53 protein-coding genes (2 of these 53 only partly in view) are annotated in these 56,273 nt (G+C 72.7%); 37 read left to right on the top strand and 16 right to left on the bottom strand.

Going from position 1 to position 56,273, the window contains the following annotated elements:
• The 5 genes from recA to ACQPYX_RS20665 form a co-directional block, all read left to right on the top strand.
• Positions 1-935, top strand: partial view of a recombinase RecA gene (gene recA, locus ACQPYX_RS20685; RefSeq protein ID WP_230756602.1) — the 3' portion only. It extends 112 nt beyond the left edge of the window; 935 of the gene's 1,047 nt are visible here — the last part of the coding sequence; its start codon lies beyond the left edge, outside the window; it ends in the stop codon at positions 933-935.
• A complete protein-coding gene (locus ACQPYX_RS20680; RefSeq protein ID WP_433799162.1) occupies positions 935-1,513 on the top strand; it encodes a regulatory protein RecX in 579 nt (192 codons plus the stop codon). Before recA ends, ACQPYX_RS20680 begins: the two co-directional genes overlap by 1 nt.
• A gap of 199 nt (positions 1,514-1,712) precedes the next feature.
• Positions 1,713-2,549: a hypothetical protein gene (locus ACQPYX_RS20675; protein ID WP_433799161.1), complete on the top strand. Its 837-nt coding sequence runs from the start codon at positions 1,713-1,715 to the stop codon at positions 2,547-2,549.
• Positions 2,549-4,468 (top strand): fumarate reductase/succinate dehydrogenase flavoprotein subunit, encoded by a 1,920-nt coding sequence (locus ACQPYX_RS20670; RefSeq protein ID WP_433799160.1) that lies wholly within the window; start codon positions 2,549-2,551, stop codon positions 4,466-4,468. Before ACQPYX_RS20675 ends, ACQPYX_RS20670 begins: the two co-directional genes overlap by 1 nt.
• A 3-nt stretch (positions 4,469-4,471) precedes the next feature.
• Positions 4,472-5,326 (top strand): succinate dehydrogenase/fumarate reductase iron-sulfur subunit, encoded by an 855-nt coding sequence (locus tag ACQPYX_RS20665; protein ID WP_433799159.1) that lies wholly within the window; start codon positions 4,472-4,474, stop codon positions 5,324-5,326.
• Positions 5,327-5,375: 49 nt separating this feature from the next.
• Here ACQPYX_RS20665 and ACQPYX_RS20660 read toward each other — a convergent pair whose 3' ends face one another.
• The gene (locus ACQPYX_RS20660; RefSeq protein WP_433799158.1) at positions 5,376-5,975 is read right to left on the bottom strand and encodes a dihydrofolate reductase family protein; all 600 of its coding nucleotides are present in this window, start codon (positions 5,973-5,975) and stop codon (positions 5,376-5,378) included.
• 141 nt (positions 5,976-6,116) lie between these two features.
• On the opposite strand from ACQPYX_RS20660, the gene ACQPYX_RS20655 reads away from it, so the two are divergent.
• The gene (locus ACQPYX_RS20655) at positions 6,117-7,538 is read left to right on the top strand and encodes a wax ester/triacylglycerol synthase domain-containing protein (RefSeq protein ID WP_433799157.1); all 1,422 of its coding nucleotides are present in this window, start codon (positions 6,117-6,119) and stop codon (positions 7,536-7,538) included.
• On the opposite strand, the gene ACQPYX_RS20650 is transcribed toward ACQPYX_RS20655, so the two are convergent.
• From ACQPYX_RS20650 to ACQPYX_RS20635, 4 genes are read right to left on the bottom strand one after another with little or no spacing between them, the layout of a single operon-like run.
• Positions 7,539-8,387: an amino acid ABC transporter permease gene (locus ACQPYX_RS20650; RefSeq protein WP_433799156.1), complete on the bottom strand. Its 849-nt coding sequence runs from the start codon at positions 8,385-8,387 to the stop codon at positions 7,539-7,541.
• Positions 8,384-9,058, bottom strand: coding sequence for an amino acid ABC transporter permease (locus ACQPYX_RS20645; RefSeq protein WP_433799155.1), 675 nt, complete (start codon positions 9,056-9,058; stop codon positions 8,384-8,386). Before ACQPYX_RS20645 ends, ACQPYX_RS20650 begins: the two co-directional genes overlap by 4 nt.
• Positions 9,059-9,115: 57 nt before the next feature.
• Positions 9,116-10,003, bottom strand: a complete 888-nt coding sequence (locus ACQPYX_RS20640) for a glutamate ABC transporter substrate-binding protein (protein WP_433799154.1) — start codon at positions 10,001-10,003, stop codon at positions 9,116-9,118.
• Positions 10,004-10,012: 9 nt separating this feature from the next.
• Positions 10,013-10,741 carry an amino acid ABC transporter ATP-binding protein gene (locus tag ACQPYX_RS20635; protein ID WP_433803774.1) on the bottom strand — a complete coding sequence of 243 codons (729 nt, stop codon included), beginning with the start codon at positions 10,739-10,741 and terminating at the stop codon, positions 10,013-10,015.
• A 129-nt stretch (positions 10,742-10,870) separates the two neighbouring features.
• Between ACQPYX_RS20635 and ACQPYX_RS20630 the strand changes: the two genes are divergently transcribed.
• On the top strand, positions 10,871-11,530 hold the full coding sequence (locus ACQPYX_RS20630) for a response regulator transcription factor (protein ID WP_433799153.1): 660 nt from the start codon (positions 10,871-10,873) through the stop codon (positions 11,528-11,530).
• A 3-nt stretch (positions 11,531-11,533) separates the two neighbouring features.
• Positions 11,534-12,952, top strand: coding sequence for a sensor histidine kinase (locus tag ACQPYX_RS20625; RefSeq protein ID WP_433799152.1), 1,419 nt, complete (start codon positions 11,534-11,536; stop codon positions 12,950-12,952).
• Here the strand turns inward: ACQPYX_RS20625 and ACQPYX_RS20620 are convergent.
• Positions 12,939-13,877, bottom strand: a complete 939-nt coding sequence (locus ACQPYX_RS20620; RefSeq protein ID WP_433799151.1) for a TAXI family TRAP transporter solute-binding subunit — start codon at positions 13,875-13,877, stop codon at positions 12,939-12,941. The two genes, ACQPYX_RS20625 and ACQPYX_RS20620, sit on opposite strands and share 14 nt — an antisense overlap.
• Positions 13,878-13,917: 40 nt before the next feature.
• Between ACQPYX_RS20620 and miaB the strand changes: the two genes are divergently transcribed.
• Together miaB and ACQPYX_RS20610 are read left to right on the top strand one after the other, a co-directional pair.
• Positions 13,918-15,486, top strand: coding sequence for a tRNA (N6-isopentenyl adenosine(37)-C2)-methylthiotransferase MiaB (gene miaB / locus ACQPYX_RS20615; protein ID WP_433799150.1), 1,569 nt, complete (start codon positions 13,918-13,920; stop codon positions 15,484-15,486).
• Complete coding sequence (locus ACQPYX_RS20610; protein ID WP_433799149.1) at positions 15,483-15,938, top strand: Rv2732c family membrane protein; 456 nt, start codon at positions 15,483-15,485, stop codon at positions 15,936-15,938. Before miaB ends, ACQPYX_RS20610 begins: the two co-directional genes overlap by 4 nt.
• 7 nt (positions 15,939-15,945) lie before the next feature.
• Here the strand turns inward: ACQPYX_RS20610 and ACQPYX_RS20605 are convergent, their stop codons facing one another.
• The gene (locus ACQPYX_RS20605) at positions 15,946-17,889 is read right to left on the bottom strand and encodes a potassium transporter Kup (protein WP_433799148.1); all 1,944 of its coding nucleotides are present in this window, start codon (positions 17,887-17,889) and stop codon (positions 15,946-15,948) included.
• Positions 17,890-17,981: 92 nt separating this feature from the next.
• On the opposite strand from ACQPYX_RS20605, the gene ACQPYX_RS20600 reads away from it, so the two are divergent.
• From ACQPYX_RS20600 to ACQPYX_RS20555, 10 genes are all read left to right on the top strand, one after another.
• The gene (locus ACQPYX_RS20600; RefSeq protein WP_433799147.1) at positions 17,982-19,199 is read left to right on the top strand and encodes an NRAMP family divalent metal transporter; all 1,218 of its coding nucleotides are present in this window, start codon (positions 17,982-17,984) and stop codon (positions 19,197-19,199) included.
• Positions 19,199-19,804 (top strand): 5-oxoprolinase subunit B family protein, encoded by a 606-nt coding sequence (locus ACQPYX_RS20595; protein ID WP_433799146.1) that lies wholly within the window; start codon positions 19,199-19,201, stop codon positions 19,802-19,804. The genes ACQPYX_RS20600 and ACQPYX_RS20595 overlap by 1 nt, the downstream gene beginning before the upstream one ends.
• On the top strand, positions 19,801-20,691 hold the full coding sequence (locus tag ACQPYX_RS20590; RefSeq protein ID WP_433799145.1) for a biotin-dependent carboxyltransferase family protein: 891 nt from the start codon (positions 19,801-19,803) through the stop codon (positions 20,689-20,691). Before ACQPYX_RS20595 ends, ACQPYX_RS20590 begins: the two co-directional genes overlap by 4 nt.
• Complete coding sequence (locus ACQPYX_RS20585; RefSeq protein WP_433799144.1) at positions 20,688-20,954, top strand: hypothetical protein; 267 nt, start codon at positions 20,688-20,690, stop codon at positions 20,952-20,954. The genes ACQPYX_RS20590 and ACQPYX_RS20585 overlap by 4 nt, the downstream gene beginning before the upstream one ends.
• 128 nt (positions 20,955-21,082) lie before the next feature.
• Positions 21,083-21,745 (top strand): HAD family hydrolase, encoded by a 663-nt coding sequence (locus ACQPYX_RS20580; RefSeq protein WP_433799143.1) that lies wholly within the window; start codon positions 21,083-21,085, stop codon positions 21,743-21,745.
• 77 nt (positions 21,746-21,822) lie between these two features.
• Complete coding sequence (locus ACQPYX_RS20575; RefSeq protein WP_433799142.1) at positions 21,823-23,037, top strand: sedoheptulose 7-phosphate cyclase; 1,215 nt, start codon at positions 21,823-21,825, stop codon at positions 23,035-23,037.
• Positions 23,034-23,816, top strand: a complete 783-nt coding sequence (locus tag ACQPYX_RS20570; protein ID WP_433799141.1) for an O-methyltransferase — start codon at positions 23,034-23,036, stop codon at positions 23,814-23,816. Before ACQPYX_RS20575 ends, ACQPYX_RS20570 begins: the two co-directional genes overlap by 4 nt.
• Positions 23,816-25,126 (top strand): ATP-grasp enzyme, encoded by a 1,311-nt coding sequence (locus ACQPYX_RS20565; protein ID WP_433799140.1) that lies wholly within the window; start codon positions 23,816-23,818, stop codon positions 25,124-25,126. Before ACQPYX_RS20570 ends, ACQPYX_RS20565 begins: the two co-directional genes overlap by 1 nt.
• Entirely contained in the window at positions 25,119-26,129 is a 1,011-nt protein-coding gene (locus ACQPYX_RS20560) for a D-alanine--D-alanine ligase family protein (protein WP_433799139.1), read from the top strand. The genes ACQPYX_RS20565 and ACQPYX_RS20560 overlap by 8 nt, the downstream gene beginning before the upstream one ends.
• An 11-nt stretch (positions 26,130-26,140) precedes the next feature.
• Complete coding sequence (locus ACQPYX_RS20555) at positions 26,141-26,560, top strand: NUDIX hydrolase (protein ID WP_433799138.1); 420 nt, start codon at positions 26,141-26,143, stop codon at positions 26,558-26,560.
• 2,128 nt (positions 26,561-28,688) lie between these two features.
• Here ACQPYX_RS20555 and ACQPYX_RS20550 read toward each other — a convergent pair.
• Positions 28,689-29,426, bottom strand: coding sequence for an SDR family NAD(P)-dependent oxidoreductase (locus ACQPYX_RS20550; protein WP_433799137.1), 738 nt, complete (start codon positions 29,424-29,426; stop codon positions 28,689-28,691).
• Between the two features lie 38 nt (positions 29,427-29,464).
• Here ACQPYX_RS20550 and ACQPYX_RS20545 point away from each other — a divergent pair, with 38 nt between their 5' ends.
• On the top strand, positions 29,465-29,902 hold the full coding sequence (locus tag ACQPYX_RS20545) for a VOC family protein (RefSeq protein WP_433799136.1): 438 nt from the start codon (positions 29,465-29,467) through the stop codon (positions 29,900-29,902).
• Here ACQPYX_RS20545 and ACQPYX_RS20540 read toward each other — a convergent pair.
• A complete protein-coding gene (locus ACQPYX_RS20540; protein WP_433799135.1) occupies positions 29,899-31,671 on the bottom strand; it encodes a DUF349 domain-containing protein in 1,773 nt (590 codons plus the stop codon). The genes ACQPYX_RS20545 and ACQPYX_RS20540 overlap by 4 nt on opposite strands.
• A gap of 142 nt (positions 31,672-31,813) precedes the next feature.
• On the opposite strand from ACQPYX_RS20540, the gene miaA reads away from it, so the two are divergent.
• From miaA to ACQPYX_RS20520, 4 genes are all read left to right on the top strand, one after another.
• On the top strand, positions 31,814-32,728 hold the full coding sequence (gene miaA / locus ACQPYX_RS20535) for a tRNA (adenosine(37)-N6)-dimethylallyltransferase MiaA (protein ID WP_433799134.1): 915 nt from the start codon (positions 31,814-31,816) through the stop codon (positions 32,726-32,728).
• 9 nt (positions 32,729-32,737) lie between these two features.
• Entirely contained in the window at positions 32,738-33,580 is an 843-nt protein-coding gene (gene dapF / locus ACQPYX_RS20530) for a diaminopimelate epimerase (RefSeq protein WP_433799133.1), read from the top strand.
• A 185-nt stretch (positions 33,581-33,765) separates the two neighbouring features.
• Complete coding sequence (hflX, locus tag ACQPYX_RS20525) at positions 33,766-35,196, top strand: GTPase HflX (RefSeq protein ID WP_433803773.1); 1,431 nt, start codon at positions 33,766-33,768, stop codon at positions 35,194-35,196.
• Between the two features lie 11 nt (positions 35,197-35,207).
• Complete coding sequence (locus tag ACQPYX_RS20520) at positions 35,208-36,164, top strand: hypothetical protein (protein ID WP_433799132.1); 957 nt, start codon at positions 35,208-35,210, stop codon at positions 36,162-36,164.
• Here ACQPYX_RS20520 and lexA read toward each other — a convergent pair.
• A complete protein-coding gene (gene lexA / locus ACQPYX_RS20515) occupies positions 36,161-36,943 on the bottom strand; it encodes a transcriptional repressor LexA (protein WP_433799131.1) in 783 nt (260 codons plus the stop codon). The genes ACQPYX_RS20520 and lexA overlap by 4 nt on opposite strands.
• A gap of 222 nt (positions 36,944-37,165) precedes the next feature.
• On the opposite strand from lexA, the gene ACQPYX_RS20510 reads away from it, so the two are divergent.
• The 5 genes from ACQPYX_RS20510 (at position 37,166) to ACQPYX_RS20490 (ending at position 44,383) form a co-directional block, all read left to right on the top strand.
• A complete protein-coding gene (locus ACQPYX_RS20510; RefSeq protein WP_433799130.1) occupies positions 37,166-37,756 on the top strand; it encodes a hypothetical protein in 591 nt (196 codons plus the stop codon).
• A 391-nt stretch (positions 37,757-38,147) separates the two neighbouring features.
• A complete protein-coding gene (nrdR, locus tag ACQPYX_RS20505) occupies positions 38,148-38,666 on the top strand; it encodes a transcriptional regulator NrdR (RefSeq protein WP_433799129.1) in 519 nt (172 codons plus the stop codon).
• Positions 38,667-38,728: 62 nt separating this feature from the next.
• Positions 38,729-41,575, top strand: a complete 2,847-nt coding sequence (locus ACQPYX_RS20500) for a vitamin B12-dependent ribonucleotide reductase (protein ID WP_433799128.1) — start codon at positions 38,729-38,731, stop codon at positions 41,573-41,575.
• Positions 41,576-41,931: 356 nt separating this feature from the next.
• Positions 41,932-42,627, top strand: a complete 696-nt coding sequence (locus ACQPYX_RS20495) for a hypothetical protein (protein ID WP_433799127.1) — start codon at positions 41,932-41,934, stop codon at positions 42,625-42,627.
• A gap of 202 nt (positions 42,628-42,829) precedes the next feature.
• Positions 42,830-44,383, top strand: a complete 1,554-nt coding sequence (locus tag ACQPYX_RS20490) for a hypothetical protein (protein WP_433799126.1) — start codon at positions 42,830-42,832, stop codon at positions 44,381-44,383.
• A gap of 48 nt (positions 44,384-44,431) precedes the next feature.
• Here the strand turns inward: ACQPYX_RS20490 and ACQPYX_RS20485 are convergent, their stop codons facing one another.
• On the bottom strand, positions 44,432-44,650 hold the full coding sequence (locus ACQPYX_RS20485) for a hypothetical protein (RefSeq protein ID WP_433799125.1): 219 nt from the start codon (positions 44,648-44,650) through the stop codon (positions 44,432-44,434).
• Positions 44,651-45,013: 363 nt separating this feature from the next.
• Here ACQPYX_RS20485 and ACQPYX_RS20480 point away from each other — a divergent pair, with 363 nt between their 5' ends.
• The gene (locus ACQPYX_RS20480; RefSeq protein ID WP_433799124.1) at positions 45,014-46,042 is read left to right on the top strand and encodes a tyrosine-type recombinase/integrase; all 1,029 of its coding nucleotides are present in this window, start codon (positions 45,014-45,016) and stop codon (positions 46,040-46,042) included.
• Entirely contained in the window at positions 46,039-46,365 is a 327-nt protein-coding gene (locus tag ACQPYX_RS20475) for a helix-turn-helix domain-containing protein (RefSeq protein ID WP_433799123.1), read from the top strand. Before ACQPYX_RS20480 ends, ACQPYX_RS20475 begins: the two co-directional genes overlap by 4 nt.
• Here the strand turns inward: ACQPYX_RS20475 and ACQPYX_RS20470 are convergent.
• The gene (locus ACQPYX_RS20470) at positions 46,353-46,547 is read right to left on the bottom strand and encodes a hypothetical protein (protein ID WP_433799122.1); all 195 of its coding nucleotides are present in this window, start codon (positions 46,545-46,547) and stop codon (positions 46,353-46,355) included. The two genes, ACQPYX_RS20475 and ACQPYX_RS20470, sit on opposite strands and share 13 nt — an antisense overlap.
• Positions 46,548-46,592: 45 nt before the next feature.
• On the opposite strand from ACQPYX_RS20470, the gene ACQPYX_RS20465 reads away from it, so the two are divergent.
• Positions 46,593-48,215 carry a hypothetical protein gene (locus tag ACQPYX_RS20465; RefSeq protein ID WP_433799121.1) on the top strand — a complete coding sequence of 541 codons (1,623 nt, stop codon included), beginning with the start codon at positions 46,593-46,595 and terminating at the stop codon, positions 48,213-48,215.
• On the top strand, positions 48,125-48,673 hold the full coding sequence (locus ACQPYX_RS20460; protein ID WP_433799120.1) for a hypothetical protein: 549 nt from the start codon (positions 48,125-48,127) through the stop codon (positions 48,671-48,673). The genes ACQPYX_RS20465 and ACQPYX_RS20460 overlap by 91 nt, the downstream gene beginning before the upstream one ends.
• 62 nt (positions 48,674-48,735) lie before the next feature.
• Here the strand turns inward: ACQPYX_RS20460 and ACQPYX_RS20455 are convergent, their stop codons facing one another.
• Positions 48,736-49,140: a VOC family protein gene (locus ACQPYX_RS20455; RefSeq protein WP_433799119.1), complete on the bottom strand. Its 405-nt coding sequence runs from the start codon at positions 49,138-49,140 to the stop codon at positions 48,736-48,738.
• A gap of 82 nt (positions 49,141-49,222) precedes the next feature.
• Between ACQPYX_RS20455 and ACQPYX_RS20450 the strand changes: the two genes are divergently transcribed.
• Together ACQPYX_RS20450 and ACQPYX_RS20445 are read left to right on the top strand one after the other, a co-directional pair.
• Positions 49,223-52,393, top strand: coding sequence for a BTAD domain-containing putative transcriptional regulator (locus tag ACQPYX_RS20450; RefSeq protein WP_433799118.1), 3,171 nt, complete (start codon positions 49,223-49,225; stop codon positions 52,391-52,393).
• 63 nt (positions 52,394-52,456) lie between these two features.
• Positions 52,457-53,125 (top strand): hypothetical protein, encoded by a 669-nt coding sequence (locus ACQPYX_RS20445; RefSeq protein ID WP_433799117.1) that lies wholly within the window; start codon positions 52,457-52,459, stop codon positions 53,123-53,125.
• Positions 53,126-53,177: 52 nt separating this feature from the next.
• Here the strand turns inward: ACQPYX_RS20445 and ACQPYX_RS20440 are convergent, their stop codons facing one another.
• The 3 genes from ACQPYX_RS20440 to ACQPYX_RS20430 are packed head-to-tail and all read right to left on the bottom strand — an operon-like array spanning position 53,178 to position 55,963.
• On the bottom strand, positions 53,178-54,122 hold the full coding sequence (locus ACQPYX_RS20440; RefSeq protein ID WP_433799116.1) for an MBL fold metallo-hydrolase: 945 nt from the start codon (positions 54,120-54,122) through the stop codon (positions 53,178-53,180).
• Positions 54,119-55,036: a fumarylacetoacetate hydrolase family protein gene (locus ACQPYX_RS20435; RefSeq protein ID WP_433799115.1), complete on the bottom strand. Its 918-nt coding sequence runs from the start codon at positions 55,034-55,036 to the stop codon at positions 54,119-54,121. The genes ACQPYX_RS20440 and ACQPYX_RS20435 overlap by 4 nt, the downstream gene beginning before the upstream one ends.
• Positions 55,037-55,084: 48 nt before the next feature.
• Entirely contained in the window at positions 55,085-55,963 is an 879-nt protein-coding gene (locus tag ACQPYX_RS20430) for a LysR family transcriptional regulator (RefSeq protein ID WP_433799114.1), read from the bottom strand.
• Between the two features lie 153 nt (positions 55,964-56,116).
• On the opposite strand from ACQPYX_RS20430, the gene ACQPYX_RS20425 reads away from it, so the two are divergent.
• Positions 56,117-56,273: the start of an amidohydrolase family protein gene (locus ACQPYX_RS20425; protein ID WP_433799113.1), read on the top strand. It continues 1,334 nt past the right edge of the window; only the first 157 of its 1,491 coding nucleotides appear in the window; its start codon is at positions 56,117-56,119; the stop codon falls past the right edge of the window.

The following is a 56,273-nucleotide window of genomic DNA, read 5'->3' as shown; positions in this document are numbered from 1 at the left end:
TCAGCGTCATCCCCACCGGCTCCATCGCCCTGGACGTCGCGCTCGGCGTCGGCGGGCTGCCGCGCGGCCGCGTCGTCGAGATCTACGGCCCGGAGTCGTCCGGGAAGACGACCGTCACGCTGCACGCGGTCGCCCAGGCGCAGGCCCAGGGCGGCGTCGCGGCGTTCATCGACGCCGAGCACGCGCTCGACCCGGAGTACGCCAAGGCGCTCGGCGTCGACACCGACGCCCTCCTGGTCGCGCAGCCGGACACCGGCGAGCAGGCGCTCGAGATCATGGACATGCTGATCCGCTCGAACGCGCTCGACATCATCGTCGTCGACTCCGTCGCCGCGCTCGTGCCCCGTGCCGAGATCGAGGGCGACATGGGCGACAGCCACGTCGGTCTGCAGGCCCGCCTGATGAGCCAGGCGCTGCGCAAGATCACCGGTGCGCTGAACCACTCCGGCACCACGGCGATCTTCATCAACCAGCTGCGCGAGAAGGTCGGCGTCATGTTCGGCTCGCCGGAGACCACCACCGGTGGCCGCGCGCTGAAGTTCTACTCGTCGGTGCGGCTGGACATCCGGCGGATCGAGACGCTCAAGGACGGCACCGACGCGGTCGGCAACCGGACGCGCGTCAAGGTCGTGAAGAACAAGGTCGCCCCGCCGTTCAAGCAGGCCGAGTTCGACATGATCTACGGCCAGGGCATCTCCAAGGAGGGCTCGCTGATCGACGTCGGCGTCGAGCAGGGCTTCGTCCGCAAGTCCGGTGCCTGGTACACCTACGACGGCGACCAGCTCGGCCAGGGCAAGGAGAACGCCCGGAAGTTTCTGCGGGAGAACCCGGACGTCGCGGGCGAGATCGAGAAGCGGATCAAGGAGAAGCTCGGGATCGGGCCGAAGCTCGACGCCGACGAGACCCAGCCGGCGCCGGCCCCGGTCGACTTCTGATGGCCCTCGGGCAGCGGCCGCGGCGCCGCGCCCGGGAGGAACCGGAGCGGGAGGGCCCGCCCGAGCCGCCCGCCGACCCCGAGTCGGTGGCCCGCACGATCTGCCTGAACCTGCTCACCACCCGGGCCCGCACGCGGGCCGAGCTGGCCACCGAGCTGGCCCGGCGGGACGTCGACGACGACGTGGCCGCCGTGGTGCTCGACCGGCTCGAGGAGGTGCGCCTGCTCGACGACACCGCGTTCGCCGAGCAGTGGGTCGACTCCCGGCACCGCCATCGTGGGCTCGGCCGTCGCGCGCTCTCGCAGGAGCTGCGCCGCAAAGGGGTCGACGCGGAGACCACGAGCGCCGCGGTCGCCGAGCTCGACCCGGAGTCGGAGCGGGCCAAGGCCGTCGAGCTCGTCCGCCGCCGACTGCGCTCCCTCGACCGCGTCGAGCCCGAGGCCGCGGCCCGGCGACTGGTCGGCATGCTCGCCCGGAAGGGCTACGGGGCAGGCCTGGCCTACGAGGTGGTCCGCACCGAAATGGCGGGCCGCGGCGCGGAGCTCGACGACACGGTTCCCGACGACGAGGCCCTCTGACGACGGGCGATGACGCTCCGCCACCGACCAGGTGACGGGGATCACGACAACATCACCTGTGACCCGGACGACAGCCGGGAATGCCTCGTCGTAGTGTGCTGCGCACCACATGGCGTGACGCCGTGCCCAGGTGCTCCCCACCGCCACGGGGACGCGGCACCGGTCGTCACCCGAGCCCCGTCGACGAGGACCGGTGCGAGTGACCACCACAGCGCACGACCCCGGAGCGCCATCGGCCGACAACCCCGGCCGCGCGGACATCCGGGCCCGAACCCTCCGCCGCGACCGCTGGTGGCTGGCGCCGCTGGTGAACGCCCTCGGACTGGCCACGTTCGTCGTGTACGCGACGATCCGGTCCTTCTGGGGATCGGCGTACTACGTGCCGGACTACCACTACCTCTCGCCGTTCTACTCGCCCTGCTTCTCGGCGAGCTGCGTGCCGGGGTCGAGCCACTTCGGCACGTTCCTGCCGGAGTTCCCGCCGTGGCTCCCGCTGGCGCTGCTGTCGCTGCCGTTCCTGCTCGGCTTCCGGCTCACCTGCTACTACTACCGGAAGTCGTACTACCGGGCGTTCTGGATGTCGCCGCCGGCCTGCGCGGTCTCCGAGCCGCACGGCAAGTACACCGGTGAGACCCGGTTCCCGCTGATCCTGCAGAACGCGCACCGCTACTTCTTCTACGTCGCGTTCCTGATCTCGTTGATCAACACCTACGACATGGTGGTCGCGTTCCAGAGCGACGCCCCCGACGGCTCGAGCCGGTTCGGGATCGGGCTCGGCAACATCATCCTGCTGGTCAACGTGATCGGGCTGTGGCTCTACACGCTGTCCTGCCACTCCTGCCGACACATCACCGGCGGGCGGCTCAAGCACTTCTCCCGCCACCCGGTGCGCTACCGGATCTGGACCGGGGTCTCGGCGCTGAACACGCGGCACATGCTCTTCGCGTGGATCACGATCGGGACGCTGATCCTCACCGACCTCTACATCATGCTCGTCGCGAGCGGCACCATCTCCGACCTGAGGATCGTGAACTGATGGCCGAGAGCACCACTCCGGACGGCGTCCACCACACCTACGACGTCCTCGTCATCGGCGCCGGCGGCGCGGGTCTGCGCGCGGCGATCGAGGCCCGGATGCGGGGCAAGCGGGTCGCGATCCTGTCGAAGTCGCTGTTCGGCAAGGCGCACACGGTCATGGCCGAGGGCGGCATCGCCGCGTCGATGGGGAACGCGAACCCCCACGACAACTGGGAGGTCCACTACCGGGACACCATGCGCGGCGGGAAGTTCCTCAACAACTGGCGCATGGCCGAACTGCACGCCAAGGAGGCGCCGCAGCGCGTCTGGGAACTCGAGACCTACGGTGCGCTGTTCGACCGCACGCCCGAGGGCAAGATCAGCCAGCGCAACTTCGGCGGGCACCAGTTCCCGCGCCTCGCGCACGTCGGCGACCGCACCGGCCTCGAGCTGATCCGCACCCTGCAGCAGAAGATCGTCTCGCTGCAGCAGGAGGACCACGCCCGCACCGGGGACTACGAGTCCGACCTGAAGGTCTTCCACGAGTTCACCGTCACCGAGCTGTTCAAGGACGGCGACCGCATCGCCGGCGCCTTCGGCTACCGCCGCCCGACGGGGGAGTATCTCTGCTTCCACGCCCCCGCGGTCGTGCTCGCGACCGGCGGGATCGGCAAGTCGTTCAAGGTCACCAGCAACTCCTGGGAGTACACCGGTGACGGCCACGCCCTCGCGCTCCGCGCCGGGGCCCGCCTGATCAACATGGAGTTCGTCCAGTTCCACCCCACGGGGATGGTCTGGCCGCCCAGCGTGAAGGGCATCCTCGTCACCGAGTCCGTCCGCGGCGACGGCGGCGTCCTCAAGAACTCCGAGGGCGAGCGGTTCATGTTCCGCTACATCCCCGACGTGTTCCGCGAGCAGTACGCGACCAGCGAGGACGAGGGTGACCGCTGGTACGAGGACGCGGACAACAACCGCCGTCCGCCGGAACTGCTGCCGCGCGACGAGGTGGCCCGGGCGATCAACAACGAGGTCAAGGAGGGCCGCGGTTCCCCGGCGGGCGGGGTGTACCTCGACATCGCCAGCCGCCGCTCCACCGAGTTCATCCGCAAGCGCCTGCCGTCGATGTACCACCAGTTCAAGGAGCTGGCCGACGTCGACATCACCAGCGAGCCGATGGAGGTCGGCCCGACCTGCCACTACGTGATGGGCGGCGTCGAGGTCGACCCGGACTCGGCGGCCACGGTCGTCCCCGGGCTCTTCGCGGCCGGTGAGGTCGCGGGCGGGATGCACGGGTCCAACCGCCTGGGCGGCAACTCGCTGTCCGACCTGCTCGTCTTCGGCTGCCGTGCCGGGGCGGGGGCCGCCGACTACCTCGACGGCCTGACGGGCACGCCCGCCGTCACCGACGCGGCCGTCGACGCCGCGCTCGCCGAGTCGGAGAAGCCGTTCGCGGTCCGCGGCGAGGAGAACGCCTACACGCTGCACCAGGAGTTGCAGCAGACGATGAACGACCTCGTCGGCATCATCCGGCGGGCCGACGAGATGGAGATGGCGCTCAAGCGGCTCGCCGAGTTGCGCGACCGCATCCCGCGGGTGGGGGTCTCCGGCGGTCGGGCCTACAACCCGGGCTGGCACCTCGCGATGGACCTGCGCAACATGCTCATGGTCAGCCAGTGCATCGCGATGGCGGCCCTGGAGCGGCAGGAGAGCCGCGGCGGCCACACCCGCGACGACTACCCGGCGATGGACGAGAACTGGCGGCGCGAGCTGCTCAACTGCTCGCTCGTCGACGGCCCCGAGGGCCCGCAGGTGGAGCTGAACCACCAGCCCCAGCCGGCGATGCGGTCCGACCTGTTCGACCTCTTCGAGCTCGACGAGCTCAAGAAGTACTACACCGGCGACGAGCTCGGCGGACACCGCGCGGATCGGGGGATGTGAGCCATGGGTTACCGGGCGAAGTTCGAGGTCTGGCGCGGCGACTCCTCCGGCGAGGGGACGCTGCAGCCCTACGAGGTGGACGTCAACGAGGGCGAGGTCGTCCTCGACATCGTGCACCGGCTGCAGGCGACCCAGGCGGGCGACCTGGCGGTGCGCTGGAACTGCAAGGCCGGCAAGTGCGGCAGCTGCTCGGCCGAGATCAACGGCCGCCCGCGGCTGATGTGCATGACCCGGATGTCGACGTTCGACGAGCACGAGACCGTCACGATCACGCCCCTGCGGACGTTCCCGGTGATCCGGGACCTCGTCACCGACGTCGACTTCAACTACGTCAAGGCGCGCGAGATCCCGTCCTTCGCGCCGCCGGAGGACCTGGCGCCGGGCGAGTACCGGATGAGCCAGCTCGACGTGGAGCGGCCGCAGGAGTTCCGCAAGTGCATCGAGTGCTACCTGTGTCAGAACACCTGTCACGCGGTGCGCGACCACGAGGAGAACAAGGAGGAGTTCGCCGGTCCGCGCTACCTGATGCGGGTCTCCGAGCTCGACATGCACCCCCTCGACGTCCGTGACCGCAAGGACGCGGCCCAGGAGGACCACGGCCTCGGCTACTGCAACATCACCAAGTGCTGCACCGAGGTCTGCCCCGAGCACATCAAGATCACCGACAACGCGCTCATCCCGATGAAGGAACGCGTGGTCGACACGAAGTACGACCCGCTGGTCTGGCTCGGCCGGAAGATCTTCAAGCGCGAGGACCTGGAGGCGAAGCACGCCACCGGTCGGCGCTCGCTCGACGACGCCGGCCCGGACAACGGCTCGCCGCTGCCGGCCGACTCGATCGGCCCGGTCGGGCACTGAGCCGGGTTCCCGACGGCGGGGCGCACCGCGCCCGCCGTCGGGCGCGCCGTCACCGCCGGACGGTGTAGTGCAGGTGCAGGACCCGGTCGCCCTGCACGACCCGGTCGGCGTCGCCGAGCAGCACGGTCCCCGTGTGGCTCCCGAAGAAGCGCACGCCCTCCCCGAGGACGACCGGGGCGACGTCCATCGCGACCTCGTCGACGAGCCCTGCCGCGAAGGCCTGGCCGCCCACGTCGCCGGCGGTGACACAGACGAGCCCGTCCTCCCCGGCGAGGTCCTTGGCGTGCGTGATGCCGGCCTCGACGGTGTCCGCGACGTGGAACGGGGCGTCGGGGTGCGCGGCTCGCCACGGGACGGGCAGGGGCCGGTGGGTGACGACGACCAGCTGGTCGCCGGCCGCCGGGCGGCCGTCCCACCCGTTCGTCGTGTCGAACAGGTGGCGCCCGATGACGGTCACGTCGATGGCGTCCCAGAACGGCTGGACGTAGCCGGCCGAGGCCGCCGAGACCGAGAAGCGCCAGTCGCTGGGCCGGGCGACCACCTCCGTGTCGCCGTGGCCGTACCAGTCGAACAGCGGTCCGACCGAGTCGTCCGGCCGGGCGATGAACCCGTCCACCGAGACGACCGCCTGCATCACGACGCGAGCCATCGACGGTCTCCCTCGATCACGGGATCAGTAGTTCGATTTCCGAGATTGACAGTCCTACTACAGGACTGTCGTCCTGTCACCCTCGACGCGCACGCCGTCGTCCTGCGAGGCTGATCGCACCGGTGCCGGAGGGGAGGTCGCGTGGTCGACGATCCCGCGCCGAAGATCGGACCGGACGGCCGCCTGCTGTGGTCCCGCTCGGAGGACCTGACCGGCTTCGAGGCGCTGATGTGGCGCGTCGAGGCCGATCCCCGCATGCGCTCCACAGTGCTCGTCGTGGAGACGCTGGACCGCGACCCCGACTGGCCGCGGATGGTGGCGGCGACCGACTGGGCCTCGCGGGTGGCGCCGCGGCTGCGGGAACGCATCGTCACGCCGTTCCTCGGGGCCGGCACCCCGTACTGGGCGGTCGACCCGTACTTCGACCTGCACTACCACCTGCGGCGGCTCCGGCTGCCCGACGGCGCCGAGACCACGGACCTGCTCGAGCTGGCGGAGCAGATCGCGATGACCCCGCTCGACCCGGCCCGGCCGCTGTGGGAGGCGACCGTGGTCTCCGGGCTGCCCGACGGCGGGGCCGCGCTGCTGTTCAAGCTCAGCCACGTGCTCTCCGACGGGATGGGGCTCACGCAACTCCTGGCCGGGCTGCACTCCCGCACGCGGGAGCCAACGCCGGACAAGCCCCAGCCGCCCGCGCCCGTCCTGGAGCCCGGCGGGCTGGGGCGGGACCTCCTCCGGCAGGTCACCACGGACCTCGCTCTCGCCGGAGGCGCCGTGCGGGGCCTGCTGGGGGCGACGTTCACCCGGCCCGACCGGGCGGTGCGCGACGCGGCGGCGTACGTGGCCTCGGCGGTGCGGGTCCTCTCGCCGCCGCCCGCCCCGCCGCTGCCGGTCCTCGCGGAGCGGAGCCCGTCGTGGCGGTTCCGGACGCTCGATGTGCCCCTCGACCGTCTCCGCGCGGCCGGCCGGGCGGGGGAGGGGTCGGTCAACAGCGCCTTCGTCGCCGCGCTCCTGGGCGCCTTCCGGCGCTACAGCGCCCGGTGCGGTGATCCGCTGCCGGCGGACCGGCTCATGCCCGTGACCATGCCGATCTCGGTCCGCAGCGCGGACGACGAGCCGGGCGGCAACCGGTTCGCGCCCGCCCGGCTGTCGGCGCCGGTGGGCCTGCCGGACCCGGCTGCCCGGATCGCCGACGTGCACCGCCGGGTGCGGGCCGCCCGCGACGAGCCGGCCCTGGACAGCGTCGAGCTGGTCACGCCCGTGCTGGCCCGGGTGCCGGGGGCCCTCGTCACCCGGCTCGGCGGCGCCACCACGGGGGGCAACGACCTGCAGGCGAGCAGCGTCCCCGGGCTGCCGGGCGACTACTTCCTCGCCGGGGCCCGCATCCGCCGCGCGTACCCCTTCGCGCCGCTGCCGGGGTGCGCCGCGATGATCGCGATGCTCACCCACGGCGACGTCTGCTGCGTCGCGGCGAACCTCGACGCGGCGGCGATCACCGACCTCGCGGGCTTCGAGCAGGACCTCGCCGACGGGTTCGACGAGGTCCTGGCCCTGGCCCGGTGATCAGACGGCCCCGTCGGCCACCGCGACGGGCGCCGGGGACGTCCGGCGCGTGCGCCGCTCCAGGTAGTTCGCCAGCAGGGTGAGCAGCAGGCACAGCGTGATGTAGACGATCGCCACCACGATCGCGACCGGCAGCAGCGGTCGGCCGAGCTGCCCGGACGAGCCGAGCACGCGGGCCTGGTAGAGCAGCTCGGGGTAGAGGATGAGGAACCCGAGCGCGGAGTCCTTGAGCAGCACCACGAGCTGGCTCACGATCGTCGGCAGCATCGACCGCACCGCCTGCGGCAGCAGCACGAACCGCATGACGGCGGACTTGCGCATGCCCAGCGCGTACGCCGCCTCCGACTGCCCGCGCGGCACCGCCTGCACCCCGGACCGGAAGATCTCCGCGAGCACCGACCCGTTGTAGAGGGTGAGCGCCACGACCACGGCGGTGAACGTCGAGACGGTGACGCCGACCGAGGGCATGCCGAAGTAGAAGATGAACATGAGCACCACGAGCGGCACGGCCCGGAAGAACTCGACGATCCCGGTGGACACCCCGCGCAGCCAGGCGTGGTCGGAGAGCCGGCCGAGCGCGAAGACCGCGCCGAACACCAGGGCCAGCACCGCACCGGCCGCGAAGGCCCGCAGCGTGTTGACCAGTCCCTCGAGCAGGGCGAGCTGGATGTTCTCGTAGAGGATCCAGTCCCACTTGCTCCCGTCGAACTGGCCGGTGGCGGCCAGCCGGACGATCACGAAGGCGAGCAGCGCGGCGACCACGATCACCGCGACGACGCCGAGCACCCCGTTGCGGGCGCGGGCCTTCGGGCCGGGGACGTCGAACAGGACGGCGGTGGGAGCGCTCATCGGGCACCTGCCTTGACCGCACCGCCCGAGGAGGCCGACCAGCGGCGTTCCAGCGAGCGCTGCAGCAACGTCAGAGGGGTGATCAGGATGACGAAGCCGAGGGCGACCCACAGCAGGCCGATCAGCGTGGAGTAGCCGCGCTCGGAGAGGACCTGGTAGATGCCGCCCGCCTCCACGACCGAGAAGCCGGCGGCCACGGTGGTGTTCTTGAGCAGCGCGATCTGCACGCTCGTCAGCGGTGGCACCACCGCGCGGATCGCCTGCGGGAGGATGATCAGCGTCAGGGACTGGCCGAACCCGAGACCGAGCGCCCGGGCGGCCTCGGCCTGGCCGGGCGGCACCGTCGTGATCCCGGCGCGCACCGTCTCGCACACGAACGCCGCGGTGTAGAGCGACAGCGAGACCACGGCCAGCGTGAAGAAGCTCAGGTCGGCGATCTCGAGCAGCGGGAAGCCGAACGCGAAGAAGAAGAACACCAGCGTCAGCGGCGTGTTCCGCAGCAGGGTCACGTAGGCGGTGCCCGCGGCCCGCATGGCCGGGACGGGGCTCACCCGCATCGCGGCGAGCACCGTGCCGAGGACGAGCGAGGCGATCGCGGACAGGACGAAGAGCTCGACGGTGCCCAGGAACCGGGTGCCGAACTCACCGAGGTTGTCGATCAGGACGTTCATCGAGGTCTCCCCTGGACGCGGCAGGGCCCGGCTCGCACCGGGCCCTGCCGCACGCGATCAGTACCGCTGGATGGCCGGCGGGGTGGCCGGCGTGCCGGACTTGCCGAGGGTGGCGTCGTAGATGCGCTGCCACGTCCCGTCGGTCTCGGCCTGCTGGATCAGGTCGTTCACCTTGTTGCGGAAGGCCACGTCGTCGCGCGGGACGCCGACGCCGTAGGGCTCCTGGGAGAAGACCTGCCCGACGACCTTGAGCTGCTGCGGGTCCTGCGCGGCGAAGCCCTTGAGGATGGCGTCGTCGGTGGTGACGGCGTCGACCTGGCGGGCGATCAGCTGGTTCACGCACTGCGAGTAGGTCTGGAACTCGACCACGTTCTCGGGCTGGGTCAGGTTCTGCTGCCGGACCCGCTGGATCGGCGTGGAGCCGGTGACCGAGCAGACCTTCTTGCCCATCAGGGTCTGCGGCCCGGTGATCGAGGTGTCGTCGGCGCGCACGAGCAGGTCCTGGCCGGCCTGGTAGTACGGCCCGGCGAAGCCGACGCGCTGCTTGCGGTTGTCGTTGATCGTGTAGGTGCCGACGTAGTAGTCGACGTCGCCGCGCGAGATCGCGTCCTCGCGGGCGGCCGACGGGACGACGACGTAGTCGATGCGGTCGGGCGAGACGCCCAGGCCGGCCGCGATCATGCGGCCCATCTCGATGTCGAAGCCGGTGTACTGGCCGGTGGTCGGGTCCTGCACGCCGAGACCGGGCTGGTCGTTCTTGACGCCCATCTTGACGCGACCGGCCTGCTGGATCTTCGCGAAGGTCGCCGAGCCCGGGACCTGCACGTTCTGGGCGACCGGGTAGGTGAGCTGCTCGCTCGGGGCCTGCCCCGGCACCCCCTCGCGCCCACAACCGGCGAGCACGAGGGCCGCGAGGGCCACCAGGATGACGCTGACGCGCCTCATGAACACTCCTTAGTGGGTGAGGATCTTGCCGAGGAAGTCGCGCGCCCGCTCCGAGGAGGGGCGCTGGAAGAAGGCGTCGGGGGTGGAGTCCTCGACGATCTCGCCGTCGGCCATGAACACGACGCGGTGCGCCGCGCGGCGGGCGAAGCCCATCTCGTGGGTGACCACGACCATCGTCATGCCGTCCCGGGCGAGGTCGGACATCACCTCGACGACCTCGCCGACCATCTCCGGGTCCAGCGCCGAGGTCGGCTCGTCGAAGAGCATGACCTTCGGGTCCATCGCGAGCGCCCGGGCGATCGCGACGCGCTGCTGCTGCCCGCCCGAGAGCTGGGCGGGGTACTTCGACGCCTGGTTCCCGATGCCGACGCGGTCGAGCAGGGTCTTGGCCCGGTTCTCCGCCTCGCCCTTGGACACCTTGCGCACCCGGGTCGGCGCGAGGGTGACGTTCTCCAGGATCGTCTTGTGGGCGAACAGGTTGAACTGCTGGAACACCATGCCCACGTCGCTGCGCAGCGCCGCGAGGTCGCGGCCCTCCGCCGGCAGCTCCTTGCCGTCGATCTCGACGACGCCGCCGTCGATCGGCTCCAGCCGGTTGATCGCCCGGCACAGCGTCGACTTGCCGGAGCCGGACGGCCCCAGCACGACGACGACCTCGCCGCCGGCGATCTCCAGATCGATGTCCCGCAGCACGTGGAGGTCACCGAAGTGCTTGTTGACCCCGGCGAGACGCACCATCGGTGTCATCAGTGGTCCTCCTCACATCGACCCGACGGCGGGGAACCCTGCCGGGGGATGGACAGGGCGAGAAGGGGTCTTGAGGAAGACTTAGGGTTGTCTTGACATGACCGAAACGAGGTGACGCGGGTGCGCATCCTGCTGGTGGAGGACGACGACCGTGTCGCCGCCGCGCTGCGGACGGCGCTCGCCCGCCAGCAGATCGAGGTCACCCGCCTCGCTTCCGGGCGGGACGTCGTCGCCCACCTCCCGGGCGTCGACGTGGTCCTGCTCGACCTCGGCCTGCCCGACGTCGACGGCATCGACGTGTGCCGCCGCATCCGCGACGCGGGGGACACGCCGGTGATCGTCGTGAGCGCCCGCGGCGAGGTCGACGACCGCATCCTCGGCCTGCACTCCGGCGCCGACGACTACCTGGTCAAGCCCTACGACGCCGGCGAGCTGCTCGCCCGCATCCACACCGTGCTGCGGCGCCGCCGCCCGGAGCCTGCCGCGGACGTCGTCGAGCTGGGCTCCGGGCTCGTCGTCGACCTCGCCCGGCGCGAGGTCCGCGACGGCGGCGCGCCGGTCGCCCTCTCCCGCAAGGAGTTCGCGGTGCTCGCGCAGCTGGCCCGGGCGGACGGCGCGGTCTGCACCCGCGACCGCATCGTCGCCGAGGTCTGGGGCCGCACCTGGCCGGGCGCGAACCGCACCCTGGACGTCCACGTGGCCACGCTGCGCACGAAACTGGGCCGCCCGGACGTCGTGTCCACCGTCCGCGGGGTGGGCTACCGGCTGAGTCGGCCGTAGCCGATGCGCACCCGCCTGCTCGTCGTGGTGTCGGTGCTCGTCGTCGCGGTGGTGCTCGGCCTCGGGGTCCCGCTCGCGATGGCCGCCGCGTCGGCGTCCACCGCGGAGATGTTCACCGACCGCCTCGGCGACACCACCCGCTTCGCGGCGCTGGCCCAACGGCCGGTCACCGACTCCGACACCGCCGCTCTGGGCACCGAGCTGGCCCGCTACGACGCGCTCTACGACGCCCCGGCCGCCGTCCTCGACCGGCAGGGCGAGGTCCTCGTCGCCTCCCGGCCGTTCCTCGCGACGAGCCTCGCCGCCGCCGACGCGCAGGCCCGGATCCCCCTGGCCCTGGCGGGCCGGCGCTCACCGACCCCCGAGACCATCTGGCCCTGGGACAGCCGCCCGCTCCTGCTCGCGGAGCCGGTCCTCGTGGGCGGGGAGGTCCGGGGAGCCGCCGTCACGATCTCGCCGACCGGCGACGTCCGTCGCTCGGTGCTCCTCGTCTGGGGCCTCCTCGCCGCCGCCGGCGCCGTCGCGCTCGTGGTCGGCGCGCTCGCCGCGCTGCCGATGGTCCGCTGGATCCTGTCGCCGGTCGAGGAGCTCGACGCCGGGACCGCCCGCGTGGCGGCGGCGGTCCGCGCGGGCCGCCCGGCCGAGCCGATCGGCGGCGACCACGGGCCGCCGGAGCTGCGCCGTCTCACCCGCGACTTCGACGCGATGGCCGCGACCGTCTCCGCCACGCTCGAGGCGCAGCGCTCCTTCGTCGCCGACGCCGGGCACCAGCTGCGCAACCCGCTGACCGCCCTGCGGCTCCGGTTGGCCACGCACGCCGAGGACCTCGCCGACGCGCCGGTCCCGGTCGAGGTCCGCGAGGGTCCCGGCGCCGCGCTCGAGGAGATCGACCGGCTCACCGAGGTGCTCGACGCCCTGCTCGCCCTCGCGCGCACCGAGGGACGGGTGGCGCCGCCGGTGGAGGTCGGGCTGGACCGGGTCCTGGACGAGCGGGTGGAGACCTGGTCGGTGCTCGCCGAGTTCGAGGGGCTCGAGCTCCGGCGCGCCGGCGCGCGGGGCCTCGTCGTGCACTCGGACCCCGTGACGGTGACGACGGTCCTCGACGCCGTGCTGGACAACGCCGTCAAGTACTCGCCCCCGGGCTCGGCCGTGGAGCTGACGACGGCGCGGGTGGAGGGCACCGTCGAGGTCGCCGTCCGCGACCACGGCCCGGGCCTGGACCCCGACGAGCTCGGCCGCGCCACGGAGCGGTTCTGGCGCAAGTCCGGGCACGACGGCGGGTCCGGGCTCGGCCTGGCGATCGCCGCGCGCGGGGCCGAGCGGGCGGGCGCCGCGCTCTCGCTCGAACTCCCCGACGACGGCGGGCTCCGGGTCGTCCTGCGCTGGCCGCCGGTCGGTCCGGCGTGGGTCAGTACGGCTTGAGCGCCCGGTAGGCCTCCGCGGCCCCGGCGTGCAGCGCCACCGGCTGCGTCCCGATCGCGGTGCGCGGGTCGACGCTGCGGCCCGCGGGGTCGGCGGCGACGAGCGCGTCGACCCGGTCGAGCAGCACGCGGGTCAGGCCCCGTGCGGTGGTGTCCGCCATCGCCGCGGTCACCAGCAGGACGTTGCGCACGGCCACCGTCGTCACCGGCTCCGGGATCCCGTAGGTGCGGGCGGGCACCGTCGTGACGTCGTAGACCGGATAGGCGCGGCGCAGCGCGTCGACCTCCGCGGTGAGGTCCAGCAGCCGCAGCGGCACCGACCGCGCCAGGTCCTCGACCCCCGCCGTCGGGACCCCGCCGGACCAGAAGAACGCGTCGATCCGGCCCTCGCGCAGCGCGGTGATCGAGTCCCCGAGCCCGAGCTGGACCGCGGCGAGGCCGGTCTCGGGGAAGAGCCCGACCGTGGCGAGCAGGCGCGGTGCGATGACCAGCACGCCGGAGTTCGGCGCGCCGACCGAGACGCGCCGGCCCCGCAGGTCGGCGAGGCGCCGGACGTCGGAGGCGGCGGGGACGACGACGTGGATCGCGTCGTCGTGCACCCGGGCGAGGGCCTGCAGCGGGCGGTCGGGACGCGCGCCGTCGACCGCCCCGTCCGCGGCGACGTCGAGCGCGCAGAAGGCGACGTCGGCGAGCCCGGACGCCAGCATCCCGACGTTGTCCACCGAGCCCTGGCTGTCGAGCAACGTCGTCCGGGCGCCGAGGTCGGTGCGCCAGACGTCGACCAGCGCGCTGCCGAGCCGGTGGTAGACCCCGGCCGGGTTGCCGCTCGCGAGAGCCACGGGGACGCCCGACCCGTCCCGGGCGCACGCCGCCACGCCGAGGGTCAACGCCCCGGCGCCGAGCAGCACCGCACGCCGACCGACCACGGGGACATCCTCCCAGTCGGCGGGCCTACCCTGGGACACGATGTCCGAGAGAACCCCCGTCGCTCCGCTCGCCCCGCGGACCTTCGCCATCCGCACCCACGGGTGCCAGATGAACGTGCACGACTCCGAGCGCCTGGCCGGCGTCCTCGTCGAGGCGGGCTGGGAGCCGGCGCCCGACGGGCAGGCCGTCGAGGACGCCGACCTCGTCGTGTTCAACACCTGCGCGGTGCGCGAGAACGCCGACAACAAGCTCTACGGCCAGCTCGGACGCCTCGCCCCGGTGAAGGCCGCGCGTCCCGACCAGCAGATCGCCGTCGGCGGCTGCCTCGCCCAGAAGGACCGCTCCACGGTGACGGCGCGGGCGCCGTGGGTCGACGTCGTGTTCGGCACGCACAACGTCGGGTCGCTGCCGGCGCTGCTCGAGCGCGCCCGGCACAACGGCGAGGCGCAGGTGGAGATCCTCGAGTCGCTCGAGACGTTCCCCTCGCACCTGCCGGCCCGGCGCGACTCGGCCTACTCGGGCTGGGTGTCGATCTCGGTCGGCTGCAACAACACCTGCACGTTCTGCATCGTCCCGTCGCTGCGCGGCAAGGAGGTCGACCGGCGCCCGGGCGAGATCCTGGGCGAGGTCGAGGCGCTGGTCGCCGAGGGCGTCCTCGAGGTGACCCTCCTCGGGCAGAACGTCAACGCGTACGGGGTGGACTTTGACGACCGGGCCACCGGGCGGACGGCCTTCGCCGACCTGCTGCGGGCCTGCGGCGACGTCGAGGGCCTCGAGCGGGTCCGCTTCACGAGCCCGCACCCGCGGGACTTCACCTCCGACGTGATCGCCGCGATGGCGGAGACGCCGAACGTCTGCCCGCAGCTGCACATGCCGCTGCAGTCCGGCTCGGACCGGGTGCTGCGCGCGATGCGCCGCTCCTACCGGGCGCGGCGCTACCTCGACATCGTCGCCGAGGTCCGGGAGGCGATGCCCGACGCGGCGCTGACCACCGACATCATCGTCGGCTTCCCGGGGGAGACCGAGGAGGACTTCGTCGAGACCCTGCGGGTCGTCGAGGAGTCCCGGTTCGCGCAGGCGTTCACCTTCCAGTACTCGCCGCGCCCGGGGACCCCGGCGGCGACGCTGCCCGACCAGGTGCCCAAGGCCGTCGTCCAGGAGCGCTACGAGCGGCTGGTCGCGCTGCAGGAGGAGATGTCCCTCGCGGGCAACCGGGAGCAGGTCGGGCGCGAGCTCGAGCTGCTCGTGGCCACCGGCGAGGGGCGCAAGGACGCGGCGACGCGCCGCATGTCCGGCCGGGCCCGCGACGGTCGGCTCGTGCACTTCACCCCTACCGGCGTCGACGGAGACGGAGCGCAGCGGAGCTCGACCGCGTCGAGCAGCCCGATCCGGCCGGGCGATGTCGTCACCGTCCGGGCCACCTACGGCGCGCCGCACCACGTCGTCGCGGACGGCGACGTGCTCACCCACCGCCGCACGCGGGCCGGGGACGCGCACGAGGCCGGGACGCGCCCGACGACGCCGCGCGTCGGGTTGGGCCTGCCCGCCATGGGGAAGCCGGAACCGTTGCCGGCCGCAGCCGGATGCACCGTCGGGAGCCACGCGTGAACCCCTTCGACAGCGACACCGAGACCGAGCGGACCGAGCCCGCCCGCCCGTCGATCTCCCGCGAGGTCGACTTCGGGCCCAAGGTCCTCGTCGTCGCCATCGCGATCTTCGTCCTGCTCGTCGCCGCGATCCTGCGCTGGACCGCAGCCGGGGCGACCGGGTGGCAGGTCGTCTCCGGCGACCCGGGCGTCACCGCGCTCCCGCGCCTGTTCTCGGTCCTCGCGCTTGTGTTCGGCGTCGGCCTCTCGGTCGCGTCGGTGATGACGCGGCGCTGGGTCCTCGTCTTCGTCACGGCCGCCGGGTGCGCCGTCACCTCGGTGACCGGCGTGTGGGCGGTGTGGTCGCAGAACACCGTGCCCGGCGGCGGGCCGGGGTTCGGCCTGGTCCTCGCCCTGCTCGCGATGGTGGTCCTCACCGGTCGCTGGGCCGGGTGGGCCTTCTCCCGGACCTGACCGTCCCCTAGAGCTCCATCGTCGAGCCCATCACCACGGTGCGCGCCACCGGCAGCTTGAACGAGCTGGCCGGGGAGGCCGCGTTGTGCGCCAGCCCGACGAACAGACGCTTGCGCCACGCGGGCAGCCCCGGGGCGTCGCCGCGCTCGATCATCACTCGCGAGATGTAGTAGTAGGCGGTCTCCGGGTCCGCTCCCTCGAGCTCGGGCGAGAGCCCGCACGCCAGGCGGAGGACGTCCGGCACGTTCTGCCGGTCCTGGAACCCGAAGCGCGCGCGGACGTGGACGACACCGTCGTGGGAGTGCTCGAGGTCGTCGACGGTCACGCGCTCCTCCCGTGGGACGTGCGGGACGTCGACCGCCTCCAGGGAGACGATCACGACCCGTTCGTGCAGCACGTGGTTGAACTCCACGTTCGCGCGCAGGGCCAGCGGCGCCGTCTCGTTGGTGGGGTGCGGGAAGACCGCCGTGCCCGGGACCCGGGGGACGTCCTGGAGGTCGTCGAGGAACTCCCGCAGCGGGCCCTCGAGCGAGGTGCGGCGCTGGGTGATCACCCGGCGCCCGCTCTGCCACGTCGTCATCACGACGACGACGATCACCGCCACCAGCAGGGGGAGCCAGCCGCCGGACACGATCTTGACCACGTTGGCGCCGAAGTAGAGCAGCTCGATGACCCCGAAGAGCACGCCGAGCCCGGCCACCTGCCACCACGCCCACCGCCAGGCGGTCCGCGCGTGGATCAGGAACAGCGTGGTCGAGATCAGCAGGGTGCCGGTGACGGCGAGCCCGTAGGCGGTGGCGAGGCTCGACGAGGACCGGAAGGTGGCGACGAGGATCAGCACGCCGCCGAAGAGCAGCCAGTTCACGGCGGGGACGTAGATCTGCCCGCTCTCGCGCGTGGAGGTGTGGAGCACGGTCAGCCGCGGGAGGTAGCCGAGCCGCATCGCCTGCAGCGACACCGAGTACGCCCCGGAGATGACGGCCTGCGAGGCGATGACGGTGGCCGCGGTCGCCAGCACGATCAGCGGGATCCGGGCCCAGCCCGGCGCGAGCAGGTAGAAGGGGCTCGAGATCGCCGACGGGTCGTGCAGGACCAGGGCGCCCTGGCCCAGGTAGTTCACGATCAGGGCGGGGAGGACGACGTAGAACCACGCGAGGCGGATGGGGCGGCGGCCGAAGTGGCCCATGTCGGCGTAGAGCGCCTCGGCGCCGGTGATCGACAGCACGACCGCGCCCATCGCGATGAACGCCGTGTACGGGTGGTCGGCGATGAACTCGACGATCCAGGTCGGCGAGAGACCGACCAGCACGTCCGGGTGCTCGACGATGTGCGGCACCCCGAGGACCGCCAGCACCACGAACCACACGGCCATCACGGGCCCGAACAGGCGCCCGACCCGGGCGGTGCCGCCCCGCTGCACGACGAACAGCGCCGCCAGGATGACCGCGCCGATCGGGAGGACCGCCTCGGCGAGCTCGGGCCGCACCACCTCGACGCCCTCGACGGCGGAGAGCACCGAGATCGCCGGCGTGATCAGCGAGTCGCCGTAGAACAGGGCCGCCCCGAGGACACCGAGGCCGATCGCGAAGGTCGCCGCCCGCCCCTGCAGCGCGCTGCGCACCAGCGCGGCGAGCGCCATCACCCCGCCCTCGCCGTCGTTGTCGGCGCGCAGCATGAACACGACGTACTTGATCGTCACGACGATCAGCACGGACCAGAAGATCAGCGAGATGACGCCGTACACGTCGCCCGGGGTGGGGCTGACCGCGCCGTCGTCGATCGAGAACACCGTCTGCATCGCGTAGAGCGGGCTCGTGCCGATGTCGCCGAACACGACGCCGAGGGCGCCGAGGGCGAGCCCTGCCGCACCCGACCGACCGCGGGTCGCCGGGTGGTCCGCGCCCGTCGAGCGCCCGCGCGGGGTGGCGACGGTGTCGCCCGCCTCTGTCATGGTCGACAGTCTGCTCCGCCCCGCCGATGGCCGGGTGATCGAACCCCGGAACGTGGGTTGACGCGGGGTCCGGCGATTCCTACCGTGCCCGGATGGTCGGGGACGAGGGGCGGCCGACCGTCGACGTGAAGCGCACGCTCGCCGTCGCGGGCGCCATGTTCCTCATGGCGATGTCGGCGGCCGGCCCCGGCTTCATCTCCCAGACCGGGACGTTCACGGCGCAGTACGGCGCGTCGTTCGCCGCGGCCATCGTCGCGAGCGTGCTGGTCGACATCGCGATCCAGCTCAACGTCTGGCGCATCGTCGGGCTCTCCGGGATGCGCGCCCAGGACCTGGCCAACCAGGTGCTCCCGTACTCCGGGCACGTGCTCGCGTTCCTCGTGGTGCTCGGAGGGCTCGTGTTCGGCATCGGCAACATCAGCGCCGCCGGGCTCGGGCTGTACGACACGTTCGGCCTCGACATCCGGCTCGGCGCGGTGCTCAGCGCGGTCCTCGCGATCGTGATCTTCAACTACCGGGCGCTGGAGGGGACGATCGACCGGGCGGTGCTCGTGCTCGGGGTGCTCAAGATCGGCCTGATCGCGGTGGTCGCGGTGGTCACCGGGCCGCCCGTCGGCGAGGCGGCCCTGCGCACCGTCGCCCCGGTCGGCCTCGACTTCCTGCCGATCCTCACGCTCATCGGCGGCACCGTCGGCGGCTACATCACCTACGCGGGCGCGCACCGCCTCATCGAGTCCGGCACCACCGGGCCCGAGCACCTGCGCACGATCAGTCGCGGCTCGGTGAACGGCATCCTCGTCACCGGCGTACTCCGGATCCTGCTGTTCCTGGGCATCCTCGGCGCGGTCGCGGCCGGCGCGCGGCTCTCCTCGACCGACCCGGCCGGCTCCGCCTTCGAGTTCGCCCTCGGCCCGGTCGGGCTGCAACTGTTCGGCATCGTGCTCTGGACGGCGGGCATGACCTCGACGATCGGCGCCTCGTTCACCTCGGCGACCTTCCTGCGGACGCTCGCCGGGGTGGTCGACCGGCGGTTCAACCTGACGATCTCGGCGTTCATCACGATCTGCACCGTGGCGTTCCTGCTGCTCGGGCAGACCCCCTCGGCGCTGCTCGTGTTCGCCGGCGCCTTCAACGGGCTGATCCTGCCGTTCGGCCTGGCGATCCTGCTCTGGATCGGCTGGCGGCGCCGCGACCTGCTCGCCGGCCTGCGCCAGCCGGTGTGGCTGCTGCTGGTCGGGTTCGCCGCGTTCGTGTTCACCGTCGTGGCGAGCGTGCAGTCGCTGGCCAAGCTGCCCACCATCTTCGGGTGATGCGCACCCGACCCTGCGGGGACACCGGCCTGCTCGTCGAGCTCGACTCGCTCGACGAGGTGTTGGCCCTGCACGCGGATCTGGCCGCCGACCCGCCGTCCGGCACGGTGGACCTCGTGCCGGCGGCGCGCACGGTGCTCGTCCGCGTCGCCGCCGCGGCCGACCTGCCGGGGGTGGACGCCGACGTGCTGGCCCGGACGCCGGCGCCCGCGTCCGGGCGGGACGGCGACACCGTCGAGCTCGCCGTGACCTACGACGGCGAGGACCTCGACGCGGTCGCGGAGCACACGGGGCTCGACCCGGAGGGGGTCGTCACGGCGCACACCGGGCAGACCTGGACGGTCGCCTTCGCCGGCTTCACCCCCGGCTTCGGCTACCTCGTCGGCGCCGACGAACGGCTCCACGTGCCGCGCCGGGAGTCCTCGCGCACGCGCGTCCCCGCCGGGGCGGTCGGCCTCGCGGGGGAGTTCAGCGGCGTCTACCCGCGCGAGTCCCCGGGCGGGTGGCAGCTGATCGGGCGCACCGACCACGTGCTCTGGGACCTCGACCGCGACCCGCCCGCCGTGCTGCGCCCCGGCACCCGCGTCCGGTTCGTGCGCGCATGATCACCGTCCTCGCCACCGGCCCGCAGACCACCGTGCAGGACGTCCGCGGGCGGCCCGGCCGCGCCGACCTCGGCGTCGGGGTCTCCGGCGCCGCCGACCGCCGCGCCCTGGCGCTGGCCAACCGCCTCGTCGGGAACCACGGGGACGCCGCCGGCCTGGAGATCACGCTCGGGGGCTTCGCCGGCTCCTTCCCGACGACGTGCGTGGTCGCGCTGACGGGCGCCCCCGCCCCGGCGACGATCGACGGCCGGGCGGCGGACCTGCACCGACCCGTCGTCGTGCCGGCCGGGGCGGAGCTGCGGCTCGGGACCCCGCCGACCGGTCTGCGCACGTACCTCGCCGTGCGCGGCGGGATCGCGGTGGCGCCGGTGCTGGGCAGCCGGGCGACCGACGTCGTCGCGGGGCTCGGACCCGCCGTCGTCGCCGAGGGCGACGAGCTGCCGGTCGGGTCGCCACCCACGCACCCCGTGCCCGCGGTCGACCTCGCGCCGCCACCGCGGGCGGACGGGACGTTGCGGGTCGTCCTCGGCCCACGCGCGGACTGGTTCGCCGACCCGGGACTGCTCCTGCGGCACCCGTGGACCGTCACCGACGACCTCAACCGCGTCGGGTTCCGCCTGGACGGCCCGGAGCTGGCGCGGGCCGAGGCGTTCGCGGGCGTGGAGCTGCCCAGCGAGGGCGTGATCCGCGGGAGCGTGCAGGTCCCGCCGTCGGGTCGGCCCACGGTGTTCCTCGCCGACCACCCGATCACCGGGGGCTATCCGGTGATCGCCGTCGTAGTGGACGCCGACACCGACGCGGCGGGACAGCTGCGGCCGGGGGAGCAGGTGCGGTTCCGGCGGGCGGCCGAACCGCTCCCGGGCGCCCGACCGAACCGAGGGACGTGACCGACGACGGCGGGCGACCCCTGGACGCCCGGGAGCAGGACGAGTTCGAGGCGATCCTCGTCGGCTACCGCCGCACCGCCCGGCGTCCCGGCGATGCCCCCGCGCCCGGCGCGGTGGTCCTGGTGCTCGTCGGTGCGCTGCTGGTCGCGGTCGCGACCGCACTGCTCCCGGCCCCGCTCAACCTGTGGGCCCCCGTCGCCGTGCTGGCCCTGGTGGCGGGGCTGGCCCTGCTGCGCGGAGTGGCGGAGACCTCTCGACGTTAGCTCCGGGGTTCCCGGGGTAGCCCTTCCACCGAGGAACCTCGTCCGTCGTCCGGTGGCCACCGGCGTCGGCTCCCACGCACCCGACGCGGAGACGACCGTCTCCCCGCCACCACAGGAGCGGCTGACCCGTGACCTCTGCGATCTTCTTCGGCTCGATCTCGACGGTGGTGGACACCTCCGAGCTGCAGCGCAAGGCCTTCAACCGGGCCTTCGCCGAGCACGACCTCGACTGGGAGTGGAGCCGCGAGGACTACCTCGCGATGCTCGAGAGCAACGGTGGGGCCCAGCGGGTCGCGGACTTCGCGGCCCAGCACGGCCAGTCGGTCGACGCCGACGCGGTCCACGCGACGAAGTCGCGCATCTTCCAGGAGTCGCTCGCCACCGAGCAGACCGCTCCGCGTCCCGGCGTCCTCGACGTCGTGCGCGGGGCGAAGGAGTCCGGCCTGAAGCTGGGCCTCGTCACGACCACGAGCCGGGACAACGTGCGCGCGCTCCTGGACGCGCTCGAGCCCGACATCCGGTCCGCGGACTTCGACGTCATCGAGGACACCTCGCGGGTGCAGAACGTCAAGCCCGACCCGGAGGTCTACCGCACGGCGCTGCGCGAGACCGGCCTCGAGCCCGGCGACGTCGTCGCCATCGAGGACAACGTGGGCGGCGTCGCCGCCGCCAAGGGCGCCGGCATCACCACGGTCGCCTTCCCGAACGCCAACACCGCGGGCCACGACTTCTCGGCGGCCGACACGCGCGTGGACGAGCTGAACCTCGCCGAGCTGCGCGCGCTCGCGTAGCCCCTCCTCCTCCCTCCCACCCGACCGGCCCGGCGTCGCCGTGCCGTGAGTCCGGCCTGCCCCCAGGAGCCCAGACCATGGTCGCCCCTCAGCCCACCCTCACCAGCACCGAGACCGCGTTCCACGTCGAGGCGTACGAGAAGATCGACTACTCGCTCGTCTACGTCGACGGCGTCTTCGACCCCGCGAACACCCAGCTCGCCGACACCTACCGGCCCTACGGCCGCGCCCTGATGGTCGTGGACCGCACCGTCCACGACCTGTACGGCGAGCAGATGCGCGCCTACTTCGACCACCACGGCCTCGAGCTCACGACGTTCCCGATCATCATCCGGGAGCCGGACAAGACGCTGCGGACCGTCGAGCGGATCGTCGACGCGTTCGGCGACTTCGGCCTGAACCGCACCGAGCCGGTCCTCGTGGTCGGCGGCGGGCTGATGACCGACGTGACCGGCACCGCGTGCTCGCTCTTCCGCCGCTCCACGCCCTACATCCGCATCCCCACCACGCTGATCGGGCTGATCGACGCGAGCGTGGCGATCAAGGTCGCGGTCAACCACGGCAAGAACAAGAACCGCCTCGGGTCGTTCCACGCCTCGCAGCAGGTCATCCTCGACTTCTCCTTCCTGAAGACGCTGCCGGTGGACCAGGTCCGCAACGGGATGGCGGAGCTGGTCAAGATCTCCACGGTCGGCAACTCCGACATCTTCGAGCTGCTCGAGAAGTACGGCGAGGACCTCCTCCACACCCGCTTCGGGCACCTCGACGGCACGCCGGAGCTCCGCGAGATCGCGCACCGGCTCACCTACGACGCGATCCGCACGATGCTCGAGCTGGAGGTCCCGAACCTCTGGGAGCTCGACCTCGACCGCGTCATCGCGTTCGGGCACACCTGGAGCCCGACCATCGAGCTGACGCCCGACCCGCCCTACTTCCACGGGCACGCGATCTCGATCGACATGGCGCTCTCGACGACGCTCGCCGAGCGCCGCGGGTACATCTCGGTCAACGAGCGCGACCGCATCTTCTGGCTGATGAGCCGCATCGGGCTCACTCTGACCAGCCCGTACCTCACCCCGGAGCTGCTGGCGAAGGCCACCGACTCGATCACCCAGACCCGCAACGGCCAGCTGCGCGCGGCGGTCCCGCGGCCGATCGGGACCTGCTACTTCATCAACGACCTCACCGCCGACGAGCTCGCCGAGACGGTCGAGACGCACGACCAGGTCGTGCGGTCCTACCCGCGTCAGGGCGAGGGTGAGGACATGTTCGTGGTGCCGGAGCAGGCGTGAGGACCGCTCCGGGCGCCGCCCGCCCGGTCACGCCCGCGTCGATCCTCGCCGCCCGTCTCGACGACCTCGTCGAGCGGGCGGCCGGGACCGGGTTGGAGGACGAGCTGCGGGCGGCGCGGGACCTCGCGGTCGGGCTCGACCCCTACGTCGAGTCGATGACGTCGCCGGCGTCGGAGGCGTTGGACCGCCTGGCGACGGCCACCGCGGAGTTCGACTGGCGCGACGCCGCGGGGTCGCTCGAGCAGGAGATGCTCTCCGGGCACGTCGAGGGACGGTTCCTCGCGATGCTCGCGCACGCCACGCGCGCCCGGCGGGTGCTCGAGGTCGGGATGTTCACCGGCTACTCGGCGCTCGCCCTGGCGGAGGCCCTTCCCGACGACGGCTCGGTGGTCGCCCTCGAGATCGACCCGGAGGTGGCGGCCTTCGCCCGGGAGCAGTTCGCCGGGTCGGCGGCCGGGCGGCGGATCGACGTCAGGGTCGGCCCGGCCGGCGAGACGCTGGCCGCACTGGCCGGGCAGGCGTTCGACCTCGTCTTCATCGACGCCGACAAGGCCGGCTACGCCGACTACCTGGAGACGATCCTGACGACGGGTCTGCTCGCCCCGCGCGGGCTCGTCGCGGTCGACAACACGCTCATGCAGGGACAGCCGTGGGCGGGGCCGGACACGGTGAACGGCCGGGCCATCGCCGACTTCAACGCCGTGGTCGCGGCCGACCCCCGCGTCGAGCAGGTCGTGGTGCCGCTGCGCGACGGCATCACCCTCATCAGGGCGCTCTGATGCACCGCGTCGCGCGCAGCCTCGGCATGCAGGCGCTGCTGGCGGCGGCGCTCCCGGCGAACCTGGCCGTGACCGCGGGGGCACTGCTGTACTCGGCGGTCGTCGGGAAGCCCGCGCGGGAGCGGCCGGACCGGCCGCGCACCGTGCTGGTCAGCGGCGGGAAGATGACGAAGGCGCTCGCGCTCGCGCGCGCGTTCCACGCGGCGGGCCACCGGGTCGTGCTCGTCGAGGCGGCGCGGTACCGGTGGACCGGACACCGGTTCTCCGGCGCGGTCGACGCGTTCCACGTGGTGCCGCCGCCGTCCGACCCGGGCTACGCCCAGGCGCTGGTCGACGTGGTGCGGGCCGAGGGCGTGGACGTCTACGTGCCCGTGTGCAGCCCGGCGTCCAGCTGGTACGACGCGCTGGCCAAGCCCCTGCTCGAGCAGTACTGCGAGGTGGTGCACGGCGACGCCGACGACATCGGCACCGTCGACGACAAGGGCGCGTTCGCCGCGGCCGCCGCCGACCTGGGGCTGCCGGTGCCGGACACGCACCGGGTGACCTCGGCCGACGAGGTCGCGGCGTTCGACTTCCCGCCGGGGAAGACGTACGTGCTGAAGTCGATCCCGTACGACTCGGTGAACCGGCTCGACCTCACGCCGTTGCCCCGCGGGTCGGTGGCGGAGACGCGGGCGTTCGCGGCGTCGAAGCCGATGTCGGCCGAGCGGCCGTGGATCCTGCAGGAGTTCGTGCGCGGGACGGAGTACTGCACGCACGGCACCGCCCGCGACGGGGTGCTCACGGTGTACTGCTGCTGCGCGTCGTCGGCGTTCCAGCTCAACTACGACCACGTCGACGTCCCCGCGATCGAGGAGTGGGTGACGCGCTTCGTCGCCGACCGGAAGCTCACGGGGCAGTACTCGTTCGACTTCATCGTCGGCGAGGACGGTGCGGTCCGGGCGATCGAGTGCAACCCGCGCACGCACTCCGCGATCACGATGTTCTACGACCAGGAACCGGAGCTCTCGCGGGCGTACCTGTCCGACGACGCCGGCGGGACGCTGCGCCCGACTCCGGAGAGCCGGCCCACCTACTGGCTCTATCAGGAGCTGTGGCGGCTGCTGTCCGATCCGGCGTCGGTGGGGGAGCGGCTGCGGACGCTGTGGGAGGGGACCGACGCGATCTTCTCGGTGCACGACCCGTTGCCCTTCCTGCTGGTCCACCACCTGCAGATCCCGTCGTTGCTCATCGAGAACCTGCTCGCGGGGCGGGACTGGGTGAAGATCGACGTCAACATCGGCAAGCTCGTGGAGCCGGGCGGTGACTAGAACGCTGCACCTGGTGGGGTCGCCCACCGACGAGTTCTTCGCCGACCTGTCGAGGCTCTACGCGCGGGGGGCGCTGTCCGCCGTCGGAGGTCCCGACGACGCCGTCGCGCACGTCTCGCCGGACGGTCGGTGGCGCTTCCCGCGCGACCTGTCGCCGGAGGCGCTCGAGGCGGCGCCACCGGTCGACCTGGCGGGCGCGGTGGGGCACCTGACCGCCCTCGCGCCCGACGTGATGATCCCGCAGATGTTCTGCCCGGCCGGGATGACCGCGTACCGAGGGCTGTTCGACGTGCTCGGGGTGCCCTACGTCGGCAACCCGCCCGAGGTGATGGCGGCGTCGATGGTGAAGCCGCGGGCGAACGCGCTGGTGGCCGCCGCGGGCGTCGACGTGCCGGAGTCGGAGGTCCTCGCGCCGGGGGAGCCGCCTTCGTTGCCCCCGCCCGTCGTCGTGAAGCCCGCGGACGCGGACAACTCGGTCGGGACGACGCTCGTGCGCGCGGCCGGGCAGTATCCGGAGGCGCTCGCGGCGGCGTTCGAGCACTCGTCGTCGGCGCTGGTGCAGACGTTCGTGCCGGCGGGCCGGGAGGTGCGCTGCGGGGTGCTCGATCTTGGGCGGGGCCTGGAGTGCCTGCCGCTCGAGGAGTACCCGGTGGGCGACCTCGCGCCGATCCGCGGGGAGGCCGACAAGCTCGCGCGGTCGGACTCGGGGGAGCTCGGGCTGGTCGCCAAGGGCGAGGGGCGGGCCTGGATCGTCGATCCGTCCGACCCGGTGGTCGACGCCGTCTGGGAGGCGTCGCGGCGCTGCTACGCGGCGCTGGGGTGCCGGGACTACGGGCTGTTCGACTTCCGGATCGACCCGGACGGCCGCCCGTGGTTCCTGGAGGCGGGCCCGTACTGCTCGTTCAGCCCGTCGAGCGTGGTGGCGACGATGGCCGCGGCCGGCGGGATCGAGCTGCCGACGTTGTTCTCCGATCTGGTGGCGCGCGCCGTCGCGCGGGGGTGACACTGCGGGCCGTGATCAGGCCGCTGGCGTTGGGCGTCGTGCGCCGGGGTGACGACCTCCTCCTGCTCGAGGGGCACGATGCCGTCCGCGGGCTGACCTTCTACCGGCCCCTCGGTGGCGGCATCGAGTTCGGGGAGCTGTCCGAGCAGGCGCTGCGCCGGGAGTTCCGCGAGGAGCTCGGGGTGGAGCTGACGGACGTCGCGCGCCTCGGGGTGCTCGAGAACATCTTCGAGTTCGAGGGCGTGCCGGGCCACGAGATCGCGGTGCTGTACTCGGCGTCGATCGCCGATCCGGCCTTCTACGAGCGCGCCGACCCGGGGCCGATCCTGGACGAGGGCACACCGGTGCGCTGGTTGCCGCTGCGCGACGTGGTCGCGGGCCGGGCGGTGCTGTACCCGACGGGTCTGCTCGAGCTGCTCCCTGTTCGGTAGGGCGGGTCGTCGTCGTCCTCGTCGGTGTGTGCGGGCGGGCTGGTGCGTCGGGCGGGGCGGCGGGCGAGGAGGTATTCGACGGTGGCGAGGGCGGCGGCGGTGATGCGGCCGTCGGGGGTGGGTCTGGGGGTGTAGTCCGCGGTGGTCGGCGCGGGCTCGTCGGTGGGTGGCTCGTGGTGGGTGGGGAGCGGGTCGGGCAGGGGTCGGACGACGCGGCTGCGAGTGCGGTGGACGGTGCCGGTGGGGTCGGTGATCTCGAAGTGGCCGGGGCGGGGTTGGTGGTAGGTCCAGCCGCGGCGGTGCTTGGCGGCGTGGTGGGCGGGGCAGAGGTTGGCCAGGACGTCGGCGTGGGTGCGGCCGCCGTGGTGCCAGTCGAGGGTGTGGTCGTGTTCGCAGCGGCGGGCGAGCACGGTGCAGCCGGGGGCGACGCAGACGGGGTCGCGGGCGTCGATCCAGCGGGCGAGGGCGGCGCGGGGCAGGCGGCGGTGGGCGTCGCGGGTGGTGGTGGCGGGGTGCTCGTCGGGTGGGGCGTCGCGGGAGCGGCGGTAGGCGGCGAGCAGGTCGGCCAGCCACGGGTCGCGTTCTGCCGTGTCGTGGAGGGTGTCGAGCAGGGCCTCGGGGGCGATGATCTCGACGGTGCGTCGGTGGTGTCGGGGGTCGCGGCGGGCGTCGGGTGGGGCGCGGTGGGCGAGCAGGTGGGTGAGTCGGCCGTGGTCGTCGTGGACCAGGACGTGCCAGCGGGCGGCGCCGAGGTCGGTGGCGCGGCGGCGGGCGATCTCGGGGAGGGTGCCGCCGAGGCCGGGGAGTTCGGCGGGTCGTTCGTCGTGTCCGAGCAGGGTCGACAGTCGCATCCGGAGCGCGACCGCGGTCGGGTGCGGGAGCACCTCGGGTGACGAGCCGGCGCCGGATCCGTCGCCTCGCTCGTGGCCGTCACTCCGGGCGCTGCCATCCGGGGCGTTGCCATCCGGGGCGCTGCCATCCGGGGCGCTGCTGAGGTCGTCGCGCAAACCCTCGTCCGGCCCGTCGTCAGGCCCGTCGTCAGGCCCTCCATCGGGTCCCTCGTCGAGGTCGACGGGACCGTCGCCAGGGCCGTCCGGACCGTCCGGCCCGTCGTCTGGTCCGTCGCCGTCGTCGTCGCCGTCGCCGTCGCCGGGACCGTCCGGGCCCTCCGGCCCGTCGTCGGGTCCATCGTCGGTCCGGTCGTCGGGGTCGTCGTCGTCCGATCCGTTGTCCGGGTCGCCGTGGGCGGGACCGGCTCCGCCGCATTCGGCGACGATCGCCTCGATCACCGCGGGATCGTCGAACCCGGCCAGGGTGCCGTCGAGCAACCGGGCGAAGATCCGCGCGCCGATGAACCCGACCCCCAGATCGACCCCGAGGAACGCCAACCGCCCCTGCGCCTCGACCGCCAGCGCATCGATGTGCGCCTTCGCGTCCTGCGCCAGATCCGGGCGCAGGTCATAGCCACACAGGTCCACCGCCCCCGACGGCGCGGTCCGCGTCGCCACCCGCGCCCGCGCCACCGCCGCCGCCAGCCGCCCCGCCGCCCACGCCGGGTCCAGGGCGCGGGCGACCTCGAGGATCCGTTCCCGCAACGCCTGATACGCCAGACCGGGCGCCTCGGGCAGCACGATCCGCACCACCTCGGCGACCTGCTCGTCCTCCAGCCCCTCGGTCGCGGAGTCGAAGATGTCGGCCTTGCGTTCCTCCAACACCCCCGCATACATCGCCTCCCCGAGGGCGGGCTGCGCGTCGAGCACGAAACACGCCAACCCGTAGCGCGCCGACGCCGTGACCGCCGACCACCCCAGGCTCGCCGCCGCCGCCTTCGGGGCGAACCCGTCATCGAGGACCCGACGACACTCGTCGGCCCGCGACCGGCAGGTCTGGCGCAGCGCATCCAGGAACACCACGTCGTCGTGGTTGCGCTGCCGGAACGCCGCCCGCATCCACGCCGCCACCTGCTGACCCGGCAGGCCCGCCACGTCAACCTCGGCCAACGCGGCCGCGAGCCCCGGACCAGCAGGGATCCCCACGAACGGGTCCCCTCCCGGAGCCTCGACACCCACCACCGCTGCCATGATTCGAACACTAGTACGAGGGTCCGACAACCACGGCCGGTTCGAGATCACCCGCCCTCCGGGTCCTGGCCATGTGCGGCGCGGCCGCCGTCGACCGGGAGGACAGCCCCCGAGACGAAGGACGACGCGTTGGAGATCAGGAAGGCGACGACGTCGGCCACCTCCGACCCGCGGCCGATGCGGCCGAGCGGCTGCAGGGCGGCGATCTGGCGGTCGAAGTCCTCCGGATCCGCCAGGCCGGCGCGGTGCGCGGCCGAGCGTTCGGTCTCCACGGACCCGAGGGCCACGGCGTTCACCCGGATCCCCTCCGGCCCGTGATCCACCGCAGCCGCCCGCACCAGGCCCTCGACCGCCGCCTTCGCGGTGGCGTACGGCAGCGCGCCGCGGACCGCGCGCTGTGCCTGGTGGCTCGAGACCGTGACGACCGAGCCGCCCCGGCCCGTCGTCCGGAAGTGGCGGACGGCGACCGAGGTCCCGACGACGGCCGGGGCGAGGTTCGCGTGGACGAGATCGAGGACCGGGCCCGGCCCGTCGAGAAGGGTCGCGTCGCGGAAGATCGCGGCGTTGTTGACCCACCCGACGAGTGGGGCGTGCCGCTCGGCGAGCGTCGCCGCCTCGCGCATGGCCTCCTCGTCGGCAGCATCCGCGGCGAGGGTGATCCCGTCGGACCACGCGAGCGCGTCCGCGTCCAGATCGACGGCGACGACGGTGTGGTCGACGGCGAGCCGCGCGGCGACCGCGCGCCCCACGCCACGGCCTGCTCCGGTGACGACGACGGAGGTCATGGATCGACGATGTCAGACCCCCCGGGCATGGTGGCGCCATGCTCGAGCATCCAGTCCTGCGTCAGACCGTCCTCGATGCCGTGGACGCACGCGGCATCGCGGAGTTCTACCGGCGGCTCCTCGGGCTGCGCTACCGGATCGGGGACGAGCCGCCGACGGACGGCGGCCCCGATCGACAGGCGCGGGACTGGCTCGCCCTGCGCGACGACCGCGGGATGCCGGTGCTGGCCGTCCAGCCCGTCGCGAGCCTCCCGCCCGTCGACTGGCCCGGCGGGCACCAGCGGGTGCACCTCGACCTGACGGTGCCGACCACCGAGGACCTGGAGCACCAGCACCGCCGCACCCTGGACCTGGGCGCGACGCTGCTGCTCGACCGGTCCGACGACGAGCACGAACCGCTCTACGTCTACGCCGACCCGGCCGGGCACCCGTTCTGCATCTTCGTCGCACCCGGCACGCCGGATGACGGCCACTAGCCCGTCGCGCGCTCCGCGGCGGCCAGCCACTCCCGCCACGTCGAGGCCTGCTGCTCGGCCTCCTTGGCGCGGCGCTCGTCCCCGGCGGCCCGGGCCTTCGCGGCCTGGGCCTCGTAGGCCTCCACCCGCTCCCGGAACTGCCCGACGCGGGCCTCCTTCTCCGGGTCGGTGCGCGACCAGCGCTTGTCGACGGCCGCGCGCACGCGGTCCTCGACCTCCTTGAGCCGGTTCTGGAACTCGCGCACCCGCTCGCGGGGCACCTTGCCGATCTCGTCCCACCGCTCCTGCAGCGAGCGCAGGGCGGCGCGGGCGGCGTCGGTGTCGGACAGGTCGATGGCGGCGCCCTCCTTGAGGAGCGCCTCCTTGGCCGTCGCGTTCTGCGTGAACTCGGCGTCGCGCGCGTCGAAGGTGGCCGACCGGCGGGAGAAGAAGTGGTCCTGCGCGCCGCGGAAGCGGGCCCAGAGAGCGTCGTCGGTGTCCTTCGACGTCCGCCCGGCCGCCTTCCACTCCGTCATGAGCTCCTTGTAGCGCCCGGCGGTCGCGCCCCAGTCCTCCGAGGCCTGGAGCGACTCGGCCTCGACGACGAGCTCCTCCTTGCGCGCCTTCGCGGTCGCCCGCGCCCGGTCGAGTTCGGCGAAGTGGGCTCCCCGACGGCGGGTGAAGGTCTCACGGGCCTTCGCGAAGCGCTTCCACAGCGCGTCGTCGGTCTTGCGGTCGATCCCGCGGATCGTCTTCCACTCCTCGAGCATCGCCGAGAAGCGGTCGCCCGCGTGCTTCCACCGCGTGGTCTCCTCGGCGAGCGTCTCCGCCTCGCCGATGAGCGCCTCCTTGCGTGCGACCGCCTGGTCGCGGGCACCCGCCTTGGCCGTCTTCTCGGCCTTCCCGGCCTGCTCCGCGGCGCTGATCACGGCGTCCAGCCGCACGACGAGGCCGGGGAGGTCCCCGACGACGGCCGCGACGTCGAGCCGCTCCCGCAGGACGGTGGCGCTGCGCAGCACGTTCGCCGCGTCCCCACGGCCGGAGTGCAGGCGTCGGACGAGGAGGTCTGCCTCGGTCCGCAGGTCGTCGAAGCGCCGCGCGTAGTGGGCCAGGCCCTCGACGGCGTCGCCCGCCTGCCAGGACCCGACGGCCCGCTCGCCCTCGGGAGCCACCGTGTAGACGGTGCCGTCGGCGTCGACGCGCCCCCACTGGGAGGGGTCGTCGGTCGCGGCCGGCACGGTCGGCAGCTCGGCGACCTCGGCCGCCGGAGCGGCGGGCGGCGGGGCGGCCGGCGTCACCGGGGTCGGCGCGGGGGCCTCCGGGGTCTCAGAGGTCTCAGAGGTCTCAGAGGTCTCAGAGGTCTCAGAGGTCTCGGGAGACTCGGGAGCGGTGGGCGGGGGACCGGGTGCCGGCACGACCGGTGCCGACTCCGCGGGCGCCTGCGACGCGTCGTCGGCTGCGGCGTCCGAGGCGGTCGCGTCGTCCGAGGCGGTCGCGTCGTCCGAGGCGGTCGCGTCGTCCGGCGCCACGGCAGCCGGGGACACCGACACCATCGCGTCCCCGGAGGTCGCCGGCACGGGCTCGTCGGACGCCACGGCCTGCGGAGCGGTGTCCGGTGCCGTCTCGGGGACCGACTCCGGGTCGTCCGCGGCCACCGCGGCGGGGGAGACCTGCACCTGCTCCGCCGTTCCGGGCTCGCTCGTCGTGGTCTCCTGCTCCGTCACGTCGTCCGTCGCCCCGCTCGTCCCCGGGACCGCGCCGGCCACCCCCGTGGCCTGCTCGTCGGCCATGCGCCGCACACCTCCCGCTCCGATCGTGCGGGCATTCAAACAGTAGACCCGGCGGTGCCGCACCCCCGACCTGCGACGACCCGCTCACGGGAGCCCGACCCGCCCGCTCCCCGACCCCCGCCCACGCGGGATCATGGCCTCGATGACCAGGCCGATCGCCCTCGTCGGGCCCACCGCCACGGGCAAGTCCGACCTGGCGCTGGAGCTGGCCGAGCGCCTGGACGGCGAGATCGTCAACACCGACGCCATGCAGCTCTACCGGGGCATGGACATCGGCACCGCGAAGCTCCCGGTCGCCGAGCGTCGCGGCGTCCCGCACCACCTGCTCGACGTCCTCGAGGTGACCGAGACCGCCTCCGTCGCCGCCTACCAGCGCGACGCGCGGGCGGCGGTCGACGCCATCCGCCGTCGGGAACGGACCCCCGTCGCGGTGGGCGGCTCGGGCCTCTACGTCCAGGCGCTCCTCGACGACCTCGCCTTCCCGGGGACCGACCCCGCCGTCCGGACGAGGCTCGAGCGCGAGCTCGCGGAGGTCGGCCCGGGCGTGCTGCACGGCCGGCTCGCCGCCGTCGACCCCGACGCGGCCTCGACCATCCTGCCGAGCAACGGCCGGCGGATCGTCCGGGCGCTGGAGGTCGTCGAGATCACCGGGCGGCCGTTCGCCGCGAGCCTCCCGCGGCCCGGTCGCCCGCGGCACGACACGCTGCTGGTCGGCCTCGACCGGGACACCGCGGAGCTCGACGCCCGCATCGGGACGCGGGTCGACGCGATGTTCGACGCCGGGCTGGTCGACGAGGTCCGCGCGCTCGAGGCGCGCGGACTGCGGGCGGGGGAGACGGCCTCGCGGGCGGTCGGCTACCGGGAACTGCTCGAGGTCCTTCCCGACGACGGCCCGGAGCAGCTCGCCGAGGCCCGGCGCCGGATCGTCGTCGCCACGCGTCGCCTCGTGCGCCGTCAGCGGTCCTGGTTCCGGCGCGACGACCGCGTGCGGTGGTTCGACGCGGCCTCGCCCACGCTCGTCGACGAGGTGGTCACCGTGCTGCGCGCGTCTTCGTAGGCTGGGGGCATGGAGTACGTCCTCGGCCACGGCACGGAGAACGACTTCGTGCTGCTGCCCGACCCCGACGGCCGCCTCGACCTCACCGCGCCCGCCGTCCGCGCCCTGTGCCACCGCCGGCGCGGACTCGGCGCGGACGGGGTCCTGCGGGTGGCGCCGTCCGAGGACCCCGGCGCGGCCTGGTTCATGGACTACCGCAACGCCGACGGCTCGATCGCCGAGATGTGCGGGAACGGCGTCCGCGTCTTCGCCCGCTACCTCGTCGAGGCGGGCCTGGCGTCCGGCACCGAGTTCGACGTCGCCACCCGGGCCGGGCTCCGGCACGTCCTGGTCCACGGCGACGAGGTCACCGTGGACATGGGGCCCGCGCGGGTCGGGGTCGAGTCGACCGCCGTCGTCGGATCGGGAACCACGTTCCCGGGGATCGCGGTCGACGTCGGCAACCCGCACCTGGCCTGTGTGACGACGGTCGACGTCGACGCACTCGACCTCACGGTCGCCCCGGGTCACGACCCGGCGCTCTTCCCGCACGGGGTGAACGTCGAGTTCCTCTCCCCGCTCACCGCCGACCTCGCCACCCGGCTGCGGGTCCACGAGCGCGGCTCCGGGGAGACCCGGTCCTGCGGGACGGGCACGGTCGCGGGCGCGGTGGCCGGGCTGCGGGCGGCCGGCCGGGACACCGGGACGGTCACGGTCACGACGCCGGGTGGGGTGCTGCGAGTGGGCGTGGACCCCTCGACGACGACGCTGAGCGGACCGGCCGTGCTCATCGCCCACGGAGAGGTCGAGCTCGGCGGGTCGGCCGACGCGCCGTACGCGTTCGCCCGCGTGGCGCAGGCGGCGCGCGCGTAGCAGCCGTCGATAAGACGTGGTGAGGCGCCCCGAGGCGTGGGACAGTGGATGCCAAGATGACTGAACCTGCACCCGCCCGTCCCGCCGCGTCCCCCGATCCCCGCCCGGTCGGGCGTCCGATCCGCCTCGACGACGTCGACGTCCCCGACGTCCCCGACGAGCCGACCGACGTCACCACCGGGTCGATGGAGCTCGAGGAGCGGAGCTCGCTCCGCCGGGTCCCCGGCCTCACCGGCGCGTCCACCGAGCTCCAGGACGTCACCGAGGTCGAGTATCGGCAGCTGCGCCTCGAGCGCGTCGTACTCGTCGGCGTCTGGACGAGCGGCACCGCTGCGGCGGCCGACGCCTCCATGGTCGAGCTCGCGCGGCTCGCCGAAACGGCCGGCTCGGAGGTCCTCGACGGCCTGGTCCAGCGGCGGTCCTCGCCCGACCCGGCGACGTTCGTGGGTTCCGGCAAGGTCGCGGAGCTGCGCGAGACCGTGCAGTCGACCGGCGCGGACACCGTGATCGCGGACGGCGAGCTCTCGCCCGGCCAGCTGCGCCAGCTCGAGGAGAAGCTCAAGGTCAAGGTGGTCGACCGGACCGCGCTGATCCTCGACATCTTCGCCCAGCACGCCCGCTCGCGGGAGGGCAAGGCCCAGGTCGAGCTGGCCCAGCTGCGCTACTTCCTGCCCCGGCTGCGCGGCTGGGGCGAGTCCATGTCGCGTCAGGGCGGTGGGGCGGGCGGTGGCGCCGGCGGCGGCGTCGGCACCCGCGGCCCCGGTGAGACCAAGCTCGAGACCGACCGGCGGCGCATCCACCAGCGGATCGCGAAGCTGCGCCGCGAGCTCGAGGGCATGAAGACCGTCCGCGACACCCAGCGCGGCCGCCGCCGTCGTCGGGACGTTCCCGCCGTGGCGATCGCCGGCTACACCAACGCGGGCAAGTCCTCGCTGCTCAACGCCATCACCGACGCCGGGGTGCTGGTCGAGGACGCGCTGTTCGCGACCCTCGACCCGACCACCCGCCGGTGGGAGACGGCCGACGGGCGGGTCGCGACCCTCACCGACACCGTGGGCTTCGTGCGGCACCTGCCGCACCAGCTCGTGGAGGCGTTCCGCTCGACGCTCGAGGAGGTCGGCGACGCCGACCTGATCGTGCACGTCGTCGACGGCTCCGACCCGTCGGCGCTGGAGCAGATCGCGGCGGTCCGCGAGGTGATCGCCGAGATCGGGCACGATCCCGACGAGCCGCGCCCGCCGTCGCGCGGTGACGACCCGCAGAAGGCCCTCCCCACGCCGCCCGAGCTGCTCGTGGTCAACAAGGTCGACGACGCCGACCCGATGGCCCTCGCGCAGCTCCGCGCGACCCTGTCCGGCGCGGTCTTCGTCTCCGCCCGGACCGGCGAGGGCATCGACCTGCTCCGCCGGAGGATCGCCGAGGCCCTGCCGCGGCCGGAGGTCGAGGTGGAGGTCGTGCTGCCCTACACCGAGGGCGCGCTCGTGGCCCGGGTGCACGCCGAGGGCGAGGTGCTGAGCGAGCGTCACGTCGCCGAAGGCACCGTGCTGCACGCGCGGGTGTCCTCCGAACTGGCCGCCGCGGTGACCGAGGCGGCCGTCCCGGTGCCGGTCTCCTGATCGTCGGGCTCGTGCTGGCGGCCGGCCTGGTCGCCTCGGCCCCGACCGACTGCGCGCTGACCGACACGCGGCTCGCGGAGGTGTCGGGGCTGGCCGTCACCCCGGCCGGGCCCGTCGTCGTGAACGACAGCGGGAACGCGACCGTGCTGTACACGCTGCGCCCCGACTGCTCGGTGGCCACGGCCCGACCCGTGGGCGTGCGGGGCCGCGACGTGGAGGACCTCGCGCGGGACGCGGACGGCACCCTGTGGCTCGCCGACGTGGGCGACAACGACCGCGAGCGGTCCACGGTGGCGCTGATCCGGGTCCCGGCCACGGGGTCGGGCACGGTGGTACGCCTGGCCTACCCGGACGGGGCGCACGACGCCGAGGCCCTGCTGCTACCGGCGGACGGGCGGCCCGTCGTCGTCACGAAGGAGGGCGGCGGGTTCGGCCGGATCTACACGACCGACCGGCCCCTGCCCGACGCGGCGGCGCAACCGGTGCCGCTGCGGGCCGCGGGGGAGCTGCGGCTGCCCTCGTCGACCACGGAGGGCGGGCCGGCGAGCTTCCTCGGGCGCGGCCTGATCACGGGCGGGGCGCTCTCCGACGACGGTCGCACCGCGGCCCTGCGCACCTACACCGACGCGTGGCTGTTCCCGGTGGCTGGTCCGACCGCCGACGACGTCGTGGCGGGGCTGCGGGAGACGCCGACCCAGGTGCCGCTGCCGGGGGAGCCGCAGGGCGAGGCCCTCGCGTTCACGGCCGACGGCGCCCTGCTCTCGGCGGGGGAGTCGTCCGGCGGGCGGACGGCACGGCTGACCGAGGTCGCGGTGCCGCCGCGGGCCTCCACCGCTCCGTCGACGCCGGCCGCAGCCGGTCCACCGGACACCGACCGCCGCGGGACGGTGATCGCGGCCGTCGCGCTCGGGGTGTTCGTCGTAGCGGGGGCCGGGGTGCTCCTGGCGCGCCGCCGCCGCCGCCGCTAGAGCCGGCGCAGGACCGCGGTGACCTTGCCCAGCACCGTCGCCTCGTCGCCGGGGATCGGCTCGTAGGCCTCGTTCGCGGGGAGCAGCCAGACGTGGCCGTCCTTGCGCTTGTAGGTCTTCACGGTGGCCTCGTTGTCGAGCATCGCGGCCACGATCTCGCCGTTCTCGGCGTTCGGCTGCTGGCGCACGACGACCCAGTCCCCGTCGGTGATGGCCGCCTCGACCATCGAGTCGCCCACGACCTTGAGCAGGAACAGCGACCCCTCGCCGACGAGCTCCTTGGGTAGCGGGAAGACGTCCTCCACGGCCTGCTCGGCGAGGATCGGTCCACCGGCGGCGATGCGGCCCACCACCGGCACGTAGGACGGCGTCGGCCGGTCGGCGCGCACGCCCTCGGTCTCGGAGCCGCCGCCGAGCTCGGGGTCGAGCTCCTCGGGCATGAACACCTCGAGCGCCCGGGGCCGGCTCGCGTTGCGGCGCAGGACCCCCTTCTTCTCCAGCACCTTCATCTGGTGCGCCACCGACGACGTCGAGGTCAGACCGGCCGCGTCGCCGATCTCCCGGACGCTCGGGGGGTAGCCGACCCGGTCCATGTAGTCGCGGATGACCTCGAGGACCTTGCGCTGCCGCGGGGTGAGCGCGGGCGTGCCGGAGGCCGAGGGCTCGGGTTCCCGGTCGGGGAAGGCGTGCACCTCGGCGGTGACGGCCGTGGCGATCCCGGCCGCCTCGCCGTCGGCGGCCGGCGGGTCGGGCGTGCCGTCGCGTCCGCGTCCGGTCATGGCGTCCTCCTCGGTCGAAGTCGTGAGCCCGGCGGCGCGTCGGCCGTGGTCGGTCGGCGGTGACGCTGCGTGCTCCCGCCCGTGAAGGTAGCGCCGAGCGCGCGACGGATCAAACACGTGTTCGAAGGACACGCCGGTCGGTCCTTCGACGTTGTCGGGGGTCGGTGCTAGACATCGCACAGGCGTTCGATCGAACGTCTGTGCGAGGGAAGAAGGTGCCCGATGAGCTCTCCGACTCCGGTGCGGCCGCGGACCGCGGCCGCCGGGCCCGACGCGGCGTCCGAGCAGGTCACCCGGGGTGTCGACGCCGGGTGGACCGGCCGATTCGGCCCGCGGGTGCGTCCCGCGGTCCGGGTCGTCCCCGGGTCGCCGGCCCGGCCCGCACCCCGCCGGGACAGCACCCGTCCCGCCGGCCGGCCGGCGGCGCTGGTGGTCCCGCCCGCGGCGCCCGTGCCGTCCGTCGAGCGGGTGAATTGCAGCAATGTGATTCATGTCGCTCCGCCGGCGGTCGCCGTCGTGCGCCGGCGCCGTGCGGTGGCCGCGGTCGTGCTCGCCGTCCTGCTCGTGGGGCTGGTCGCCGTCGCGGTGCGCCTCGCGGGCGCGACCGCCGGTCCGGCGGAGCCGTCCGGCCCCGTGCCGACGGGCACCGCGGTCACCGTCGTGGCGCCCGGGGAGACCCTGCTCGACGTGGCGGCCCGGGTCGCCCCGGAGTCCGAGCGGTCCGCGGTCGTCGACCGGATCCGCGAGACGAACCACCTCTCCTCGTCGCTCGTCACTCCCGGTCGTCCCCTCGTCGTCCCCGCGGCGTCCTGAGCCGCCGTGGGGGTGGTGTCGCCGCGTCACCCACGCGTGCGCTCACCGGCACCACACACGCCCGTCGGGCGCCCGATGTCGCCGCTCGTCGAGGGCGTGCCCGGACCGGGGGATCCGAGTTGCACCGCTTCCTCGGGTGTCGCTAGCGTCCCGCCCCAACATCTTGTGGTTACATCGGTGTAGTTAGTCCACAGGTTGTGTGTGCAGGTGAAGCGTTGTCCACAGGGTCCCGCACAGGATCCGGCCCTCGCTCCACCGAGGTCGGTGGTCCGTCCACCGGCGACGCACCCGGATCCACACCCGGGGGCGTCCTGGTCCACAGCGGTGTCCCCAGGTGGTGCCCGGGGAGGCCGTTCATCCACAGGTCCGGCCGGCGAGGAAGGAGAACCGGGTGCGCTGCCCGTTCTGCCGCAACGACGACTCCCGGGTCGTCGACTCGCGCGAGGCCGACGAGGGCCAGGCGATCCGTCGCCGCCGCTCCTGCACCGCGTGCGGGAAGCGGTTCACCACCGTCGAGGAGGCCGTGCTCGCGGTGGTCAAGCGCAGTGGGGTCACCGAGCCGTTCAGCCGCGACAAGGTCGTGCGCGGGGTGGCCCGGGCCTGTCAGGGCCGTCCGGTCGATCCGGACGCGCTGGCGCTCCTGGCGCACAGGGTGGAGGAGACGGTGCGGGCGTCGGGCACGGCCGAGGTGCCGAGCCACGAGGTCGGGATGGCGATCCTGGGACCGCTGCGGGAGCTGGACGCCGTGGCCTACCTCCGGTTCGCCAGCGTCTACCGGAACTTCTCCTGCGTGGCCGACTTCGAGGCCGAGATCGCGGACCTCCGGGAACGGACGACGGAGCACGTCGCCGGTGAGCACGACGCAGTAGTTGACGAGGACGACGGCCGGTTGACCGGCGCCGGTCGTTGAAGGTCGGGGACACGAGCACCGGAACGTGGGGAAGCGTCCCCGGTGCAGGAGGCGAGGAACGGATGACGGAGACCGTCGGGTCCGACACGAGCACGAACGGTTCGACGCCCGAGGGCGCGGCCGGTCGGGGCCTGTCGATCACGCGCGTGCACACCACCGAGGGGGTCCACCCGTACGACGGGGTGGAGTGGGAGCGTCGCGACGTCGTCATGACCAACTGGCGCGACGGCTCGATCAACTTCGAGCAGCGCGGTGTCGAGTTCCCCTCGACGTGGTCGGTGAACGCGACGAACATCGTCACGAGCAAGTACTTCCGGGGCGCGGTGGGCACGCCGCAGCGGGAGTCCAGCCTGCGCCAGCTGATCGACCGCGTGGTCCGCAGCTACACCGAGGCCGGCCGCACGCACGGGTACTTCGCGACGCCGGCCGACGCGGAGATCTTCTCCGACGAGCTGACCTGGATGCTGCTGCACCAGTACTTCAGCTTCAACTCGCCGGTCTGGTTCAACGTCGGGACGGCGTCGCCGCAGCAGGTCAGCGCCTGCTTCATCCTCTCCGTGGACGACACCATGGAGTCGATCCTCAACTGGTACCGCGAGGAGGGGCTGATCTTCAAGGGCGGCTCCGGCGCCGGCCTGAACCTCTCGCGCATCCGCTCCTCGAAGGAGCTGCTCTCCTCCGGTGGCACGGCCTCCGGCCCGGTGTCGTTCATGCGCGGCGCGGACGCGTCCGCCGGGACCATCAAGTCCGGCGGCGCCACGCGGCGGGCCGCGAAGATGGTGGTCCTCGACGTCGACCACCCCGACATCGCGGAGTTCGTCGAGACCAAGCGCGCCGAGGAGAAGAAGATCCGCGTCCTGCGCGACGCGGGCTTCGACATGGACCTCGGCGGCGCCGACATCGCCTCCGTGCAGTACCAGAACGCGAACAACTCGGTCCGGGTCACCGACGAGTTCATGCGCGCCGTGCAGTCCGGCGGGCAGTTCGGCCTGCGGGCGCGGATGACCGGTGAGGTCATCGAGTCCGTCGACGCCAAGGGCCTGTTCCGGCAGATGGCCGAGGCGGCGTGGGAGTGCGCCGACCCGGGCCTGCAGTACGACGACACGATCAACGACTGGCACACCTCGCCCGAGTCCGGCCGGATCACCGCGTCGAACCCGTGCTCGGAGTACCTGCACCTGGACAACTCGAGCTGCAACCTCGCGTCGCTGAACCTCATGAAGTTCCTGGGCGACGACGGCCGCTTCGACGTCGAGGGCTTCACGCGCTCGGTCGAGCTCGTCATCACCGCGATGGACATCTCGATCTGCTTCGCGGACTTCCCGACGCCGGAGATCGGCGAGACCACGCGCGCCTTCCGGCAGCTGGGCATCGGCTACGCCAACCTGGGCGCCCTGCTCATGGCGACCGGCCACGCCTACGACTCGGCCGGGGGCCAGGCGCTCGCCGCCGCCATCACCTCGCTGATGACCGGCACCGCCTACCGTCGCTCGGCCGAGCTGGCCGGGGCGGTCGCGCCGTACGACGGCTTCGCCCGCAACGCCGACGCGCACCGCCGCGTGATGCGCAAGCACGCCGCGGCGAACGACGCGATCCGCACGCTGCACCGCGAGGACGCCCGCGTCCGCGACGCCGCCACGAAGCAGTGGCAGGACGGTCTCGAGATCGGCGCCCGCAACGGCTGGCGCAACGCGCAGGCCAGCGTGCTCGCCCCCACGGGGACGATCGGCTTCATGATGGACTGCGACACCACGGGGGTGGAGCCGGACTTCTCGCTGGTCAAGTTCAAGAAGCTGGTCGGCGGCGGCTCGATGCAGATCGTCAACCAGACCGTGCCCCGCGCGCTCGCGGCGCTCGGCTACCAGGGCGAGCAGATCGAGGCGATCGTCGAGTTCATCGCCGAGCACGGCCACGTGGTCGACGCCCCGGGGCTGCGCCCGGAGCACTACGAGGTCTTCGACTGCGCCATGGGCGAGCGGGCCATCGCGCCGATGGGCCACGTGCGGATGATGGCGGCGGTCCAGCCGTTCATCTCCGGCGCCATCTCCAAGACGGTGAACATGCCCGAGCGGGCCACCGTCGAGGAGGTCGAGGAGATCTACTTCGAGTCCTGGAAGATGGGGCTCAAGGCGCTCGCGATCTACCGCGACAACTGCAAGGTCGGCCAGCCGCTGTCCACCGGCAAGGCGAGCGGGTCCACCGCCGAGTCGAGCACCGGCGCCGAGGTCGCGACCGCCGACCACCGCCCGGTGCGCAAGCGCCTGCCGAAGAAGCGTCCGAGCGAGACGGTGTCGTTCGCGGTCGCCGGCGCCGAGGGCTACATGACGGCGGGCTCCTACCCCGACGACGGCCTCGGCGAGATCTTCGTCAAGATGTCGAAGCAGGGCTCGACCCTCGCCGGTGTCATGGACGCGTTCTCGATGGCGATCTCCATCGCGCTGCAGTACGGGGTGCCGCTGGAGACCTACGTGTCGAAGTTCGTGAACATGCGCTTCGAGCCGGCGGGCATGACCGACGACCCCGACGTGCGGATGGCGACGAGCATCGTCGACTACCTGTTCCGTCGAATCGCGCTCGACCACCTGCCCTACGAGAAGCGGGCCCAGCTCGGCATCTTCTCGGCGGACGAGCGGACCGCCCAGGTCGCGAACGACTACGGGCAGGCCCCGGCCGCCCCGGTCGAGGTGGTGGAGGAGCTCCGGACGACCGTCGACGCGGCGGACGAGCCGGCTCCCGCGGCGGGTGCCCGCAAGGCCGACATCTCGGTCGGCAGCTCCACCGAGCTGCTCGAGCTGCAGCAGGGCAAGGCGGCCGACGCGCCGCTGTGCCTGACCTGCGGGACGAAGATGCGGCCGGCCGGCTCCTGCTACGTCTGCGAGGGCTGCGGCTCCACCAGCGGCTGCAGCTGAAACTAGGCGCTGTTGCATCGTCTGCAACGAGACCCGGGAGGGGTGCTACATCCCTCCCGGGTCTTGTCGTGTCTATGGGCTCTGGACGATGTCGGCTCGTCCAGTGGGTGCGGGTAGCTTGAGAAGAGTGACCTACCTCACGCGATGACCTGCGCCGGGTTCCCGGGGGCAGGCAACTAACGGTTTGGACATAGATCGCCTGCGGATCGGCCTAGTGCCCACCGCCCGGCCTTGCTTCTTACATCTTCAGCGCGGCGCTCCTCCCACCCATGCCCGCGCGGCCCGGTCCAACGTCCTTGTCCACCCTCTCCTCCGGAGGGAATTTCGTGCCCGGTCAAGCAGAGGCAGCGTCAGAGTTGCCCAACGACAAGCTGCCCTCCCCTGACGCCGTCGTCGTGAAGAGGGTCTTGCAGGCGCCTCGCGGCGGTAGGGTCCGCAGGGACTTTGCCGAGACTCTGCGCGAGACTGGCGTCGGCCGCCTTCTGCCGATGGCCCGTGGGGGCCAGCTGTTCACGCAGCTCCGCGAGATGAACATCGGGTTGTCCCGACCGCCCCGGTCCTTCTACTCAGAGGACGCTGAGCACCTCGTTCATGAGGCTGTCTACAAAGAGGCCAAAGCCTTCATGGACTTCAAACTCGCTCGCTGGGACCCCGAGCGAGGACTGAGTCTCGAGAATTTTTTCGTCCGCGGCTGCCTGCTGCGGTTCGTGAACCTCTACAGGAAGTATCTGAAAGAAGAAGGATACGACGCCAGGAACGAGGTGACGGTTACGACGCTGTCTGACGACGACCTCACGTACCTCCTCGAGGCCAGGACCGAATGGGGAGGTGGGCGGCCCGCGCCGTCCCCGGAGACGGTCGCGGAGAACGGCGACCTTCTCCGAAGAGCCGTCCCATCGGGGACCGACTCAACCAACAGAGAGATCTTGTTCGAACGCGCTGTGATGGAGCTGCCGTGGAAGGAGATCGCTGAGGCGCACGGCCTATCCGTAGAGGCGGCCGACGCACGGTATCGACGCCTGCAGCGCAGGGACGGAGACGAGGCACAGTGATCACTACAGTAATGACGAGCCCAGCCCGGCGAAGGCGGCGGGACCCCGCCCGACTTCGCGGCATGCTCATCTGCCTTGACCGCCAGGGCAGCGAGACCGACGATGCAGCAAGACAAGAGCGTGCTCCTCGCGGCGACGCCGACGGGCACAGTACAAGCCCTCTGAGACCGCGTCGGCGACCGACAAATAGGGGTGAATAACGGTGGCAGCTCGCTATAGCGACAACGACGTCGCAGTCTCCGATGACACCCGCTTCGACCACGACGAGTCTGATGACGATGACGCTGTGTCGTTCGCCAAAGACCTAGCAAGCAGTTCCTTTGGCACGCCCGAGATCCAGGACGTCCGCCGGCTTGGCCGCAGCGCCATTGCCGCCTACGGACCTCCACCAGACTTTGAGTCAGAGCAACTTGTCGCGGCACACGATGACGAGCGGCCAGAGTTGGCCGTGGAGCACGAAGCAGCTGATGGCCTGGAGCACGACGGCCGTACCTTCGAGGCTGAGATGCGCTATCGGCGCCTCGCCGCGAACTATGGCTTCTCACCCGACCGACTCGCACCAATGCTAGAGGCAAAGCAGCGGTTCGCCGAGTCTTGGAATTGGTACATCGCGGCTGCAATGCACGGCGATACCAATTCTCTCTTCAGGCTCGCTCTGGCTTGCGACCTACGAGGGCATTACGGATGGGCGCAGAAGCTACTGCGCCGAGCAGTCTCCAGCTTGCGGAAGGGCATCTTCGAGAGCCTCCGCGAGGTGCTCGACAGCATCTCCACCGAGTCGCGACCGATGGCAATCGCCGAATACTTGACCGATTATGCGTGGAAGGAGCGAGATGCAAACGTCACTTATGCTCTTGGCACTCTTCTGTCAGTTGGTGCTGGTCGCCCTGACCTTGGGCGGCTTATCTACTCATGCGCCTTGGCGAAGGGGCACCCTCTTGCCGCGCTCTCCCTTGTGGACCTCGTTCCCAGTGACAGCTTCAAGAAGCGGCACGCTCTGGACCACCTAGACGTCCTGGAATTCGACAGCGGTCTCTTTGAGATTTCTCAGGTCGAGGACTTCGCAGTACGGTGGAACTCAGTTCAAGTTGCGATCAATACCTTCACGAAGCATCTCGACTACCCGGGACAGGGAGGAGTAATTCGGAAGCTGCCAGATGGCAGCACCGACTACCTCTTCTCCGCCGAAGTTCAGAGGGTCGTCAATGTTGCTCAGCAGGTTGCGATCCTGCGGGGGTACGCCGCAATGCCCTGCGACTATCGGTCTTTGCGCACTATTCGCAAGACCGCCCACAAGATCGCCTGGCGCACCCGTGAGAACGTTGTTGCGCGTCGCGACATCCACGATCTCCTGGTCTTCGTCGCTTACGCCTCTCAGCAGGCGCAGGTAGAGTTCGCGCTGTCGAAACGACCCAAGGGGCGACGGGTCGCGCTTCGCGCTCCAGCGGGTTGGTCGGATATCAATAAGTTCGACCGCTTGATCCCGTGTTCAGGTTTGGTGCACAGGTTTCAGCACAGTCTGCAACAGGACTTAAACGAGTGCGAACAGAGTGTGCTGATTCTACGTCTCTCTGGCCTCAGCGTCGGAGACGTCAGTCGAGTTCTCGGTTACGGAGGAGATGTTGTGCGTGAGTACGAGAGGCAGGCGACTCTGAAGCTCGTAGCAGCGCAGAACTCGCCCAATTACGACTCGGGGGATTGCCCAGGTTTCCGTCCGGTCGGCCGGAACCCCGAGCAAAGGGACCCTGTGGGATAACCGGCTAGAGCCGTGGTGGCGGGTGTTACCGGCACCCGCCACCACGGACTAGTCGACGAAGCGGTCGAGGAAGTACACCGTCGCCGCCGCGGCGCCCACACCCTCGAGCACGGCCGCGGCGACGCCATGGCCGGCCGCCCATCCGAGTCCGCCTGCGCCTAACCCCACGAGGACCGCGCAGATGCCGATGACCGCGCTCCTCACGGACACCTTCAGCTTCCCGGCGTCTTCGTCGTCCTTCTTCGGGCTCTTTGACTTCTTGGCCACGCGCCACACCTCCATGCTCTCGGAAACGCGCACCAGCCATTAGTGGAAGGACGACCCGATAGCCGACGGAGATAAAACATCGTCACATTGACGACGGAATTAAGGATGAGCAGGACTACTAGTTCACGCCGGTGCACGATCCGACTGCTGCTCGGCGCTTCGATCGCTCATCTCCAGGACCTGGAACGTTGATCATTGAACTAGAGGTCCGGAGTGCCCTCGCTGGTCGTCCTACCACCCCAGCCGCAAGCAATGCATCGATGTTGTGTTAGATGCAACTTCGTGGATCAAGGTGCAGCGCTGCCCGGGGCGGCGCGCTCGGTGCTGGTGTCGGGGGTCCGACACCTCGACCCAGCGCCGGCGGTGTTCGAGGCGATGTTGGAGGGCTGGGCGCGTCAGCAGCGGGCACGGTTTCTGCGCGCCGACGCGACGATCAAGCCTCGGGTCGAGGTGGTGCGTCGCTTCGCCCGGTTCTCTAATCAGTACCCCTGGCAGTGGACGCCAGGTGAGCTCGAGGCCTTCATGACCTCCATGTCGATCGCCGTGTCGACGGCTCGGAGCTACCAGAACGCGCTGCGGCTCTTCTGCGACTACGTCACCGACGCCCGCTACGGCTGGCCGGCCGAGTGCCTGCAGCGATTCGGGGATGCACCCCAGCAGGTGCTTCACGAGTGGAACTCGGTGACCCACAACGTCGAGTTCGAGGGCCGCACCTCGCGGCGACCTCTGAGCTACGACGAGGTCCAGGCCCTCTTCGATGCTGCCGACGGCCGCGTCGAGGAGATCCGCGAACGCCGACGCAAGGGCTCTGCCGCTGCGCAACGGGACGCGGTGCTACTCAAGACCATCTACGCATTCGGGCTGCGGCGCCAGGAGGCTCGGGGCCTCGACCTCGTCGACCTGCGCAGCAACCCGAAGGTGGAGGCCTTCGGCCGCGTCGGGGCTCTGTTCGTCCGACACGGCAAGTCCTCACGCGGCAGCGCCGCGAAGCGTCGCACCGTGCTGACAGTTCCCGAGTTCGACTGGATCGTCGAGCTGCTCGAGCAGTACCTCACCGAGGTCCGCCCGATCCTCATGCCGGGAGAACACCCGGCGTTCTGGGTGACCGAACGCCGCGGTCGGATGTCCCTGCGCGCGGTCAACGAGGCGTTCGAGCGCGCCCGCGCTGCGGCCAACATCGACCCCGAGCTCGACCTGCACTCCTTGAGGCACTCATACGTGACGCACCTCGTCGAGTTCGACTATCCCGAACGCTTCGTGCAGGAGCAGGTCGGCCACTCCTTCGCCAGTACCACCGCGATCTACACCGGAGTCTCCGACGATTATCGCAATCGGCTGCTCCAGCGATCGCTGAACACACCCAACGACGACCTCTGGGAGCCCGACGAATGATCAAGAAGATGGGCGTCCAGTGGCACCTCCGTCGACGCATGGCCGAGCACGAGCTATACCAGACCTCAGACTTGGTGCCCCTCCTTGCCGAACGAGGCATCGAGCTCTCCCGCGAGCAGGTCTACCGACTGGTCACCCAGCCCCCTCAGCGACTGTCCATGGACACCCTCGCTGCCCTCTGCGACATCCTCGGCTGCAGCCCTAACGACCTCATCGAGGTCACCACCGTCAACAAGACCGTCCGCAAGACCGGCACCGACGCGGCACCGCGTTCCGCTCCCGAGGTCCGGCGCACCACGATCCGCCGCCCTCACCAGTCGTGAGCTCCCCGCAGACCCAAGCTGGTCGCGCCCGAGAACTCGCGCAGCGGCGCCGGGCAACCATCCGCGCAGCGGTGCAATCGTCCGTCGAGCTCGACGACGACGGTCTGGATAGGGCTCTCGGCGTCGCACAGGCCAGTGGAGGCCGAGCATTCCGCGAGCTGGCCGAGCACCTGGAGGCCCACCCGGACGCCCTCCGCTCCGGGGCTCCAGACGGGCCCCGATCGCTCATGCGGCTGCTCAAGGTCCTGTCCGACGACGGCCACCCCGTCGCGTCGCCTCGATGCGCAGGATGCGGCAAGGAGACCGCGGACCTGCCGCGACTGGCGCCCATCGGGCGGATCTGCCAAGCCTGCGACGCCAAGAACCACGCCAGCGACTGCGCACGATGCGGGCGAGCCGACACGCGCATCGCCGCGCGCCGCCCCGAAGGTCGAATCTGCTATTCCTGCTACGGCAGAGAGCGGCAGCGAACAGCGCCCTGCTCCCGATGCGGTCGCGACAGGCTGGTCGTCGCCCGCCTCGACAATGGCGACGGGCTCTGCGCCCGCTGCTGGACCCCACCGCCGCGGCGCTGCGTCAGCTGCGAACAGATGGGACGCATCGCCTTCATCGGGCCGGCCGGTCCGCTCTGTCCCAACTGCTATCGCCGCGACCACCGGCGCCGCGCACTCTGCGGACGATGCAACCGCGTCCGGATCGTCTCTCGCCGCGGCACCGACGGCCAGCCCGACCTCTGCGAGACCTGCAACCCGGGCATCACCGCCATTTGCGGCCAGTGCGGCCGCGACCGCCGCGGCCGCCGCGATGACACTGGCCAGTGGATCTGCAAGAACTGCACGCCTCGCATCCCGCGGACCTGCGCCCGCTGCAGCCGCTCCCGGCCAGTCCACGCGTTGCTGCCACTCGGAGCGGTCTGCAACTCCTGCCACATCGCACTGCACGATCACCCCGCTACCTGCGCCAGCTGCCACGAGACACGCGTCCTGATCGGTCGCGACGAGCGCGGCCCCATCTGCGGGCCCTGCGCCGGGAGCGCTCTCGATCCCCGTTGCCGCACCTGCAGCCGCCCAGGGCGCCATCACACCGGGGACAAGTGCGCACGATGCGTGCTTTCGGACCGGATCGACGACCTACTCACTGGCTCTGACGGCGCCCCGAACGCACGTCTCGAGCCGGTCCGAAGGCTGCTGATCGCCTCCGAGCACCATCCCCACGGCCTGATCGCATGGCTCGATCGCAGCGGCGTCGCGCAGCTACTGCGTCAGCTCGCGAGCCGCAAGGAAGCGATCACCTACGACGTCCTCGACACTTTTCCTCAGAACCACGCGAACACCTTCCTACGCGCGGTACTCGTCGAGGCTGGCATCCTGCCCGCGCGCAACGACGATCTCGAACGCGTTCGACCTTGGCTCGAGACCGTCCTCGCCGACCAGCCCGACCACCACGTTCGGCTGATCCGACCGTTCGTCCACTGGTTCCTGCTACGCCGCGCCCGTCGCGCTGCCGCGCGCCGCCGTTACGAGACCAACGCGAGTCGGCTCGTCCGCGCCAGGGTCCGTGTCGCTCTAGAATTTCTCGCCTGGCTCGACGACCTGCACCAAGACCTCGCCACGCTTGACCAGCAGACCGTCGACCGCTGGCTGACCGAGGGGCCGCCTCGAAGGCGTGAGGTCCGTTCATTCCTGTGGCCTGGGCGCGCTCTCACCAGCTCACGAAGGAGCTGCGGGTCCCGTTCCCGCCACGGCAACAGCCCGAAGCGATGCTCGAGGAACGGGAGCGCTGGCGGCTGCTCGAGCGATGCTTCGACGACACGACTCAACCGCTCGACACGCGCGCTGCCGGCGCACTGATCCTCCTCTACGGACTCCCGCTGATCCGAATCCGAAGCCTCACCGCGGACCACCTCGACCATCAGTCCGACGAACGAACCCACCTCATCGTCGGCGCCCACCGCCTCCTGCTGCCACCCAAGCTCGCCCACATGCTCAGCCGTCTCGCCGAAGCCGGCTCCGGACGCTCTCGCTACCCGAATCGCCCCGACGCTCGGCGGTGGCTCTTCCCGGGGCTCGTTCCAGGCCGTCCCCTCAGCGCCGAAGGCTTCAACGTCAAGCTCACGCGCTTCGGCCTGCACACCCGACCAGCCCGCAACGCGGCCCTGATCTCACTCGCCGCGCAACTCCCGTCGGCTGTCCTGGCCGACCTCGTCGGGCTGCACCACAACACCGCTGCACGCTGGTCTCAGCTCGCCGCGCGCGACTGGCACGACTTCGTTGCCGCCCGACCGATGGTTTCCGCAGGTTCGGAATAGGTGCCCTGCACCAGTACGCGGCGAGGGTGCCGGCCGGGAGGTCGGCACCCTCCCCGGTGTGATCAGGACGTGGGCGGGGTCTGAACCACGACGACGACGTTGCCGTCCGGGTCGCGCAGCATGAACAGCAGCGGCGCGCCGGGCGACTCCATCGGCTCGGGGTCGATGTCGATCCCGCCCACGGCGCTGAGCCGGCGGTGCTCGGCGAGCACGTCGGTGGTCTCGACCCCGAGGCAGCCGCCGCCCGGCGCGCCGCCCATGGGCGGGTTCAGGGCGAGGCGCGCGACCGACCCCGGAGGCGCCACCTCGACCCAGCGCATCTCGCCGTGCTCCCCGAAGGCCGTGTCGCCGCGCAGTTCCCAGCCGAGGCGGTCGCGGTAGAACGCGAGGGCCGCGTCCTGGTCGGCCACGGCGAACATCACGACGCCGATCGAGGTCACGGTGGTCGGGACGGACGGTGCGGACACGGCTCCTCCTGAGGGTGCGACGGAGACCGGTACGTTAGTGCCACTCGATGATCCTGTTCAAGGACTGCATAGGCTGGACGGTGTGCTCCGCGTCGACGTCCTCGGCGACGTCCGCGCGACGATCGAGGGTCGGCCGGTCGACCTCGGCGGGCCCCGACAGCGGGCCGTGCTGGGCATGCTCGTCGCGGCCGGCGGCCGGATCGTCTCGACCGACCGTTTCCTCGAGGACCTGTGGGCGGGCAGCCCGCCGCCGAAGGCCCTCGGCGCCCTGCAGGCGTACGTCTCGCACCTGCGGCGGCGGATCGAGCCCGGGCGCGCACCGCGGACACCGGCCTCCGTCCTGGTCAGCGCCGCCCCCGGGTACCGGCTGGTGCTCCCGGCCGAGCAGGTCGACGCGTGGGAGGTCGTCCGCCTGGTCGACGACGCACGCACCGCCCCACCCGCCGAGGCGCTGGCGCTCGCGTCCCGGGTCCTGGCCCGCTGGGCCGGTGACCCGTTCGCCGCCTACCGCGACGAGTCGTGGGCGGCGGCGGAGGCGGACCGCCTCGCCGAGCTGCACGCCGCCGCCGCGGAGATCGCCGGGGAGGCGGCCCTCGCGCTCGGGCGCCCCGCCGACGCCCTCGGCGCCCTCACCGCGCTCGTCGACCGTGAGCCCCTCCGGGAGAGCGCGGCCGCGCTGCTCGCCCGGACCCTCGCGGCCCTCGGCCGCCCCGCCGACGCCCTCGCGGTGCTGCGGGCGGCCCGTGCCCGACTCGCCGACGAGCTCGGGCTCGACCCGGGCGGCGCCTGGCACGACGCCCAGCGGGCCGTGCTCGCCCCCGTCCCCGCCCCGACCCTCCGTCCGGGTCCCGAGCCCGATCCGCCGCCACCCGACGACGGCTTCCTCGGGCGGACCGGGGAACTCGCCCGCCTGCACCGAGCGGGGGCCGCCGTCGGCACCCGCGCGGGAATCGTGTGGATCGCCGCCGAGGCCGGGACGGGGAAGTCGGCGCTCGTCGACCGCTTCGCACAGGAGGTCACGGAGCGCCGCGTGCTGCGCGCCCGCTGCCCCGAGGCGGCCGGTGCGCCGCCGGGCTGGGCGTGGCGGGACCTCGTCGGCCGCGAGACCGGGACGACGCCGACGGCGACCGACCCGTTCGCGCTGGCCGCCGTGGTCGCGCCGGTGCTCGCCGGTCGGACCGCCCTCGTGGTCGAGGACCTCCACGGCGCCGACGGGGAGACCCTGCAGGTCCTGCGCCACCTGGTCGCGAACGGCGACGGCGCGCTGCTCGTCGTCGCGACCTACCGCGACGACGAGGTCGCCGACGACCTGCGGGCCACCCTCGCCCTGCTCGCCGCGCAGACCCTCGACCGGATCCGGCTCGGCGGGCTCGACCCCGCGTCCGGGCGGCGGCTGCTGCGCCGACATGCCGGCCGGGAGCTCGCCGAGCAGACGTGGCGGGCGCTGCTCGACCGCGCCGCGGGCAACGCCCTGTTCCTGCGGGAGCTCGGCGACCTCGCGCGGACCGAGGGCGACGACGTCGCGACCCGGGACCTCCCGGCGGGCGTCGCCGACGTCCTCGACCGCCGGCTCGCCCGGCTGCCGGCCCGGGCGGTCGCCACGCTGACCCGGGCGGCGGTGCTGGGACGGGAGATCGACGTCGACCTGATGCTCGAGGTCGACGTCCTGCGCGGGCCGCTCGAGGAGGACGACCTGCTCGACGACCTCGACACCGGCGTCGTGGCGGGCCTGCTCGAGAGCGACCCGGGCCTGCGCTTCTCGCACGCGTTGGTCCGCGACACCGTCGCCGACCGGATGCCGCCGTTGCGCCGGGCGCGAATGCACCGGGCCCTGCTCGACGCCCTCGCCGCCCGGCATCCGGAGCGGGTCCACACCCTGGCCCACCACGCGGAGCTGGCGCTCGACGGCGCCACCGCCGCCCGCACCCTCCCGTACCTGACGACGGGTGCGGCGGCGGCGCAGGCGGCGGGGGCGGTCGGGGAGGCCGTCCGGTGGCGCCGCGCGGCGGTGCGGGCCCACGAGCTCGGCGCCGGGGACACCGCGAGCCGGCTGCGCGCCCACCGGGACCTGGTCGGCGCGCTCGCCGCCGCCGGCGACCTGACCGCAGCGCTCGCCGCCCGGCAGGAGTCGGTCGCGCTGGCCCGCCGCCTCGGCGACGCCACCGACGAGGCCCGGGCCTGGAGCTGGGACGTCGTCGCCCTCTGGGCCACCCGCCCCGCCCTGGACGACCAGGACGCCGCCGTTGCCCGGGTGCAGGAGCTGCTAGGCGTCGTCGACCCGACCGACCGGCGCCTGCGGGCCGAGCTGCTCCTGGCGCTCGCCCACGAGTCGCAGCCGTGGCTCGTCGACCTCGGGCGGGCGGCGGGGGACGAGGCCCTGGACCTCGCCCGCGACCTCGGCGACCCGCGCCTGCTGTGCCGTGCGCTCGGCGTCGCCCACCTGCACACCTTCGCGGTGGCCGACCCGGACCACCAGCGTCGCGTGGGCGAGGAGATGCTCGCCGTCGCCGACCGCGCCCACCTGGGGGACCACGTCGCGCTCGCGCACCTCGTACTCTCCGCCGCCGCGGTCGGGCGCGCCGACCTCGACGCGGCCCGGCGCCACCTCGACGCCGCGACCGCCACCGCCGGGGCCGGCCAGCTCCCGGTGCTCGCCCTGTCGGTCGCCGTCTTCGCCGCGACCCTCGACCTCGTGCACGGCCGGCTCGACGCCGCCCGCGAGGCGTTCGACGACCTCTCCGCCCGCATCACCGCCTCCGGGGATCCGAACGGCCGCGTCATCCGGGCCTGGATCCTGACGACGGTGGCCGCGGTCGCCGGGGACTGCTCCGTCGTCGTCGACGAGCTCGAGGCGATCGCGACGGCGGGTGCGGCGGACTACGTCGCCGTCCTGCGGGTCATGGCGCTGCTCGACGCCGGACGGGAGGACGACGCCCGCGCGCTCTGGCCGCTCCCGCCCTATCCCCGCGAGGCGACGTGGATGCTCGAGACCGCGCTCCAGTGCCTCGCCGCGTGCCGGCTCGGCGACGCGGCGGTGGTGCGACGCACGCGTGACCAGCTCCGGCCCTGGGCCGGGCAGCTCGTCCGCACCGGCAACGGCCAGCTCGTCCTCGGCCCCGTCGACCTCGTGCTCGCCCGGGCCGCGGTGGCGCTCGGCGAGGACCCGCGGCCGGACGCCGAGGCCGCGGCGACGCTCGCGCGGCGGCTCGGGGCGCCGCACTGGCTCGCCGCGGCGGAGGCCCTGTCCGGCTGAGGTGCAAGTCGATCGCAAGTGGTGTCGGGCAACGTCCACGACACCACCGATCGAGGAGTCACCATGACCGTCACCCACCGCCACCTGCTCGCCCTCGGCGGCGCCGCCCTCGCCCTGTCCGGGATCACCGGCCTCGTCGGCGGGATGCTGCACCCCGTCGTCGACGGGCAGTCCCATTCCGCCGCGTCGATCACGGCCCCGGGCGGTCCACCGGCCTACCTGCTGCTCTACGGCGGCGCGATCCTGCTGATGCTCGGCCTGCCCGCCGTCACCGCCTGGCTCGCGCCGCGCGTCGGCGTGCTCGGCGTCGTCGGGCTGACGCTGTACTTCGTGGGGAACGCGCTCTCGGCGCAGTCGCACCTCGTCGTCGAGGGCTTCGTCGCCCGCGAGATCCCACAGGCCGTTCCCGACGACGGTTCGATCATCGACTCGGGCTCGTTCGCGCTGCTGCAGACCGTCGGCGGGCTCGTCTTCGTCGCCGGGGTGCTCCTCACCGGGGTCGCGTTGTTGCGCCGAGGGTCCGGCGTCCCGTGGTGGATCGGCGCCGCGTTCGTGCTCTCCGCCCTCGGCGTGCTGGTCCCGTTGCCCGAGGCCCCGGTGCTGACCGGGCTGCAGGTCGAGCTGTTCGAGGCCGTGGGCACCGTCGGGCTCGGTGTGCTCGCGATCCGGGCCGCGCGCTCGTCCGTCGCGGCACCCACCCCTTCCGAGCGAGCGGCACTGTCGCGCACATAGATGCTGCGAGGGTGCCGTTCGCTCCGGTCGACGTCCGGCTCCGGGTCGGGAGTCAGGCCAGGCAGGTCAGCGGGCGCCCGCCGTTCCAGGTGACCATGTCGCCCAGCGCCGCCATGACGTCGATGGCGCCGCCGCGGGGGAGGCCGTCGAGCTCCGCGTAGGCGCGGTGCAGGTTCCCGACGATGCGTTCGGCGTCCGGCCAGTCGGCGAACCGGCCGAGGTCGGTGTCCTGCGCGGCCGCGAGCGGGGAGACTCCCGCCGCCCGTCCCCGCTCGGCGAGGTCGAGCACGAACCGCAGGTAGTCCAGCGTGGCGTCGAGCGGGGCCCGGTCGTGGAAGACCGGGCCGTGGCCGGGCACCGTCGTCGTCGCGCCGAGCGGGGCGACGACCTGCTCGAGGACGTCGACCGCGCCCGCGACCGACCCCATCAGCAGGAACGGCGTCCCGCCGTTGAACACCAGGTCGCCGCAGAACAGGGTGGACCGCTCCGGGAACCACACCAGGGAGTCGTTGGTGGTGTGCGCGGGCGTGCCGACGTGCAGGACGTCGGCGCGCAGGTCCCCGACGTGCAGCGCGACGCGGTCGGTGAAGGTGAGGAACGGCGGGTCGAGGGGGAGCGAACCCCACTGCGGGTTCTCCCAGAACGGCAGCTCCCGTGGCGGCCCGAACGCGATCATCTCCTCGCGGGCGCGTTCGTGCGCCACGATCGTCGCGGTGCCGAAGAGGGCGTTGCCCCAGGTGTGGTCGCCGTGGTGGTGGGTGTTGACCAGCGTCCGCACCGGGGCGGAGGTCACCGACGCGATCGCGTCGACGAAGGCGCGGGTGCGCCGCTCGGTGGAGCACGAGTCGACGGCGACCACCCCCTGGGGGCCGACCGCGAAGCCGGTGTTGTTGATCCACCAGGTGCCGTCGGGCTGCACGTAGGCGTGGATCCCGTCGGACACCTCCTCCAGGCGCGGCGGACCGGGGACGGTGATGTCGTGGGTGTGCGCGCTCACCGGGCGTTCTCCTTCCGGAGGGGATGGACGGGGGCGCCGGCGACGATCGGGGCGTCGACGGCGCCGAGGCCCTCGACCTCGAGCCGGACCCGGTCGCCGGGCAGGAGATAGGGGTAGGCGTCCGCGCCGTACACCCGGGAGAGCTCGAGGATGCAGCCGGTGCCCACCGTGCCGCTGCCGATCAGGTCGCCGGGCACCACCCGCGTGCCGCGCGAGGCGTAGGCGATCATCTCGCCGAACGACCAGTACAGGGCGTCGAGCCGGCCCGCGCTGTAGGGCGTCCCGTTCACCGCCGCGTTCATCGCGGCGGTCGCCGGCAGTTCGTCGGGAGTGAGCATCCAGGGGCCGCAGCTCGACGCCGAGTCCTTGCCCTTGGCCGGGCCGAGGTTCAGCTTCATCTCCTCGCCCTGCAGGTCGCGGGCGCTCCAGTCGCAGAACAGCACATAGCCGGCGATGTGGTCGACGGCCTCGTCGGGATCGAGGTCCGAGCCCTCCCGGCCGATCACCGCCGCGACCTCGAGCTCGTAGTCGAACGCGGCGCTGCCAGGGGAGACCGGGACGGGTTCGTGGGCGCCGCGCAGCGACGCCGGGTTGGTGAAGTAGAAGACCGGCTGGCGGTACCAGAGCGGGTCGACCGTCAGCCCGATCGCCGCGCTCGCCGTGACCACGTGCTCCTCGAAGGCCATGAAGTCCCGGATCGACGGCGGCCGCGGCACCGGGGGCAGCAGCGTGACGGTGCCCGGGTCGACGGCCGGACCCGCCAGGGCGTCCGAGGCGGCCGCACGCAGCCGAGCCCCGTCGTCACCGAGCAGGTCCAGCAGCGAGGTCCCGACGGGCGCGGGGTGCAGGGCGTCGTCCTGCCGGACCGCCGTCCGGACGGTGCCGTCGGCCTCCGCGTAGCTGCTCCAGCGCATGCGCGCTCCTCTCGTCGCCCACCAGCGTGCTCCGGTGCCCCGCGCCGATCATGGCTCGATCCGGTTGCGGTCGAGGCGCGCGACCGCGCGGGCGGCGGCCCGGAAGACCGTCACCGCGGCGCGGCGGTCGCCGGGGCGGCTGGCGACGGCGACCGTGGCGGGTGGCCCGTCCATCGGGACGTAGCGCACCCCGGGGTGCGGGAAGAAGCGTCGGGCGGGCTCGGCGTGCAGCCCGAGCCGGCCGCTCGTCGCCACCGCCGTCGCCACTCCCGCCGGCGAGCGCACCGTCACCCGGCCGCCGCGGCCGGCTCCCTCGCCCCATTCCGCGAGCCCGGCGGAGGCCCCGACCGGGGAGACGAGCCGCTGCCCGGTGACGTCGGAGGCGGTGAGCCGGTCGGCCCGGGCGAACTCCGAGTGCACCGGGACGACCGCGACGCGGTCGGTGGTCAGGACCCGGTCCAGCGTGAGATCGTCCGCGCCGCCCACGTCGTGCACGAGGGCGAGGTCGACCTCCCCGGCACGGACGGCGTCGTACTGGTCCGCCCAGGTCAGCTCCACGGTGTCCACCGTGAGGTCGGGGTGGCGGGCCTCGACGAGGTCCCGGACGTCGGGCCAGAGGTCGGCCAGGCCGAAGCCCAGTACACCGATCCGCAGCACCCCGGGCACCTCGCGCGGTGCGTCGACCTGTTCGACGAGGCCGTCCAGCTCGGCCAGGACCTGGCGCGCCCTGGGCAGGAAGCGCTCGCCGGCCGGGGTGAGCGCGACCCGGCGGCTGGTCCGGGCGAACAGTGGGGTCCCGAGCTCCCGTTCCAGGGCCTGGATCCGGCGCCCGAACGGCTGCGCGGCGATGTAGTGGGCCCGCGCGGCCCGTCCGAAGTGCAAGGTCTCCGCGAGCGTCACCGCGTACCGCAGGGCCTGGACGTCCATGTCCCACCACCTCGCCGCGCACCGGAAGGCCGTCGCGCGATGCTACGGCGCCCGGACCCGTCGTCGGGACTCCTCGATCGGAACCGGAACGGGACATGTTCGCCGGGGCGGTGCTCCCCATGCTGGCCTCCCACCGGCCACGAGGAGGCACCCATGGCACGCACCCTGATCCGGGGCGGTCACGTCCTGACGATGGACCCCGCGCTCGGCGACCTGGAGACCGGCGACGTCCTCGTCGAGAACGGGGTGATCGCCGCGGTCGCGCCCTCCCTGCCGGAGGTCGACGCGGAGGTGATCGACGCCCGCGGGT

This window comes from Actinomycetospora sp. CA-084318, assembly GCF_050955885.1.
In the GTDB taxonomy this organism is placed as follows: Bacteria; Actinomycetota; Actinomycetes; order Mycobacteriales; family Pseudonocardiaceae; genus Actinomycetospora.
This window is presented reverse-complemented; position numbering and strand designations above follow the sequence as displayed.

Bases quoted from the DNA above. Each gene is read 5' to 3' on its own strand.
- ACQPYX_RS20680 (WP_433799162.1), top strand. From the start codon at position 935: ATGGCCCTCGGGCAGCGGCCGCGGCGCCGCGCCCGGGAGGAACCGGAG.
- ACQPYX_RS20670 (WP_433799160.1), top strand. From the start codon at position 2,549: ATGGCCGAGAGCACCACTCCGGACGGCGTCCACCACACCTACGACGTC.
- ACQPYX_RS20665 (WP_433799159.1), top strand. From the start codon at position 4,472: ATGGGTTACCGGGCGAAGTTCGAGGTCTGGCGCGGCGACTCCTCCGGC.
- ACQPYX_RS20660 (WP_433799158.1), bottom strand. From the start codon at position 5,975: ATGGCTCGCGTCGTGATGCAGGCGGTCGTCTCGGTGGACGGGTTCATC.
- ACQPYX_RS20650 (WP_433799156.1), bottom strand. From the start codon at position 8,387: ATGAGCGCTCCCACCGCCGTCCTGTTCGACGTCCCCGGCCCGAAGGCC.
- ACQPYX_RS20645 (WP_433799155.1), bottom strand. From the start codon at position 9,058: ATGAACGTCCTGATCGACAACCTCGGTGAGTTCGGCACCCGGTTCCTG.
- ACQPYX_RS20640 (WP_433799154.1), bottom strand. From the start codon at position 10,003: ATGAGGCGCGTCAGCGTCATCCTGGTGGCCCTCGCGGCCCTCGTGCTC.
- ACQPYX_RS20635 (WP_433803774.1), bottom strand. From the start codon at position 10,741: ATGGTGCGTCTCGCCGGGGTCAACAAGCACTTCGGTGACCTCCACGTG.
- ACQPYX_RS20625 (WP_433799152.1), top strand. From the start codon at position 11,534: ATGCGCACCCGCCTGCTCGTCGTGGTGTCGGTGCTCGTCGTCGCGGTG.
- miaB (WP_433799150.1), top strand. From the start codon at position 13,918: ATGTCCGAGAGAACCCCCGTCGCTCCGCTCGCCCCGCGGACCTTCGCC.
- ACQPYX_RS20605 (WP_433799148.1), bottom strand. From the start codon at position 17,889: ATGACAGAGGCGGGCGACACCGTCGCCACCCCGCGCGGGCGCTCGACG.
- ACQPYX_RS20600 (WP_433799147.1), top strand. From the start codon at position 17,982: ATGGTCGGGGACGAGGGGCGGCCGACCGTCGACGTGAAGCGCACGCTC.
- ACQPYX_RS20595 (WP_433799146.1), top strand. From the start codon at position 19,199: ATGCGCACCCGACCCTGCGGGGACACCGGCCTGCTCGTCGAGCTCGAC.
- ACQPYX_RS20590 (WP_433799145.1), top strand. From the start codon at position 19,801: ATGATCACCGTCCTCGCCACCGGCCCGCAGACCACCGTGCAGGACGTC.
- ACQPYX_RS20575 (WP_433799142.1), top strand. From the start codon at position 21,823: ATGGTCGCCCCTCAGCCCACCCTCACCAGCACCGAGACCGCGTTCCAC.
- ACQPYX_RS20565 (WP_433799140.1), top strand. From the start codon at position 23,816: ATGCACCGCGTCGCGCGCAGCCTCGGCATGCAGGCGCTGCTGGCGGCG.
- ACQPYX_RS20550 (WP_433799137.1), bottom strand. From the start codon at position 29,426: ATGACCTCCGTCGTCGTCACCGGAGCAGGCCGTGGCGTGGGGCGCGCG.
- ACQPYX_RS20545 (WP_433799136.1), top strand. From the start codon at position 29,465: ATGCTCGAGCATCCAGTCCTGCGTCAGACCGTCCTCGATGCCGTGGAC.
- ACQPYX_RS20540 (WP_433799135.1), bottom strand. From the start codon at position 31,671: ATGGCCGACGAGCAGGCCACGGGGGTGGCCGGCGCGGTCCCGGGGACG.
- miaA (WP_433799134.1), top strand. From the start codon at position 31,814: ATGACCAGGCCGATCGCCCTCGTCGGGCCCACCGCCACGGGCAAGTCC.
- dapF (WP_433799133.1), top strand. From the start codon at position 32,738: ATGGAGTACGTCCTCGGCCACGGCACGGAGAACGACTTCGTGCTGCTG.
- hflX (WP_433803773.1), top strand. From the start codon at position 33,766: ATGGAGCTCGAGGAGCGGAGCTCGCTCCGCCGGGTCCCCGGCCTCACC.
- lexA (WP_433799131.1), bottom strand. From the start codon at position 36,943: ATGACCGGACGCGGACGCGACGGCACGCCCGACCCGCCGGCCGCCGAC.
- ACQPYX_RS20510 (WP_433799130.1), top strand. From the start codon at position 37,166: ATGAGCTCTCCGACTCCGGTGCGGCCGCGGACCGCGGCCGCCGGGCCC.
- ACQPYX_RS20500 (WP_433799128.1), top strand. From the start codon at position 38,729: ATGACGGAGACCGTCGGGTCCGACACGAGCACGAACGGTTCGACGCCC.
- ACQPYX_RS20475 (WP_433799123.1), top strand. From the start codon at position 46,039: ATGATCAAGAAGATGGGCGTCCAGTGGCACCTCCGTCGACGCATGGCC.
- ACQPYX_RS20465 (WP_433799121.1), top strand. From the start codon at position 46,593: ATGCGGCTGCTCAAGGTCCTGTCCGACGACGGCCACCCCGTCGCGTCG.
- ACQPYX_RS20460 (WP_433799120.1), top strand. From the start codon at position 48,125: ATGCTCGAGGAACGGGAGCGCTGGCGGCTGCTCGAGCGATGCTTCGAC.
- ACQPYX_RS20445 (WP_433799117.1), top strand. From the start codon at position 52,457: ATGACCGTCACCCACCGCCACCTGCTCGCCCTCGGCGGCGCCGCCCTC.
- ACQPYX_RS20435 (WP_433799115.1), bottom strand. From the start codon at position 55,036: ATGCGCTGGAGCAGCTACGCGGAGGCCGACGGCACCGTCCGGACGGCG.
- ACQPYX_RS20430 (WP_433799114.1), bottom strand. From the start codon at position 55,963: ATGGACGTCCAGGCCCTGCGGTACGCGGTGACGCTCGCGGAGACCTTG.